Raw genomic sequence first — 50,144 nt, 5'->3', positions numbered from 1 at the left:
GCTTCGGCCAGCCGCGCTTCCACCTCGGCAAGCCGCGCCGCCTGCGCCTGGCCCTCTCGCCGCGCCCGGTCCGCCCGATCCAGCGCCTGCAGCGTATGCGCCAGCTCTTGCGAGCGGCCGCGCGGCTTATACAGCTTGTCCGCCTCCTGCTGCAGCCACCGTTCGGCCTCGGCGACCTGGCGGCCGCCCCCGAGGCCGGTGTCGTACAGGAAAGCGCCGACCTCGTCGCCCTGGAGCGCCTGCAGCTCATGCAGCTCGTCCAGCGTAATCGCGAACAGACGCCGGAACAGCTCCCCGTTCAGGCCGCCCAGCAGCTCCGTCTCCAGCGCGGACTGGGTCATCCGGTCCAGGCGGCCGTCCGGCCCCCGGCGGTGGATGACCGTCTGCACGCTGCCGTTCCGCTCCAGGCGCTCGATCCGCCATTCCTGTCCGCGATCGTCCTCCACGGCGAGCCGCCCGCCGTAGACGCCGCCTTCCGCGGGCTCGTAGCGGCCGGCCGCGCCGCCGCGCTTCGGGAAGCCATACAGCATGCCCCGGAGAAAAGCGGCAAGCGTGCTCTTCCCCGACTCATTCGGGCCGAGCAGCAGCGTGATCCCGCCGGGCTTCCCCGGTTCGGCCAGGTCTAGCTCCAGATCGCGCAGTTCGCCGAAGCCGTTCACATGCAAATGCAGCAGCCTCATGACGCGTTCCCTCCTTCCTGCAGCGCTTCGAGCGCCAGCAGCATCGCTTCCTGCAGCCAATCCGCCTGCGCTTCTTCCGGCTGTTCGGCCAGCCATTGACGAAGCCGGGGCTGCGCCTGGAAAGCGCGAAGCGCTTCAGTAAGCAGCTCGCCCCGCAGTTCGCTGTCCTGCCGGCCCCGGTCCGCCAGCCGGACCAGATCGCCGAGGAAGCTGTCCGACTCCAGCCAGACGGCCGGATCGAGATCCGGGCGGCACCGGACGCGAAGCTCGGCGATCCATACCCCGTCCGTGGAACCGGACCGCTCCATCCGTTCCAGTTCCTGCTCGTTGGCCGCAGCCGCCCACTGCTGCTCCAGCGATTGCCGCTGCAGCTCGCGGTAGAGCGCCGTGCGCCCGACCAGCGTCAGGCGGACGAAGTTGAGGCGGCTCCCGCTCTGCTGGCGCAGCCCGGCCAGCGCCGCGTCCAGCCGTTCCATCACCTGCTGCATATCGGCGAGATCCGCGATATCGACGGCCTCGTCGCACCAGCGGACCTGATCGAGCGGGGCGAAGCGCAGCGAGACATGACGCCGCTCGTCCACCTCGACGACGTAAGCGCCCTTCGCTCCGGTCTCCTTGACATGCCGTCCCTGCGTATTGCCGGGATAAACGATGTACGGAGAGGCATGGAGCACCTCCCGGAGGTGAATATGGCCGAGCGCCCAATAATCGTACCCGGAGGCGATAAGCTCCCGTTTGGAGCATGGCGCATACGGATCATGGCCCGGCCGCCCGTCAACCGTCCCATGCAGCAGGCCGATGCGGAACAAGCGCGCCCCTTCCGCCAAGCCGGCCGCTTCTTCGGCGGCAATCGCCTTCTCCGGTTCGGACGGATAACGCGCGGCCAGATTGTCCCGCACCGCAGCGTCCCCGTAAGACATCCCGGCAATCACCGCGAGCGGCGTCCCGTCGGAGCCGCGGGCCAAGGCCGCGCCGGGCGACCCGGTGCCGAAGACGGTCACGTTGTCCGGCCACGTCCACTGCACGCCTTCATGCAGCGGATCATGATTGCCGTGAATCAGATAAACCGCGATCCGGTGCCGGGCCAGCCGTTCCATTCCCCGCTGGAGACGCCACTGGGCCTTGAGCGACCGCTCCTTGCCGTCATACAGGTCGCCGCTGATGACGACGAACGCGGCCTGCTCCCGCACCGCCAGATCCACGAGCGCGTCCCAAGCGGCGAAGGTCGATTCGACGGCACGCGAGCGCAGCGGCGCCGGAAGCTCCTTCAAGCCCCGGAACGGGCTGTCCACATGCAGGTCTGCCGCATGTATGAAGCGAAACGCATTCAACTTCCTCTCTCCCCTCTGATCATGCGCGAACGCCCGGCAGATGAGCGCCGGGCGTTCGCATGGCCTCCGGCCGGCGAAATCAATCCGCCGTGACGCGGAAGCGAAGATAGATCCGCTTCAACTCGTTCACGACGCCGCTCAGCGAGTAATCCTGCTTCGCCTTCGTCCAGGCTGTCCGGGACAGCTCATAGCGGAACGCCGGATCCGTCATGACCCGATCCAGCGCCGCGGCGAGCGCGTCCGGATCGTCGACAGGCACGAGCAGTCCGTTCACCCCGTCGGTGATCTGCTCGGCGATGCCGCCGACATTCGTTCCCACCAAGGCCAGCCCGCACAGCGCCGCCTCCGCGAACACCGAGCCGAACGCCTCCGCGCGGGAGGGCAGCACGAAGATGTCCGAGAATGGCATGAACTCCTCCGGATGGAGCATATAACCATAAAATATCGTCTCGTCATAGATGCCCAGCTCCTGAGCGAGACGCTCCAGATCCTCGCGGATCGGCCCGTCGCCGATAATGTGGAGCACATAAGGACGGCCGCGCCGCTTCAGCTCGGAGCATGCCCGGAGCAGCACATCGAGCCCTTTCGCCGGGACAAGCCGGCATACGACAATGAGCTGGGGCACCTCATTCTCATGGGCAATCGGCCGGAACCGCTTCTCGTCGAAGCCGTTCGGCAGCACCTCGATCCGCTCCGGGCGCGCGACGTAGGGCGCCAGATCATGCCGGAACGAATTCGATACCGTCATCATCAGATCGACATGCGCTTCCAGTTCACCATATAGAGAGGTCAGGAAGCGGAACTCCGGTCCGTCCGGCTCGATTTTGCCGTTCAGAAGCAGCTCCCGCTCGTAGCTGGAGTGAACCGTCAGGATGACTGGCGTCTCGGGGAAGAGCCGCTTCATCACCCAGCCGGCAATCGGATGATGGGCATGAATAAGATCATAGGAGCAGGTGATTCGCCGTCTCGTCCACCATATGTAATCGCGGATCGTCTGAATATATTTGACCACAATCGGAGAATCGCCATACGCGGTCCAGTCGAAGGTCGTGAATACGATCTCCTCCTGCCCTTTGCCCCGCAGCCGCTTCGGCAGCGAGAACAGCTCCATCTCCCATCGGGGGAGCTGGAAGCGGTCTTGTATATAAGGAACCATGGAGGACACTCCTCCCGGCTGTTCCGGCGGGAAAAACAACGCCTGCAGTATTTTCATGCCAGCCTCCTTCATGTTGCTTTCGCTTTTCGATGTCTACCATTTATGATATATTAGAACATATGTTTCAGTAAAGACTACGCAAATGGAGCTATCGATTGCGATGAATCGGCTTGTTACCCCAGAGTTCTCCGGCAGCACCGCCGTCGCGGTGACGTCGGCGTGTATGATGTATATTTTGTTCATTATGCTCTTGATGACCGTTCGCCTCTATTCCAGGCAGCGCTCCGGAGCTTATATTCTATTCATCGCGGCCTTGCTGCTCATCGCGTTCGAGCGGACGTTGGATCTTACCGATTATGAATGGTTTCCCGGATGGTTCGATCAGTATGGGATAGGAAGAACCGCCCTGCAAGCGTTTTCTTTTTTGCTGATGAATCTGGCGGTGCTGCGGCTGTACAAGCGCAGCAACCGGAGAATGCGGGTGTACGCGCTGACCGCTCTGCTGCTGCTCGCGGGCGCCGCCGCCTTCTCCCTCATCCTGGCGGAGCAGTACGGAATGTCCGCCAAGCCGTCGTGGCCGCTCATAGTCTATCATATGACGTTCACCGTATTCTGTTATTTCTGGATTGGCCCCCGTGCGGGACAGCGAGTGAAGTATGCGTTCACCCTGCTCGTCAATTTTTTGATGAATCTGTCGTCCGGCGTGAACTCGATTTATTTCGGCGGAATGAACAGGCTTCTGTTCTACCTGGAGCACGCGCTTCCGCTCGTTTATTTCACGCTGATGTTCTTCATTCTGTTCGAGCGCGTGGTCGAGCATCTGCAGCGGACGTACCGCTCCTCGATTACCGACGGGCTGACCCAGTTGTACAACCGCCGCTACCTCTTCAAGGCGATGCAGAGCTATGCGCAGAAGGAGGCCGCCATTTCGCTTATTTTCTGCGACATCGACAACTTCAAGCGCTTGAACGATACACAGGGGCATGACAAGGCCGATGATGAGCTGAAGCTGGTCTCCGCGATCATTCGGGAGGAAGTGGAGGAAGCCGGCATTCCGGGGCGTTTCGGAGGCGAGGAGCTGGTGGCGCTGATCGTGGATCCGCATGCCCGAACGGATCAGTTGGCCGAGAATATCCGCCAGAGAGTGGAGGCGGAGACAAGCGTCACCGTCAGCGTCGGCCACAGCACGCTGCGCAGCGGAATGACGCCCGAGGAACTGGTCAGAGAGGCCGACCAGGCGATGTACCACTCGAAGACGACAGGCAAGAATAAAGTTACCGATTATGAGGCTATCGGCAGCCCCCGCCGGCGCAAGCGCGCGTCCGCGGCCGGCGGCCGCTGAACAGAAGCGCCCCTGCCGGGACGGAGTCCGGCAGGGGCGCTGTTCATGCATCACTGCACATCGCGCTTCTGGAAGACGAAGAACGAGACGGCGAGCAGCACGGCAAAGTAGATTGCGTACATCATGAGGCTGAAGCCTAACGTCGCCCCTTCATAAGGCAACTGGCCTTCCCCGAAATAAGGTCCCCAGTTCAAATGCGGGAACACCAGCCATTTGTACCACTCCTTCTGATGGAGCATCATCGAGACCGTTCCGCCGAGCATCTGGCCAATGATCGGCAGCGCGATGGACAAGCCCAGACTTCGGGTCAACACGGCAATCATGAATGCGAGCGTGAGCTGAAAGGCCGCTTCCGAAAAACCAAGGAAGAGCGACACGACCGAATCCATCAGGGTAGCATCCTCTGCGGACAGATTGAACAGCGCGGCTCCGATACCCAATCCAAGCAGCAAAATGACCATATAAGCCGCGAACAGCACGAGGAGCGCATTCACCCATTTCGAGGCCAGGACAAGCGCGCGGCTGGCCGGCCGGATTAACAGCTGCTTGATCGTGCCGTCCTTGAATTCGTCCGTGATCGTCTGCGCCGCGACGATGATGATGAAGATTGTGGTCAGCGGCCGGGCGACGAACACAAAGGTATTGGCAAATTCCAAATAAGGCATGGCTCCGTCCTTGAACACGAAAAACCGGATGACAACCCCGAGCAGCAACGCCATCAGCGCGAGAAAAATATAATAATACGGGGCTTGCCGCTTGCTGTTCGTCTTCATCCATTCATTCTGGACGAGCGAGAAAAAGTAACTCATTCGATCCGGCCTCCTTTCGTCATCGTCAGGAAGGTATCTTCCAGCGTCGGGGCCGAGGTCCGGACCTCATAGATCGCGATGCCCGCGTGGACAAGCTTCTCGACGACCTTCGGAATCTCGTTCCGCATGACGTTCACGGTGATGCCGGAACGCGCTTCGTCCCTGGCCGCTTGCCAATCCGCCGCGGCGAGCGCCTGCAGCGCTTCCTCGGCCCGATCCACCTCCAGATAGATTGTGGCCGGCCGCGCTTCCGCCGCGTCCGCGGACGGATTCAGCTCCCGCTCCCCGACGAATTTGCCGTTCTGGATGATAACGACCCGATCGCACATCAATTCGATTTCCGAGAGCAAATGACTCGAGACGAGAATCGAGATTTTCTCCTCCCTCGCCAAACGGCGCAAATAGTCGCGGAGCTGCCGGATGCCGGCCGGATCGAGCCCGTTCGTAGGCTCGTCCAAAATCAGAATCGAAGGATCGTGTAGCAGCGCCTGCGCGATGCCGAGCCGCTGCCGCATCCCCAGCGAGTAGTTCTTCACCTTTTTATCTATCGCATTTTCGAGCTCGACGAGCCGCACGATTTCCTCGATCCGCTCCTCGCTGATCGATTTGCCGCTCAAGCGGGCGAAATGAAGCAGGTTTTTGCGCCCGCTCATAAATTTGTACAGCTCCGGATTTTCGACGACCGCCCCGACATGGGTCATCGCTTTGGCCCGGTCGGTCCGGATGTCATGACCTTCAATCCGGATTCGTCCCGACGTCATGGACATCAGTCCGACGATCATGCGGATCGTCGTCGTCTTCCCTGCGCCGTTCGGACCGAGGAAGCCATAGACTTCCCCGCGCCGCACGCGGAACGATAAATTATCGATAATCGTTTTTCCCCGAATTTTCTTCGTCACGCCTTCCAATTCTACAACGGTATCATCGGTGCCTTGCATCAAATCTCACTCCTTCCATAGTACAGCTTCTCATGTCGCTGCCTCTCTCTGACTTACTTTACCGGATTCTTCCCTTCATTCCAACTGCGGAATCCGGACTGCCCGATTGGCGATCGGACAGGACATCTATTTCGTACGCAGCAGCGGCCGACTCGTTTCGCTTCTATTCCAAATTCCTTCGGCTTGCAGGCCAGCTTTTCCGTTCGGCGGCCCGTTCGGCGCGGGACGGTTTACGGTGACGGGGGCTCTGTTCCACGGACAGGAGATGCCTGTCTATCATTGAATCATTCGCTTCGGTTATAGTAAAATTGTAACGGATTATGCGATCATGAATCTGCACCGAGTATTTCACGCGAAGGTGGAAGGCATGGATCTCTTCGGATGGGTTTATACCTTTTTGGCGGGCGTAGTATTTTTAACGGCGGGGATCATTTCTTCTTTCCCTCCTCCCAAATTGCCCTGGTTGCTCAGAATCATGATTTTATGTATTGGTATCGCCTTTCTTTTCTATTCCATAATGAGCATCCTTGACGTTATTTTCACTTTTTAATTGTTTCCGCGAACCTTGCAGGTACTGCACCATGTCATGACCGTACGCCGGATTCCGGCCCGCCTTTCAGGGCAAGCTACATGAGAAAGCGCAGATAACCGCTCGTTCTCTAACCGGGAATCAGCGGCTTTTTTCTTGCCGGGATGACGACGGCACGGCCCATTTTATCATACAAGGAGTTAATGCGATGTCAATATCATTGCCTGATGAATTGCCTCTGGCCTATCAAGAACAGATGAAGCGCCTGTTCGAAGCGGACGGCGAACCGATCGAGCCCTTCCTCGACAGCTACAAGGAGCCCCGGACCTACGGCCTGCGCGTGCAGCCCGGGAAGTGGGGCCGGCATGAGACGGCCCGCCGGAACGCGGCCGCCCTCTTCGGCCTGGAGCCTGTCCCGTGGTGCCCGGAAGGATATTACTATGAGGAATCATCCCGGCCCGGGAAGCATCCCTACCATCATGCCGGTTTGTATTACATACAGGAGCCTTCCGCCATGTCTTCCGCCGAGCTGCTCGATCCGCGGCCGGGCGAGCTCGTGCTGGACCTGGCCGCGGCTCCGGGAGGCAAGGCGACGCAGATCGCCGGGCGGATGAAGGGCGAGGGACTGCTTATCGCCAACGAGATCCATCCGCAGCGAGCCAAAATACTGGCCGAAAATATGGAGCGGATGGGCATCGTCAACTGCATCGTCACGCAGGCGGATCCGCATGCGTTGGCCGAGCGCTTCCCGCACAGCTTCGACCGCATTATGCTGGATGCGCCCTGCTCGGGGGAAGGAATGTTCCGCAAAGATCCGGAGGCGGTCAACGAATGGTCGCCCGAGCATGTGGAGGCATGCGCGCTCCGTCAACGGGATATTATCCGGGCGGCTGTCCGCATGCTTCGCCCGGGAGGAAGCCTTGTCTATTCCACCTGCACCTTCAATCGCCAGGAGAACGAGGACATCATCGCTCATTGGCTGGAGACGTATCCCGAATTCAAGCTGGCGCGCATGGAACGGCTGTGGCCGCACCGCCATCGGGGGGAAGGGCATTTCGTCGCGCTATTGAAGAAATCTCCTTCCGCGCCAGACACGGCGGACGGTTCGGCCTTGGCGCAATCCGGCCGCCGCGGCGGCCGCAAGGGCAAGGGCTCTGCCGGAGTCAATGCGGCGGCGGCCGCGTTCCGGCAGTACGCCGAATGGGCCCGCGAGCATCTGCCCGGCCTGGAGCTTCCGCCAGGAAGGCCGCTGCTGTTCGGGGACGAGCTGTACTACGTTCCCGATACGCATTCGGGAGCGCGGGCGCTGCTTGACGACGCTTCCGTATTCTCCGGGCTGCGCCTGCCCCGCCCCGGCCTTCATCTCGCCCATATGCGCAAGAACCGAATCGAGCCGGCCCATGCGCTGGCGATGGCTTGTACGTCCGCGGAACAGGCCGCGCTTCGCTTGGACGCCGCCGCGGACGATCCGCGCATTGCCGCTTATCTGCGCGGCGAGCCGATCGCCCCGAACCCGGAACAAGCGGCCGCCAAGGGCTGGACCATCGTCGCCGTCGACGGGCTCCCGATCGGATGGGGCAAAGCGTCCGGGGGCATGATCAAAAACCATCTTCCAAAAGGCCTCCGCACGCTCAGTTAAGCAAGAGGCTGTCTGCCGCTATTTGTCATGCTATGGATGGACATGGAATCATTCCTCCCGCCAGCACAAAAAAACCGCTGACCTTGCAGATTCAAATGCTCCCCCGGGAGCCTTGCCTCTGCAAGGTTAACGGTTACCCCTGATCGTTGGATGCGCAATCCACGATCATTTCATCAATCATCTCATTATGGAACATCATCGTGAGATGGAGCGACTGCACCTGCTTATCCTTCGCCAATTGACAGGCGAGCTCCTGGCCGATGCAGGCCCGGTCCGCACCCGTTCCCGGCACGCGAAAATCGATATACCCGGACATTTCCGGCCCGTCGGCGCTGATCGTGGCCTCTCCGACGGGAAGAGAACCGTTCTGATCGCGGTAAATATCATAGAGCAGCGCGCTGCCGTCATCCCGCGCCAAAATCACGTGAATCCGATCATCCGCCCCTTCTGTCCCGTTTTCCTCGTCCGGGGCATGCTCCAGCCTGTCCATCGGCCCGGCGCCGAACGGCGCTGCTTGCCGCCCCGCCTCCGCCCGATATTCCGCGACGTCATCATTCGTGACGATGCGCTGCACTTGTCCCGTTACGAACACGACCTCCAGATCGGCGACGCCCAATGCCTCCGCCGTATGCCGGACATAGCGCTCGACCTGTTCCTCGATCGCGCTCCGGTGCCGACCCAGCACTTCGCTTCCGTCCATGACGAATATCCCTTGAAGCCGTTCCCGCTCCCGATACAGCCAGATGAACTCCCCTGCGTACGCGCCATTGAACAGCACATCCTGCGATTCCCCGCTTGCCGTTCGGAAGTCGGGACGAAATTGAATCATCTGCGTGTCCTCCCTTGCCATTTCCGGTAATTCCGGTACTCCTATAAGGTTGCCCGTTCCTTCCCGTTACATTCCCGGGACGGGTCTGGTTATCCGTCCAACCGAAGCCGGATTCCGCTGCAGAATCTGTGGATGTCGGAACAAGGGGACACCGTCCCGCCGGGTAGCCATCCCGCAGTTCCGCTTCATCTCGAACAAGGGAGGAATGCTTCCATGGGTGCAGGAGCAGGTCTTTTTACATCGACAGGCGTTATTCTCGTATTGTTCATTTTGCTGGTCATCGTATCCCGGTCGCTTATCTACTAGAAGACAACAGGAACAAGCAAGGCGGGGACACCCCCGCCTCGTTCCGCGTTATCCCGCGGACGCCTAGCGCGCTCCCGCCTCCAGACAGTGCTTGACAAGCGCCTCATGCACGCCGTCTTCATTGTTCGATGCCGTGACTTCCTGTGCGGCCGCCTTCACTTCAATCGGCGAATTATCCATCGCGATGCCCATCCCCGCAAATTGAATCATCGACAGATCATTATAGTAGTTGCCAATGGCGAGCACCCGCTCCGGGGCAACGCCGCGAAGCTCCGCCAGCTTCGCCAGCGCGCTTCCCTTGGAGGCATCCTGATGCATAATATCGATGAAGTAATCCCCGGAGCGGATATAGTGCAAGCGATGCTCCCACAAATCCAATTCCGCCTCCACCCGATCCATCTCTTCTTTTTGCCCGCTCAACGTCATTTTGACCGGCGCGTCCTCCAACGCGTCCCAGCTTGGAAGCTGCTTCGGCTCGACAAGGAACTGAGCGTACAGATCCAGCGTCTCCGGCGCCATTCCCGCCCGGTCATCCACATACAAATCGAACACCGTGTTAATATTGAAATGAACGCCGTGCTCGCGGCAATATTGAATGTACGGCTCCAGCTCTTGCGGCGGAATATCGAACCGGTGCAGAATGCGCCGGCCTTTCGATGCGACGGTCGCCGCTCCGTTATGCGTAATGACAACCCCTTCCAGCCCCAGCTCGTCCAAATAAGGCAGCGTGCTTTGCGGGGCGCGCCCGGTGCAGAGCACAATCTCCGCTCCTTGCTCGGCTACGCTCCGTATCGTAGCGGCCGTCCGACCCGTAATCGCGTGTTCGTCATTCAACAGCGTCCCGTCCATATCCAATGCAATCATTCGGTAATTCATAGGCCTTCTCTCTCCCCTTTTGTCGGTTCTATCCCTCATTGTGTCCCGAGCGAAGCCGTTCTATCTCTTCCGGACCGCATTCGCGCCACTGTCCGGGCTTCAACTCCGGGTCCAGCTCCAGCGTTCCCATTGAGAGACGCTTCAAATAGACAACCTTCTTGCCGACCGCCGCGAACATACGCTTCACCTGATGAAATTTTCCCTCCGTTATTGTCAGCTCGATATCCGACAGGACGCTCCCTTCCCCATCCGGCCGGTGACCGAGAATGTTCAGCCGCGCCGGAGCCGTCACATAACCGTCATCCAGCGTGACGCCCGCGGCGAAGCTGGCGCCGTCCTCGGCGGTCACTTCGCCCGCCACCTGAGCGAAGTAGGTCTTCGGGACATGCTTCTTCGGAGACAGCAGTTGATGGGCCAGTTGCCCATCGTTGCTGATCAGAAGCAAGCCTTCCGTATCTTTATCCAGCCGGCCGACCGGGAACGGCTCGAAATGCCGCAGCGCCGCCGGAAGCAGATCCAGCACTGTCCGCTCGCGCGTATCCTCCGTCGCGGAAATAACCCCCTGCGGCTTGTTCATCATTACGTAAATATATTCGCGATACATTACGATCTCATCGTCCAGCCGGACGACATCCCGTTCCGGATCGACCTGTTGGCCGCTATCCTTCACGCTCTTGCCGTTGACGGATATCCGCCCCGCCTTGGCCCATTTTCTGATATCCGACCGGGAACCGCGGCCCATATGCGCGAGCAGCTTGTCGATCCGCATCATTTTGCCCATGACGACAGGGTCACCTCCTCTGCCTCTAACCGTTCTTGTTCCTGCGGGTTCGCGTGGCCTGATGCAGAACATGTCCCTATCAGCATACCATGTTGTCGCCCGTTTTGGAAAAGAATCCAGTGAAGGGCTGCTTCCTCCTCTTCTCGTCAATGTGCAAGCAGACTTACATTATTGTCATGTATGCCCGCAACGGGGAAACTTTATTGTACAATATCCGTATGAAAACATTGTTTTCACAATCATCCGGGACAACAGACAATCAGAGAGAGGAGGAGACGGATGTTACGTGTTGAAAATCTGTCGCACGCCTTCAAAAACGGGCCGGAGACGACCCAGGTGCTTCACTCGGTATCGTTCAGTGTGCAGCGCGGAGAGATGGTCGCCCTGCTCGGGAGCTCCGGCTCCGGCAAGTCGACCCTGCTGAATTTGATGGCAGGGCTGATGAAGCCGACGGAAGGCAGCATATATATCGCCGGCCAGAACATCGTCACGATGAGCGAGAACCAGTTGGCCGAATTCCGGCGCGGGAATATCGGCTTTATTTTCCAAGCCTATGAACTGATCGCCAATCTCACGGTACGGGAGAACGTCGAGCTGCCGCTCATCTTTCAGGGCGTCGCCCCTTCCGAGCGCAAGGCCAAGGCGATGCGCCTGTTGGAACAGGTCGGCCTTCCCGACAAGTCAGAGCTGTTCACGTCCCAGCTCTCGGGCGGACAGCAGCAGCGGGTCAGTATCGCCCGTTCGCTTATCACCGATCCGTCCGTTATTTTTGCCGACGAGCCGACGGGGAATCTCGATACCCGCACCGAGGAGGAGATTATCGCGATCTTGAAGCAGTTGAACCAGACAATGGATACGACATTCATCATCGTCACCCACGAGCATGAAGTGGCTGCCCAGACGAAACGCATTCTTACGCTGAGAGACGGCCATCTGCACGATGACAGCCCCGCTCCGGAGCAAGCTCGGGAAGAAGCGGTCCCGGCCGGAGGTGAAACCCATTGAGAATCGCTGACTACATACGGCTGTCCTGGGATCAGTTGAAGCGGCGCAAGGTAGTTACCGGCTTGTGCGCCATCGGGATCTCGATCGGCTGCGCCTCTATCGTCGTCGCGATGAGCGTTGGGGAATCGGCCCAGGTGTTCGCGGAGAAGCAATTGAATTCCTTTCTGAAAATGGATGAGATCACCGTCACGCCGAACAAGGGCGTCTCGGACCCGAGCGCGCAAAACGCAAGCAAAAGCGATAACAGCGAAGCCGAGGAACGCGGGCAGATTACCGAGCAGAAGCTCGAGGTCATCCGCAATATACCTCACGTCAAGGCGGTAGCGGCTTTTCAGCAGCTCGGCTATATGCAGATGGAGACCGCCGACGAGCGCAAGTCCGGCCTGGAGATTATCGGCACCGACCTGAATACGCTGACCGACTTCGGCCATGAGTTCATGCAGGGCGCGGCTTCCGATCTGACAGGGACCGTCATTTTGAATTACGGGGCCACCCTCGGACTCGTCGACGAGGAGACGATGGACAAGCTGATCAAGCAGTTGAACGAGAACCCGTACGACGATGCGTTAATGCAGCAATACCGCAATCTGAGCCGTACGCCGAGTTCGCTCTATCAGCGCCAGATCCGGCTGATCCCGTTCGGAGGCGAGGACGGCAAACGCCCGCAGGCCAGTTCTCCGCTTCGCGTGTCCGGCGTGCTCAAGAAGCCGGCCGGCAGCACGGATGACATGATCATGTACGACAAAAAGGCGTATGTCTCGCTGGAGACCGCCGAACTGCTGCAGCAAGAGCTGAAGATCGAAGGGGACTCCGTTCCCAAGCCAGGTACATACAACTCGCTCATCGTCAAGGTCGACGATCAGAAAAATGTCGAGCACGTCGAAAAGCAAATCAAAAAGCTGGTCCTGAACACAAGCACCAACCTTCACCAGATAGACCGACTGAAGGAACAATTCGCCATCGTGCGCACGATCGCCCTCGGCATCGGCTTGTTCGTGCTGTTCATCGCTTCCATTTCGATCGTCGTCGCGATGACGATGTCAACGTATCAGCGCCGCCGGCAAATCGGAATTATGAAGGTGCTGGGCGCCAACCTGAAGCAGATCCGCAATATGTTCATCATCGAAGCGGCGCTGCTCGGCCTGGTAGGCGGCCTGGTCGGCATTATGCTGTCCTATTGGATCGTCTGGGCGATCAACGGGGCGGCCGCAGGGGCCATGTCGGACGGCAGCGGGGATCCGATTATTTTTATTTCGTCCAACTTTATTCCGATCGGCATCGCCTTCGCTATTATGACCGGGGTCATATCGGGCCTCTATCCTGCGATAAGCGCGTCGCGAACCGATGCGCTGACGGCCATCAAGCGCGATTGATCGCGGTCGCGCCACAACTATAGACTAAGGAGGTCCGCTCACCGGAATGAAGAAAAAAATAAAATGGGCAATCATTATCCTGATACTCGCCGGAATCAGTTACGGACTCTATTCATTCGGCAATCCTCCCGCCCCGGAAACGGCGATGGAGAACAATGACGCCATCACCTTCCCCGTGACCCGGGAAACGCTGGTGAACAGCATCGAAGTCAAAGGGAAGTCAAGTTATGAGCAGGAGACGTTCGTGCATGCTCCATTCGGCGCGGAAGTAAGACAGTGGAACGTGAAGGACGGCCAGCAAATCAAAAAAGGAGACGTGCTGTTCCGGCTTGACTCGACCGCCCTGGAGAATGAAATCGCGCAGACGCAAGCGACAATCAAGAAGCAGCGCCTCGAAATGAGACTGACGGAAGTCCAGAGCGCGCTGGGCCAGGAGGAGCAGGCGCTAGGCGTGACGGAGGCAGACCGCAAAAAAGTATTCGTGCAGCGGGAAGCACAGAAGCTCCAAGAGGAATTAAGCGAAGTCACCCTGGATATTCAGGAACGGGACATCGCGGACAAGCAGAAGAAGCTCAATGAAGCGAACTTTCGGGCGCCGGCGTCCGGCATTTTCCTGTTCGAGGATCCGAAGAAGATTCCTTCCCAGGTGAACAGCAACGACCGCCTCGGCAAGATCGTCGATCTGAACAAGCTCCAGCTCGTCTCGCTTGTCGGAGAGCAGGATGTATTCCGCATCGCGGAAGGAATGCCGGTCGAAGTGAAGATCAACGCCCTGAAGCAGGTTAAGCTGAAAGGAAAAGTAATCAAAGTATCCAAATTCGCCAAGGCAGGCACCGATCAGCAGAATACGAATCAGCCCGCTCAATTCGAGGTCATCATCGGACTGGAGCCGAATAAGCAGCTCATCGCCGGACTGAGCCTGACCGGCCAGATCGAGACCGAGCGCAAGGAAAACGCCATCGTCGTTCCTACCGTGGCCGTGCTGCGCGAGAAAGATCAGTATTATGTCTTCCTCGACAAAGGCAACGGTCAAGTCGAACGGAGAGATATCAAGATCGGAATGGAGACTCCGGAAAAAACGGAAGTCCTGGAAGGCTTGAAGGAAGGCGATCAGGTCGTCCTGCAATAGCAGCCTGCCAGAGCAAGAGCCCCCGGCATGAGGATTCCTTCATGCCAGGGGCTCTTCCGTCTCCTGCCGGAGCCGTCACGGCTTCGGCGCCCGCACATCCTTCAGCCGATAAGACAGCGTGACAAGAACATAGTCGTCCTTCTCCGTCTGATCGGCGTAGGGTCCCAGTTCTTCTTGTTCATCCGGCTCGACCGTATCGGAGCCGTTCTCTGCGGCGACCGCTCCCCGAATCAGTTTCTGCTCCCATTCCTTCGGAGTCATGCTGCGGTACGCGATATTCGCCTCGGCCAGCATCTTCTCGCCGTCGCGATTCAAGTGAATCTGCTCTTCGATGATGCCGATGCCTTCCTGGAACACCCGGGACAGCTCTTGCAAAATATAAGCGGAATTCTCCGCCGCCAGCTCGCGATCGAACGTATAACTGCGCTGCATCGGATTCGTCTGATAATACTTCTCGATCAGATTGCCATGCTGCTTCGTTTCCACCAATAGATCCAGCTCCTCCAGCTTTTTGACGTGATAGTATAACCGGGAAGGCTTCTCGTTCAGACGTTCCGCTAACTGCTTCACCGTCAACGGCTCTTCCCGCGCCAATCGCAGGATTTGGTTTTTTCTCGAGTCAAGCAGGGCCTTCGCCAGCTCGAGGTCTTCAATAATTCGGTGACTCTTCAATCCATGGCCTCCTTAACCGCTAAGAAGGCATCACCGCTTGCGCGTCTCCTTCCGGCGGGGTCATCGTGCCTGATGCTTTACTCTTCAAGGCTCGATAGAATACCCCCTCAAGCTAACAAAGAATGTAGAGGCGGGAAAGACGGCGGCGGGACGAGCGAAGAGGGTTGAGGCCGCGAATCCTGCATTTGAGCAGGATTTTACGCCATTTCAGGCACTATCTGATGCAATTCCTGCAAAAGTACATCCTTTTCGCCGATTTTCCCTTCCAACCAATTGACATGGCAGAAAATCCTGCAGTTTTGCAGGAATGTCGGTTACGGAGTAGACCTCAAAATGGAAAACTGTATTTTCGCAGCTTTTCGGCAGACGAGCTGTGAGAAGCAGGGGAACTATCTCAATGTATCGAAAAAACTACTTATGGAACAGCACTTTTATAGAATCTCCATAGTGCGGTGTACTGCTAATTCAATGTGCTGCTTCTCTTCGGCCCCCGGCCACGATTCACGCTGATGCTTGAGTCATATCATCAAAGAACGGCCCCTTGCGGATGCCGTCCCTATGCTTTCATCTCTTCTGTTTTTCTATCCATCACGGATTCATTCACGGCACGGCATCGCCCAGCCCGCTCATTCGCCGTCCGAGCCGGATTGCTTCGCCTCCCGGAGCATGGCGATAATATCTTCCTCCAACTGCTTGATTCCCGCCCGGTCTTCCCGTTCCCACAACAGGTTGAACCGCTGCTGGAACTGGACGGCTTCCGTTACTTTATGATAGAAGTACAGCTCCTGAATCAGGGCCAGACATTGATGCACCAGACGCGACTGATCCTCGAAATCGCGCTGCGCCTCCAATATTTCCTGCCGGATGCTGGACATTTCATTATCGAGAATAAACGCGGCTTCGGCCGCTTTTTTCAGGCGCAGCCGCACATCCTCCGGCAGGCTGTCGCGGTATTTGTAATTGAGCGAATGCTCGATGGTTGCCCAGAAGTTCATCGCCAGCGTCCGGATTTGGATCTCCGCCAGCACCATCTTTTGGCCGAGGGCCGTCTGCACAGGGTATTCCACGATCATGTGGAAGCTGCGGTAGCCGCTCTCTTTATAGTTCGTAATATAATCCTTCTCGTACAGCAGGGTCATATCTTTGCGATGGCGGATGAACTCAGCGACTCTGCGGATATCATCCACGAATTGGCACATGATGCGGATGCCTGCGATATCTTCGATTCCGCGCTCCAACTGGTCCATCGGGACGTCCAGCCGCTTCGCCTTGTCCAGAATACTGGAGATGCGCTTCACCCGTCCCGTTACGAACTCAATCGGCGAATACTCTTCCCGCTTCTTCAGTTCCGAGCGCATCGTCTTGAATTTGACTTTCAACTCTTCGACGGCCTGCTCATATGGCAGCAAAAACTTTCCCCAATCTCTTCCGTCCATTCAAGCGCCTCCTGTCATTCCCACCGTCCGTTATCTATGATCGTCCAAGCGGATGTCTCTTAATCGTTCTACCGGTGATCCGCGCCGACGGCTTCGGATATATGCCGGTACCCGTCCCGCTCCAGCAAGCGGGCCAGACCCGCCGCCAAATCCCGGTTAACGCCCGGGCCCCGGTAGATGAAGCCGGTATAAATCTCTACCAGACTGGCGCCGGCCCGAATCTTGCGATAGGCGTCCTCTGCGCTGAACACCCCGCCCGAGCCGATAATCGGGAGCGAGCCGTTCGTCAGGCGGTACAGTCGGGACACGACCTGGGTCGATCGCTCCTCCAGCGGCCGCCCGCTCAAGCCGCCGGCCTCCAGCCGGTTGCTGTGCCCGGCTCCCATGCGGGAGAGCGTCGTATTCGTCGCGATAATCCCGGATACGCCGCTCGCCATAATCGTATTCGTCATTTGCTCCAGTTCGGCGTCAGACACGTCGGGAGCGATTTTCACCAGCACGGCCTTGCTCCGTCCATGTTCTGCATTAAGCCGCTTCATTTCCGTACCGGCCGCCTGCAGCAGCGACTTCAATTCGTCTCCATGCTGAAGATTGCGTAGATCCGGCGTGTTGGGCGAGCTGATATTGATGACGAACAAGTCTGCTACCGGATAGAGTGTCCTCAGACAGGACAAATAATCGTCCTGCGCCTGCTCGTTCGGCGTCGCCTTGTTCTTGCCAATGTTGACCCATACCGGAATCGGCCGCTTCGGCAGCGCCGACAGCGACTGCAGCATGCTGTCCGCTCCCTTGTTGTTGAAGCCCATCCGGTTGATAAGCGCCTCGTCCGGGGGCAAACGGAACATGCGCGGCTTCTCGTTCCCCGGCTGCCCCTTGGGCGTAACGGTGCCGACTTCCATGAACCCGAAGCCGACCGCGGAGAGACCGCTCACCGCCTCCGCGTTCTTGTCCAGGCCGGCCGCCAACCCAATCGGCGTATGGAAGGACAAGCCGAATAGCTCGGTCTTCAAGGCCGGATTCTCTCCAACCCCGTATACCCCTCTCAGCAGCGCTGGCACGCCCGGAATCCGGCCTGCTTTGCTCATCCCCCCGATGACGAGGTGATGCGCCTGCTCCGGATCCATTTTAAATAGAAGAGGTTTTGCAATATATCGATACAACAACGTGTTCACTCCGTTCATCCATGCCAGACAAATAAGCCTGCTTCGGTACTATTTTGGCTCGTCGCCAACCCCTTCTCCGGCACGGCAGCCGTCCCTTGAGAGAAGCAGGCGCATTTTGGCCCTAACAAATAGTTTAAATCTTTCTTCGGCAAAAGAAAAGTCTGGATTCACTTTCAATTCGTCTGGCCTTTTGCCCGGAAAACGATTACAATAAAGGCAGTGAACAAGCGATTTCGAAGAAAGGTGATGAACTATGGCAACGAAACGGAAACCTCCCGTTATCGCGACCAAGCCGCAGGATGCCGTGAACAAGAAAGCCATTTTTTGGGCAGGGGGCATCGCGCTGGTTATTGTCATTATCGTTTCCATCTTACTAGTGATGAACGGATAACATGCCTGCCGTTCAAGGAATAAGAGAGCCGTGCCCCTGAGCCTCCAAGGGAACACGGCTCTCTCTTTTCGCCGCGGCAGCGGTTAATCCAGCCAGCGGTAGACCTTGCCCGGGTTGTCCTGCTTCGGCGTCAGATCGAGCCGGTACCGTCCTTCCGGCTCGGGGATCCGCAGCTCGCCGGGCAGCACATCCGATTCAATGCTCACTTCCGTCCCGATCGGCACCATGTCGAACAGCTCCTCGACATCGTCCGGCAGCATGCGGATGCATCCGAGGGATTCGTCCCGGCCGATGCTGTCCGGCTCATTCGTTCCGTGAATCGCATACAGCGTGTCCGACAGCGTCATCCCCCGGCTTCCGAAGGCGCCGGTCGAGGAGCCATTCGGATTCACCACCTTCTCCGAGATGACGAACTTCCCCTTCGGCGTACGCCTGCCTCCGAGTCCGATCTCATAATTGCGGAGCAGGATGCCGCCGCTGACCACCCCCAGGCGGTGCCGTTTTTTGTCGACCACGATTCGAATCGGCTCACGGAACGGATCGGCCTCATCCGCCCACATGCGGGAGAGCGCCTGCTCGGTCCGCTTGCGCTTCGGGCCGCGTCCCATCCCGTTGCGGTAGACCTGCAGCACCTCCGCATAAGCCTGTTCGATCTCCTCCGATGTGCCGGATACGGAATTGGCCGGATAGGCCTTCGCCATGGCGGCCCACTGATCCGGGGCAGTCTTGCCCTGCTTGACGTAGGCCGTCAGGGCCGACTTGGCAATCAGCCGCTGCTCGCTCGCTTCCGTCCACAGCGCCGCCCCTTGGCTCACCTCCAGCCGCTCCTCCTCGCAACGGCAATCGGGATCCGCCAGCGGCAGCATCTCAATCGGCCCGCCTTCGGATGGCGTGCTGGCCAACAGAACGGGCTCGGGCTTCCGCGACCAGATGAGCCATGCTTCATCCGCCTCCATCCGGACGACGGCATCCTCGCCGCCCGGCTTCCGCTCCTTCTCCAGGATCCGCTTCAAGGCGCGCGCATAGCCCTCGTCGTCTCCTGCGGCCACCAGCCGGTAGAAGGTGCCGCCGCTGACCTCCTCTTGCGGCGTCTCCTGCGCAAAGCCCTTGTCCCGCTGAACGCGGAGACGCGTTCCGTCGGGTGCCGCCGCCTCTCCGCCGGGCAAGAGGACAAGCAGCAGAAGGAACAGAATGGCCAATAACCCGGTCCGCAGCCGGCGCGCCCTCGTCCGGCGCAGCCTCTCGCGCTCCATCCGCTCCTTCACCTGCTCCTCTACCGTCTCCTGCGGCAGAGGCTCATTCTCGAACGCTTTATAGATATCTCCTGCCTGGTTGAAGCAGTAGTTGGCTTTCCCTTGCTCCCCGGACCGCTCATATTGCTTGCCCAGCAAATACCAGGCCATCCGGTTGTCTGGATGGGCTTCCAGATACTCCTTCATATAGGCTTGGTCTTTTTTGGACCATTGAGGGGCCGGTTGGCCGGATTGAGGGGGCACTCTGATTCCTCCCTTCTTTCATCATTCGTCTTCTGTCCCGCTTCCTCCTTATCGTCCGGCTGCTTCGCCTGACGCGTTTTGCCGTTCGAATACGGTATCCCGAAGAATGAGCGTCCGGAGCTCCGGAACCCAACTGACATGCATCCCGAATTGATCGAGCAAGCGCGCCGGGATCAGCCACTGTCCGTCTTGCCGGAAGGGCGCTTCCTCCGCGCTGAGCGTCTGCGTCCGCTTCGCCCCGCCGCGCTCCACCTGTACTTGCGGGGCGTCCCGCTCCAGAGTAAAAACCGACGGACCGAACGTTACCCGCACCTTGTCATGATCCAGCTCTTCCACGCCGTATCCGAGAAGGGCCTTCCAGGGCTCCAGCGGAAGGAAGGCGCGATTGTTCTGGATGACCGCAGGAACCGGCATCTCGACCCGCCGGTCATTATACACCGTAATGACCGCGTCCTGTGCGGACGGGCTTGCGCCGGCCGGGGAACGGACCTCCTCCGGCAGCGTGTAGCGGCGGATAAGGCGAATCGAATTATTGAATCCGTCCGCCACCGCGATCGTTCCGTTGCTGAGCACGGCCACATCCTGCGGCTCGCGGAATGCCGCCTGTTCCGCCCAGCCGTTCTGATGGCCTGTCCGGCCGCCGCCGCTTAATGTATACACCTTGCCGTCATAGAGATAGCGGACGGCATGATTCCACCGGTCCGCGACGACGATGCCGCCCTCGGCCGTAATCGCGATGCCTGCCGGGCCGTTGAACAGCGCCTCGCTCGCCTTCCCGTCCCGGTAGCCTCCCGCGGCATACAGCCGCGCATTCGGGAACTTGAGGCTATAGCTGGCGACCGATCCGGCGCCGGCCAACGTCGTCACGCGCTTCTGCTTCAGATTCACCAAGCGAAGGCGCTGATTCCCGGTGTCGCTGACCACCAGATCACCGGACGGAGTGAAGGCCAGGCTGCTCGGCTCGTTGAACTTGGACTCCGCGAGCTTGCCGTCCTCATAATCGCCTCCTGCCGCGACCGCGCCGGGAGCGTATTCGACGATCCGCTTCGATCGCGCGTTCAGTGTCGTTACATGGCCATTCGCATCAATGCGCCGAATGACATGATTCAACGCATCCGCGACGTAGAGGGAACCGTCCTCCGCCACGGCCACGTCCCGCGGCTCATTGAAGCGCGCCTCCGTTCCTGTGCCGTCCTTCCAGCCGGCAAGACCGCTGCCGGCTACCGTCGTCACCCGGCCCGACTTGTCCAGCTTGCGGATGACGTGATTCGCCGCATCGGCTATATAGAGATTGCCTTGCCGATCCTCCGCCATCCCCATCGGCCGATTGAAGCGGGCCTCCGTGCCCTTGCCGTCTGCCCAGCTCCCGTTCGGCTCCCGCGTCTCCGCAGCGAAGCGGACCTGTCCGGCCAGCGTGGCGACTTGTCCCGCAGCGTCAGCCCGGCGGATCAGATGGTTATAGGTGTCCGCGATGAGGAGCGCGCCGTTCTTCTCGGCCAGCAGTCCGGCTGGATAGCGGAACTGCGCCCGTTCGGCGCTGCCGTCAGCCGAGCCGGACACGCCCGAGCCGGCCCAATCGATCGTCTCGTACCAGACCGGCGAGCGGCTCCAGGCGGCGAAGTCGATCGCAGGCGTCGACAAGCTGTCGAAGCGGCTCATTTCCTGTACCGGCGGCGTCATAGGAGCTGGCGCGGACGATGCGGAAGCCATTCCTTCCGCACTGGCCGTGCCGATGCACAGCATAAGGAGGAGCATCTTGCTTGCCCAATGAAATTGCTTTACTTTTCGATTCATGCTGTTCTCCTTTATGACTTATGGATTCACTTTAATTTCCAACGGCTTCTCCATCGGTGCGATCGAGTGAGCCGTTCCTGCCGCATCATAGAAGCGGATATCGGATATTGTGAAGGACATCGTTCCTCCCGATCCGGCAGTATAAGGCAGCGTCAGCATCGCGTCCTCGCTCTCGAGCCGGATGGATCCGGGCGCCGTGACGAGAATCCGGTACAGTACCCGGCTGCCGGAGACCGATACCGCGTCCACGCTGTTCTTTTCATGATAGGTATCCGGGCTCAACGCAATATCGAACTTGCCGCCGCCATGCCGGTATTGTCCGGCATCCTGCTCAAGCTTGTTCCGATCGAGCGTACCGCCGCTCGCTTGGACGGCGAACTGGATGGCGACGACGTCAACCGGCTGCGTCAATCGCTTCAAGACGGCCGTAATCTCGACCGCGGCTCCCGCCTGGACCTCTGCCGCGCTTGCGGTCAACTCCAGCACATCCTTCTTCAATTCCGGTTCGGGATCCGGGTCTGGATCCGGATCGGGCTTCGGACCAGGCCCGGGGTCCGGGTTCGGCTTCTCTCCATTCCCCGGGGAGCTCCCCGAAGTCTCCTCCGTTGCGCTGCCTGGCTTCGGAGCCTCCACGCACATGGCCGATGCCTTTCCGTTCTCGCATACCTCAAGCCGGGCCTTCTTCAAGTCCTCGGCGAAGCGCTGGCGATCTTTTTTCTCCAACGATGCGGCATAGTCTCGCTCCAACTGAAGCTGGCGTTCCCGATCGAGCTTCGCCTGCTCCTGCCGGCGCGCTTCCTCCTCCTTGGACGGAACCGGTTCGGCTGCGGATACAGCTTCCTCCAGGCGGCTTCGCTGTTCCTTCGCCTGGGTGATGCGCTCCCGTTCGCCCGCAGTAAGCTGCAAGGCGGCGTCGCGCCAAGCCGTGCCGGAAGATGCCGCTTCGGCCGCCGTCAGCCTTCCCGCCTCCAGCGCCGTTCTGACGATGACGCCGTGGAACGCGGCCAGATTGCGCTGAATGCGGATTTCTTCCTCGCTCCGCGCTTCTGCCGAAGCTCCGCCGATCGCCTTCTCCGTCCCGAGCTCCAGGAAGCTCTCAAGCACCCGGCACGATGTTCCGTCCGCCGAGGCCGATTCAGCCGCACAGGCCGATTCCTGCCATTCCCGCAGCAACCCGCTGTTCTCCTCGGCCGCGTCGCGGAAACCGCGAACCATCGCCCGCAGCACGGCAGGATCAAGCTCTGCCGCGAGCGAATCGGTATCCGCATAGGCGAACAAGGCTTTCACTCCTCCCGACTTCAACGGAACGAAGCTGGCGGCCTGCGCCGGATACACATCCCGCTCGAACAGCGGCTTAAGCGGAGTTCCCCGCTCGGCGGAGTTCATATCGATCCCCCGGTACTGCGTGCGGACCACGCCGGCGGTAACATGCAGATCCGTCCATCCGGCGCCGGGATCGACGCGCACGGCGAACTGAGTGCCGCGAACAGCCATCACGGTCGTTGGCGTTTCCAATTCGAAGCGGTCATCCGCTCCCAGAATCGACTTTACTTTGGCAAAGACGGAACCGGCCCATACTCCGATTTTCGTCTTGGCTCCTTTTTCGCCATCCAATTCCGTAAAGGCCACTTCGGCCTCTTCTCCGATCGTCAGCTCATCCTCCTTGTCCCCGCCGACCAGTTGAAGCACGACGCGGGATTCCGAGCCGGTGACAATCCGGTCGCCTTGATTGATGCTCATATTTTTGAATAATTGCAGCGGCTTGCCGCCGCCTGATTTCGTAACGGTGGCCGTTCCTTTCCATTCCTTCACGAGAGCTACGCGCACCGCCTTATCGGCAGCCGCAGCCGGCACAGGCCGGATGAGCCCGGCAACCAATAAGCAGCATGCGATGATGAACATGAGATTCCATCTCCGTCGTTGCACGTTATCCCTCCTCTCCTTTTCTATCGGATGAAATCGACTGAATTGCGAGCGTTTTTTTTACTTTTTCATCCTTTTTGCGTATGAAATCCGTCCTTCGGTCCTAATTCACGCCTCTTCTTGTTCCGCCAGCAATTCGTAGACGAGCACCGGCTCCGATTTGCCCTTCAGCTTGAGAGGCCCCACCTCGGACATCTTGAACCGGCTGCCAAGGCGCCGCACCGTTGCTTCCCCTACCAGCACCTGTCCCGGCTTCGCTTGCGATTCCAGGCGGGCGGCGGTGTTGACCGTGTCGCCAATCGCCGTGTAATCGAGCCGGAGCGCTTCCGAGCCGATGTTGCCGACGACCGCTTCGCCGCTCTGAATCCCGATGCCGAACTGAACGGAGATATCATGCGCTCCCACCGTCTGCTTCAACAGCTCCGCCCGTCTCACCAAGCTTAGCGCCGCTTGAAGCGCATGTTCTTCATGCCGTTCCAGCGGATAGGGGGCGCCGAAGATGGCCATGACGCCATCGCCGATGAACTTGTCCAGCGTCCCCTGATGGCGGAAGATGACGTCGGCGCAGGCATGCAAATATTGATTGAGCACCTGGATCGTCTCCTCCGGGGCCAGCCGCTCCGAGAGCGGAGTGAACCCTCGAATATCGATGAACATGACGGTAATATCGCAGCGCGTTCCGCCGACCCGAATCGCCTCCCTGGATCGCAGCAGCTCCGTCACGACGGCGGGCGACACATACCGCCCGAACAGCTCTTCCACCTGCTGGCGCGCCCGGCGCTCCTCGCGGCTGCGATAAGCGAGAAGGAGCGTGTAAGAGGCGGTCATCCCGCATATTTCGGTGAAATACGGAATGAATACCGAGCCGGTCTCATAGACTCCGATCCAGATCACCGTATATATGCCGGCGAGCAGCAGGGCGCATCCTGCCCCCGGCACGCCCCGGACCCGGTTCCCGCACCAGGCGGCAGCGGCAATGCCCGCGGCGAGCGCGAACACGTTCCAGCCGAAGGGAGCTTCCTTATAGAAGCGCCCCTCCAGCAGTGATTGAACCATGTTCGCATGGATCTCCACGCCGTGGAGCGTCATCGTCCGGCTCAACGGCGTCATATGCTTGTCGCTGAGCGAGGTCGCATACGGGCCGATAAGGACCGTCGTATCTTGGTAATACGCGGCATCGACGACGCCGGTCAGCACATCGATGAACGACTGGCGATCGTACCCGTTCAGTTCGCTGTCTCCATAACCGTAAGCGGAAGTGAAGAAATCCGTCGCCACCTGATGCCGGGCATCCGTCGGTATCGGCTTGTCCCCCCGCAGCCAAGCCTGCTTCTCCTCATCCCAACGGATTTGTTCCCCTTCAGGGAGCATCCGGTTCGCCAGCAGCACGTCGAGCGATGGAATCATCTCGCCGTTCTCGTCGCGCAGCCCGAGCGTCATATGCCGGATGACCCCGTCCGGATCGGGCAGCACATTCACATGGCCCTGCTGCGCCTCCGGCACCTGGAGAGAAGCGGCGGGCCGATCGACGCGCTCGACGAGCAGCGATTCCGCATCAGGCTGACGGGATTGCAGGGTGACCTGTACCGGCAGAAAAACTTGCGGATAGCGCTTGAGCTGTTCGGACAGCAGCGCATCATCCTGCTTGTCCGCAGCCGGATCGATCAGGAGCAGATCCAGCGCAACCGACTTGGCTCCGGCTTCCATCAGATTTTTGATCATATCCGCATATACGCTGCGCGGCCAAGGAAACGGCCCCAACTGATTCAGGGACTCTTCGTCAATCGCAATAATTTTGATCCGATCGTCGGGAGCCTGCTCCGCCACGCTCTTGGTGCGCAGCGCATCGCGAAGGGCATGCTCCGCCATCTGGAACGAGCCCCCGGTTCCGAAGCAGTACACATACACCGCAATGATGGTGACGAGGGCCGCGATCCCGAGCGGTATTCCGTAATTCTTCATCCCAGCCCTCCCCCTGGCTGCCAAAATAAAGATATGTTCATATATTCAATTGTTGCGGCGTTAACCTATAACATTGTAGAACGAGGAATGCATTCTTGGCAATGACACCGGCCTCACTCGGGATTGCTTGCGCCGCAGTATCTTTTGGCAAAGAAAAAAGCATGCAGGTCTCATGAAATTTGCCCATATTTGCGCATAACGAATTCTTTCCATAAATAAAAAAAATCCCCGCTCCAAGCAGGGACAAGCTTACTCTATGTTGATGCCACGCAGTGTTAGTTGAACGGCGTATCCGCGATCTTGATCGAATCCGTAGGGCAGCCGTCAGCCGCATCCTGCAGATCGTCGTACAGATCTTCCGGAATCTCGGTGATTCCTTGGTTGTTATCGCCTTCATATATCACTTCTGCGATGCCTTCATCGTCGTAGTCGTATATATCCGGAGCGGTTGCGCCGCACGCTCCGCAAGCGATGCATGTGTCTTTATCTACCCAAGTATATTTTGCCATTGGTTCGTTCCCTCCTGTAATCAGAACAGTTCGTCATGGTTCCTCCGTAATCAATATAATACAAACAGGGTTGAAATTCAAACGAAATCCTCGATTTTATCGCGTTCCCGCGCGGATTCCCGATGCCGGATCCGCATTAATCGGATCGGTTGTCCCCGTCTCCGTGTCGCAGAAAATCCGTTTGCAGGGAGGTCCCCCTTACTTTATGATTCCGCAGCAGCGCCGAAGGATCGTCTCCCAGCATGCCCAGAGTAACGAGCGCGTTCTCCCCGTACTTGTCGCGGATCCGATCCATCGCTTGAATGAGCTGGTCCCGCTTCGGCTGCTGCTCGAAGTCGAACAGATCGAGCTGAATCGCCGCCTCCTCCTTGGCCACCATGTTCTGTCCCGTAATTCCGAGGAGCCTGATCGGCCGATCCTGCGGCCAATGCTGCTCATAGAGGCGCCAAGCTTCTTCCAGCAGGCGGGCCGCATCGTCCGTGGGCGAATCCAGCGTGGCCGAACGCGTAATCGTCTTCATCTCCGGCGTGCGGATCGTAATCTGAACCGTCTGGGCCATCAGCCGCTGCCTGCGCATCCGGCGGGCCACCTGATCGGCCAGATTGAGCAGCACGCGGCGGACATCCTCCTTCGCGGTCACATCCTGCGGCAGTGTCGTCGTATGTCCGACGGACTTGTTCGGCTCCCGTTCCGGGCGAACCGGCCCTTCATCCAGCCCGTTCGCCGCCCGCTTCATCCAGTGGCCCTGGACGCCGAACAGCGAGACGAGACGGGCTTCATCCGCCTGCGCCAGTTCGCCGATCGTGCGGATGCCCGAGCGCGACAGCTTCGTGGCGGTCTTCTGTCCGATGCCGAACAGTTCGCCGCACGGCCTGTTCCATAGCAGCTTCGGCACATCCCGGATGCGGAGCACCGTAATGCCGTTCGGCTTCTTCATATCCGAAGCCATCTTCGCCAGCAGCTTGTTCGGCGCGATCCCGATCGAACAAGGCAGCGATAGCTCGCCGCGGATGCGCTGCTGCAGCTCGTTCGCGATCTCAAGCGGCGTGCCGAATAACTTCGAGCCGCTGATATCCATATAGCATTCGTCAATGGATACGACTTCAACCAGCGGTGTATAATCGCGCGCAATAGCAATAAATGCCTGTGAATAACGCCGGTACAGATAGAAATCCGGGCGGATCAAGACAAGCTGGGGACAGAGGCGCAGCGCCTGCTTCACAAGCATCCCGGTGCGGATTCCCCTCTTCCGGGCCGCATAGGAGCAGGTGACGATAATTCCTTTGCGCAGCTCGATGCTGCCCGCGACGGCCGTCGGCTTGCCCCGATACGTCTCCGGGTCCTCCGCTTCGTGAACGGAGCAATAAAACGCGTTCATATCCACATGGAGGATGACACGGCCCTTCGGGGGATAGTGCCGATCGACCCGGTCACGCGCCTCTTCCTTACCGCCCATTTCTCTCACCTTTCTTCCTTCGTGGAAGTGTTCCCCAACAGAACAACTGTTCCAGTTCCATTTTACCGCTTTCCGTTCGCCAATACAACCGGCTCAATTTCTGCCGCCGCATAAATTACGGACTATACATCCTTCTTTCGAATGCTATAATAGGAAAATATAGTTTCGGGACTGTATCGTCCGTGCACTAAATGAAGGGGGTTTCGAGTATGTCGACATTCGTTTCCATTTTTGATACCACGCTGCGCGACGGCACCCAGGGCGAAGGAATCAGCCTGTCCGCGGATGATAAAATAAAAATCGCGCGCAAGCTGGACGCCTTCGGAGTGTCCTATATTGAAGGCGGCATTCCGGGAAGCAACGGCAAGGATATCGAGTTCTTCAAGCGGGTCAAGTCGTATTCCTGGCAAGCGAAGTTGACAGCCTTCGGGAGCACCCGCCGCAAAATGTCGCGGGCGGAGCAAGACGTGAGCCTGAACCGCATCATCGAAGCGGGCGTTCCCGCAGCGACACTCGTAGGCAAGTCATGGGATTTCCACGTCCATACGGCGCTGGAGACGACGCTGGAAGAGAATCTGTCCATGATCTCGGACTCTATCGCCTACTTGAAGCGTGCCCACATGGAAGTGATGCTCGATGCGGAGCATTTCTTCGACGGTTACAAGCATAATCCCGAATACGCGCTGGCCGTGCTTCGCGCCGCCGAGGAGGCGGGAGCGGACTGGGTCGTGATGTGCGACACGAACGGCGGAACGCTGCCGCACGAGATTGCAAGCATCGTCCGGAGCGTCAAGAGCCATGTCGACATCAAGCTCGGCATCCATACGCATAATGATTGCGAGCTGGCCGTCGCCAATACGCTGGCGGCCGTGGAAGCCGGAGCGACCCAGGTCCAGGGCACGATGAACGGTTACGGCGAGCGATGCGGCAATGCCAATCTGTGCTCCATCATCCCGAATCTTCAATTGAAGATGGGATACTCGTGCGTCTCCGGCGATCAGCTTAAGCAATTGACTTCGGTCGCACGGTATGTGAGCGAGATCGCCAATGTGAACATGCCGGTCAACCAGCCTTACGTCGGCAACGCCGCCTTTGCTCACAAGGGAGGCATCCACGTCTCGGCGATTATGAAGGATTCGCGCACGTATGAGCATATCGAGCCCGAGCAGGTCGGCAACAAGCAGCGGGTGCTGGTCTCGGAGCTGGCCGGTCAGAGCAATGTCTTGTCCAAGGCGCAGCAGCTCGGCTATGAGCTCGATGCCAGCAATCCGACAACCCGCGCCATTATCGAGCGCATCAAGGAACTGGAGCACCAGGGTTACCAATTCGAAGGCGCGGACGCCTCGCTCGAATTGCTGCTTCGCCAGGCGACCGGATCGCACGAGGAGCCGTTCACCTTCGCTTCCTTCAAAATGATCGTCGAGAAGGCGGCCGATCGTTCAGTCAATTCCGAAGCGATCGTGAAGCTGAATGTCGGCGATGAGACCGTGTATATGGCTGCCGAGGGCAACGGTCCGGTGAATGCGCTTGACAACGCGCTTCGCAAAGCGCTCGTCCGCCACTACCCTTTTATTGAAGATATGCATCTCACCGATTATAAAGTACGCGTATTGGACGAGAATGATACGACAGCCGCCAAGGTGCGGGTGCTCATCGAGTCGGCCGATTCTCAAAATACATGGAGCACGGTCGGCGTCTCGAGCAACGTGATAGAAGCGAGCTGGGAAGCTCTCTTAGACAGCATACGGTATGCGCTTATGGGGAAAGAGAAGGTGGATCTCGCTCCCGAACGCCGAGAACCGCTGGGGCTCGTCAACCATTAATCCTCACCAAAGCGACAAAACGAAAGGGGATGTCCCTTGTAGTATTCAGCTACAATGAGACATCCCCCTGATTCTCCATGATCGACTTGCCGGAAAACATTACGGCCAGTGTCAGTCAATGAGCTTGTCGATGCCCTTTTCCAATTCCTTCGGCGGGCGCAGTCCGATGAACAGCTCGCGGATGACTCCGTTTTTGTCAATCAAAATATTGGTCGGAAAGGCGATGCCGTTATACAGCTTATAAGCCTCTCCCTTCTCGTCCCAGAGCACCGGGTTGACCATCCCGTACTGGTTCACGAACTCCATCGCTTTTTCCTTCGTATCATAATTCGTCACATTGACCGACAGAAGTTCCAGCTTATCCTTATACTTGGCATGCAATTTGACAAGATCGGGCGCTTCTGCCTGGCACGGGGTGCACCAGGAAGCCCAGAAATTCAAAAAGATCGGTTTATCCTGCTTGCCGCCCACCTTATATTTCGTTCCTTCGGCGGTCTCGAGCGTGAACGAAGGCGCCAGCTTCCCTACTTGGGGCCCTGTCTCTTCCGGCAGGGCGACTTCGGCCGAGCCTTGCCTCGTTTCGGTCGATGAGACCGAAGACTGGCTTAGATTCTGCCACACGCCGAAGAGAATGAACAGCACGCCGACGATCAGCACGCCTGCACTTTTTTTCATTTACCGCGATCTCTCCTTTATCTTATCCGCGTTCGTTATTAACTTCGTTGCCGGGACACGCACTCCGGCAGGCAAGTCTGAACATGTGCTTTTGTATGTATTGTACCCTTTTTCTGCATAAAATACGATCCTTTCGCCCCTAAGCCGCGGGTATGACTCCTTCCTCCCTTGGGAATAGTAACGACGTGCTTGCAATGATTGTCTCTAGATATTACGCAGGAAAGGAACCTGATCATGGCCAAACAACGAAGCTCCTCCCTATGGCTTGAATATACGGCGATCGCCACCGTACCGCTTGTGCTCGTGTTGGGCAACTCGATGCTTGTTCCCATTTTGCCGGAGGTCAAGCGTCATCTGCATCTGACTCAGCTGCAGACCAGTCTCATCATTACCTTGTTCTCCGTATCGGCGGGCCTGATTATTCCGATCGCAGGCTATTTGTCGGATCGCTTCGGACGCAAGGCGATTATTATCCCCTCGCTGATCGTTTACGGGGCGGCAGGGATCGTCACCGGGCTTGGGGCCTTATGGGAATCCTACGGCATCCTGATCGGCTTCCGCGCGGTCCAGGGTCTGGGTGCGGCAGGAACGGCCTCGATCGCGATGGCCCTCGTCGGCGATTTGTACAAGGACGCCCAGGAGAGCCAGGCTTTGGGCCTGATCGAAGCTTCCAACGGCAGCGGCAAGGTAATCAGCCCGATACTCGGTTCGGCGCTTGCCCTGCTGACGTGGACGGCGCCCTTTTTTGCGTTTCCCGTATTTTGCGCCTTGTCGCTGGTCGCGGTTATCTTCCTCATTAAGGAACCGGAACGGAAGAAGAAGCCGCAGCCGCTCAAAACGTATATTCGGAACATCGGACAAATCTTCAAGCAGCAGGGACGCTGGCTCGTTCCCGCCTTTTTTGCCGGGGCGCTGTCCTTGTTTATCCTGTTCGGCATCCTGTTCTATTTATCCGACATTTTGGAGGAAAAGCCGTACAATTTGAAAGGGATCGTCAAGGGTCTTGTCCTTGCCATTCCGCTGCTCGGCATGGTGACGACCGCCTATATTACCGGTTCGCTCATCAAAAAGAACGGCGTGCTGATTCGCTGGCTGATGAATATCGGCCTGCTGCTTATGGCGGTCTCGCTCGGATGCACGATTTTCTTCTACAAAAACGTGTACGGCTTTATCGCGCTCATTACGGTGAGCAGCATCGGGACGGGCTTACTGCTGCCATGTCTGAACACGATGATCACCGGCGCGGTGGAGAAGGCGCAGCGCGGCATGATCACATCGCTCTACAGCAGCCTTCGCTTCCTCGGAGTCGCCTTCGGGCCGCCGCTGTTCAGCTGGATGATGGACAAGTCCCATCGCCTCATTTTTATCGTCGTTACGGTCCTGTCCGTCATTGCGCTCATCCTCGTGTTCTTGTTCATTAAGCCGGACAAAAAAGTGCGCTAACCGGCTTTTTTTCTATGTTTTCCAGGGAAAATCGACCTGTGTCCTCACTTGAAAATCGTGCAAAAATTGTACTTTTTTCGCCAAACCATCACGTTTGACTGTATGGTTTGGTTTTTAGTATCATAGTAATAAAAAAGAGAGGTGAGGACGATGGGAATAAGTCGCTAATTCGGATCGGAGAGCTTGCCCGTGCGGCGAAGGTCAGCCAGCGGACAATTGATTATTATACGACAATCGGGCTAATCGAGCCGGCAGGACGGACAGATACGAACTATCGTCTGTACAGCCTTGAAACCATCGAGCGGCTCAAACGTATTCATCAAATGAAGAGAGAAAAATATTCGCTGGAGGAAATCAAGCAGTATTTCGCGCAGCTGAGGCACGCGTCGGCGGAACAAGAGCTTGCCGACCGGCTGACGGAGCTGCAGCTGCACATGCAGAAGCTGGAGCGCGAGGCGAAGGAATTGAAGCCGATGCTCGACCAGCTGAAGCCGACCCAGGCCCGCAGACTGTTCAACCGTCTCGGCGCCCAGAGTGCGGCCTGCATAGAGGTGCTGCTCACCTTTATTGACAAGAACAATCATTTCATGATGTGACATCTTCGGTCCTGAATAAGCTCGCATCATCTGTACCGGATAGGAGGCAACAATATGATTTTATTTCATCCTATGGATTTTTTGATTTTTATTGCGCTCGGCATCTCGATCTGGGCCCAATTCCGAGTAAAAGGCACGTTCAACCGTTTCACGCAAGTGCAGGCCAGCAGCGGCATGACCGGCTACGAAGCGGCTCGCCGCATGCTCGATGCGAACGGGCTGCATGATGTCCCGATCGAGCCTGTGCAGGGAGCCTTGACCGACCACTATGATCCGATTCATCGGGTCGTCCGGCTGTCCGAGCCGGTCTATTACGAGAGCTCGATCTCGGCCATCTCGGTAGCCTGTCACGAAGTCGGCCATGCGATTCAGCATCAGCAATCGTATCCGATGCTCGTGCTGCGGCACCGCATGTTCCCGCTCGTCAATCTGACGTCGGGCGCAGCGCCGTTCCTCATCATTGCCGGGCTGCTGTTCCAATGGTCGAACTTGCTTCTCGTCGGGATTTTGTTCTTCTCGGCCGCCGTGCTGTTCCAACTGGTCACGCTGCCGGTCGAGTTCAACGCGAGCAACCGCGCGCGAGAGCTGATGGTGTCCGAAGGCTTCATTACGAACGAAGAGGAGCGCGGCGTCGCCAAAGTATTGAACGCTGCCGCCCTGACGTACGTTGCGGCTGCCCTCATCTCGCTTCTTGAACTGCTCAAGTTCATTATGATCTTCGCGAACAATCGGGAATAATCCCGTTTCCGATATCATGACAAGAGCCCCTTTCGCCTGCGATGCAGGTCCGAAGGGGCTCTTCTGTGTATGCCGCTAAGCTCCCGGCGAAGCTACAGCAGCTCAAGCTCATTTGTCGCCGAATCCGGGTTCCCTGGCCCGCGCTTGCCCTCCTGATGCTCCCTGAAATATTGCAGCAAAAAGGCATGAAAGGTCTGGGCCACCAGGGGCAGCTTCTCGTCGATGCGGCGAATCAGCCCGATGGATCGCGTCACGACCGGATCGACTACCCTGACGCGGGCCGGCTGAAGCTCCGATGTATGCTGGAGCGCCATATCCGGCAGCAGGCTTACTCCCATGCCGGCCGCCACGAGCCCTCGAATCGTCTCCGTCTCTTCCCCTTCGAAGCCGATATGCGGCGTGAAGCCTGCCTTCATGCAGGCATCCCATACGATGGGCCGCAGCGAATATCCGGGGCTGAACATGACGAACGTCTCTTCCTTCAGCTGCTTCAGGGAGATCGTCTCCTCCTGGGCCAGCGGATGGTTCGGCGGAAGGATGGCGAGCAGCTCCTCATTCAGCACGATTTCCCCCGTCACCATATCGCTATCCTTCGGATAGGGGGAGATGAACGCAAGGTCGACTTCCCCGGATACGATGTCATGAATGAGAGACGGGTACATCCCCTGCTTGAAGCGGAACTTCACGTTCGGGTGCCGCTTCCGGAACTCGGCCACCAGCTTCGGGATGAGATGGATTCCCAAGCTGTGCGGAAATCCGATCCGCACCTCTCCCAGCTCCGGATGCATGAATTCCTGCACCTCCTGAACCGCACGCTCCAGATCCTTGAGCACCGCTTCCGCCCGGCTGCAGAACAACTGCCCTACCGGCGTTAGCTGCAGGTTGCGCCCCTTCTGCAGGAACAACTTGACGCCAAGCTCCTCCTCCAATTGGTGAATCTGCCGGCTTACGGCAGACTGGGCGACATGAAGCTCCTCCGCCGCCTGCGTCACATGCTCCTTCTGGGCCACCTTCACGAAGTACAACAATTGCCTAAGTTCCACGAATGTCTCGCTCCGTTCTGCTTAATAATACGTTCTTGCGGTGCGTTGCCCGCCGTTACTGCCGAATGCGCTGCAGTACGGCGTACAGCAAAAAACCGGCAGCCATGCCGCCCATATGGGCGCTCCAGCTAATGCCGGTGATGACGAACGACTGCACGATCCCGATGCCAAGAATAATCATAATCGTCTTCCGGGATGCCTGATCGAGCGCCCACCGTTGAAAAATAGCGATGAACAGATAGGCTCCGTATACGCCATAAATCGCGCCCGATGCCCCCACGGCCAAGGTTCCCCATTCGGACAGATACAAGGCCGCCGCATTGCCGAGCAGGCCGCTCAGCAGATACAACACGGCATATTTGAAGGAGCCGAGGATCCGCTCCATCGGCGGCGCGAACACGAATAACGCGAACATATTGAACAAGAGATGCTGGAATCCCGAATGCAGGAACATCGCTGTCGCCAGCCGCCAAGTCTCGCTGGCGTACGGCTCCAGCTTCAAGACGGCGCCGAAGCGGAACAGCGTCATGTTATCCTGGCTTCCCCCATTCAGCGCGAGCACGATGAACATCGCCACATTCGCGATAATGAGGAGCGTCGTTACCGGGAACTGCTTGATATAACTGCGCCAATTTTCATATCGGATAAATATCACGGGTCTTCTCTTCCTCTCTCTCCGCCGGCCTGAACTCTCCAATCGTTCTCATGGATGCGGTCAACCTATCACGAACGGACATTGGACAATCGTACAAGCAAAGCTTTATAATGAAAAATAAGGTAAATGACTGTTCAAAAAGGCGCATTTCTTCGTGATGAGAAGCGTACTTTTTGAACGACCTCGATAAATTACCGTCACTTTATTGAAGGAGGCTAACGATATGTCTAATGAACGTCAAGCTACGCTCAAGGGCAATCCCATCACGCTGGTGGGCCCGGAATTGAAGGCTGGAGACAAGGCACCTGAATTCCGGTTGAACAAATCGTTGACGGAGGTTGCAGGCCTGAACGATTTCGCAGGCAAGATTAAGCTCATCAGCGTCGTTCCTTCCATCGATACGGGCGTATGCGATGCGCAGACCCGCCGCTTCAATGAAGAAGCAGGCAAGCTTGGCGACAACGTCGTCGTGCTGACGGTCAGCGCCGACCTTCCGTTCGCGCAAGCCCGCTGGTGCGGCGCGGCAGGCGTCGAGAATGTCGTCATGCTGTCCGACTACAAGGGCAACACATTCGGTGAAGCCTACGGCGTCCTCATTAAGGAGCTTCAGCTTGATATGCGCTCCATCTTCGTCATTGACGCAGACAACACGATTCGCTATGTCGAAGTGCTCGGCGAGATGACGGAGCATCCGAACTACGAGAAAGCGATCGAAGCGGTCAAAAGCTTGCTGTAAGTTCGCTTCCAGGGAGAACAAAAGCGAGAGAAGAGTTTCGGCTCTCCTCTCGCTTTATCATCAGGCAGTGCCCATTGCCTCTATTCGGCGGCCGCTTCCTTAACTATTCACTTTGTATGCCGCCAGCTTCTTATCCAAGACAGCGAACAAATCGAGTATTACGCGATAATTGGCGCCCAAATCACCTAATCCCCCGCGTGAAGCCGAGTAAATATCAACCGCCGTTCTCATTGGTCCCACGTTGATGACAGATACGGTAATATCCATTGTCCGTCCGGTCATCGTCCGTTTCTCCATAGTGATTTCACCGACAGAAGGAACCTCATGAAGTATTTTGTACCCCTGAATCTTCTTCAATGTCGATGCGATTTCTTCCCATGCTTTATCCCGGGACATTTGATAGTAATGCGTTTTCAATTTGGGGTCTTTGGCACGATCGCCGCTGGATTCAAAACTGCGAAGAATGCCGACCAATACTCGTTTGAGTGACAAAAGCGTGTTCCTCCTTTTCATGACAGCCGTTGCTCACTTATCTATAGTGTATCACTGTTCCGGAGTTAACGGAAGGAAAAATGTGTCCAATAAAGAGAAACACCTTCCATGCGAATGGTCATTCACATGAAAGGTGGCTGGAATGTCAATAGGAAAACCCGCCTATGCCGTTTGGCTCTTATGTTTCTGAACCTGCTCTAGCAGGTGGGCGTCCGCAAAAATGCTTTTGACTTCCCCTCAAGAGGGCTTGCCAGCCGCACTTCGATCTAGGACTCCCTAGAAACAAACATTGGTTCAAAACAACGAAAGCCGACACGTACATCGCAGGAAGTATTCTTATTATATAGCGGTGGACCTCAAATGTAAACCGGTACTTTATTCCCAATCGTGCCAAGCTTACGCGGCAGCTTCCCGCCGCCCGTCAAGCCGTTCGGACTATGGACGGGAATAACGGTTCCCGACTTCATGCTCCTTGACCGGCGCGTGATCGACTTCATCGAAGGGAACTTCCGTATCGGCGTCCTTCTCGGGCTCTTCTCCTGCTTCCTCCTGCTCCTGCATGCGCTGATGCTGATCCTGCATCTTCTGATAGACCGCATAGAAGTTGAAGAAAGCGTAGTAGGCAATGACAGAGCCTGCGAAGAAGATGAGCAGGAACGGCCATTTGAACAAGCTGAAATATAAAATCGCGCCGCTGACAACGGTCGTCATGATGATGCGGAGCGGACGGAGCAGCGTCAGCAGGATGCTGTTCTTGACCAGCTGAACCGTTTTCATATGATAGTGTGCCACCATCGAGAAAAAATTAAACAGCGACACGAACAAGACGATGAGCAGTCCGAGCATGACGAATCCGACAATCTGCATGGACTGGAGCTGCGTCATGTATACGGTATAGTCCACATACATGACGACGAACAGCACCGTATAGAAGATGCCGCCGACCATGGCTTGCTTGTAGTTCTCCTTGTAGGACTTGAAGAAGGTTTTGAGCAATTTGACATCCGTCTCCCCCATGACCCACTTGCGGCCTACCGAAAACATGGCGGCTGTCGCCGGGAAGAGCGTGAACGGGGCGGTAATCCCCATCATCCAATTCATCGTGATCGACTCATTAAGCATGTTTTGCTGCATGACGAGCAATTTGACCAGCACAAAAAAGAAAAACGGCGCCGAACAGAGCAGCCACAGCACGTTCGTAACCGAAAATCGCATAATCCATTCCGAAATGCGGTAAAAGCCGCCCATTATCCCTCGAAATTCCAAAGGTCATTCCCCCTCGAATACATCATCCTGTCCTATCTACTATAATACAAAGCTCCCCTGCTCTGCCAGTGCCTATTTTCAGCGTTCTGGGTACTTGCTCAGTCGCAAATGCCCCCCCGGCATATGATACTACTGTAATTCAAAACCTTTGTAAGTTCTAAAGGAGGTTGTAACATGAGCCACGTAGGAGGATACGGCGGTTTCTGGACGTCGACAGGTACGATTCTGGTGTTGTTCATTCTGTTGGTTATCGTGAGCCGCGCCCTTATCATCTAGTTCGGCGCCTGAACGCAAAGAGACCGCATCATTGCGGGCTCTTTGTGTTGTCTTATGCTCAGGACGGCTTCGGCCATTCCCGTTTCACATCTATTCGTCGCGCTGGCGGCGTCCTTCGTCATTGAAGCGGCGCGGTCTGCGATCGCCGTTGCGGTCCCGGTAATCTCCGCGGCTGCCGCCCCGGTTGTCGCGGCCATATCCGCCACGGTTATCCCGGCCATAGCCTCCGCGGCGATCTCCTTGGCGTCCTCCGCGGTTATACGGCGCGGACAGCTTGCGCCCGCTGGAGCGCAGGTCCGGCTTGCGGCGCTTCACGCGAATCGGCTCTTCCGGCGTCAGCGAAATCTGGACATCCTTCTTCTCGCCCGTCAGCAGCTTGAATGCCGCGGACAGCAAATGCACCGAATCGTACTGCTCAAGCAGTTGAATCGCAATGCCCTTGTATTCGTTCAAATCCGTATCCTTCAGCACTTCCATCAAACGTTCGGCGACAATGCGCTGCTTGCCCTCGATCGCATCCGCCAGCGTCGGCATCGGCTTGCGCGGAATGCGGTGGCGGGTCACCCGCTCGATGAAGTTCAAATGGTCAATCTCGCGCGGCGTAACGAACGACCAGGCGCTGCCTTCCTTGCCCGCGCGGCCGGTACGGCCGATGCGGTGCACGTAAGATTCCGGATCCTGCGGCAGGTCGAAGTTGATGACATGGGTAACTCCGGATACGTCCAAGCCGCGGGCGGCCACGTCGGTAGCGACGAGCACGTCGATGCTGCCGTCGCGGAATTTGCGCATGACGTTGTCGCGCTGGTTCTGGGACAGATCCCCGTGCAAGCCGTCAGCGGAATAGCCGCGCTTCTGCAGCGCTTCGGACAGTTCGTCGACACGGCGCTTCGTGCGGCCGAATACGATGGCCAGCTCCGGCGATTCCATGTCGAGCAAGCGGCTCAATGCATCAAACTTCGCCCGTTCAGGCACTTCGATATAGGCTTGTTCGATCAGCGGAGCGCTCACCTGCTTCGGCATGACAGAGACATGCTCCGGATCGCGCAGGAATTGATTCGCCAGCTTCTGGATGTTCGGCGGCATCGTGGCCGAGAACAGCATCGTCTGGCGCTCTTCCGGCACGAGGCTCAGGATCGACGTGATGTCTTCCATGAAGCCCATGTCGAGCATCTCGTCCGCCTCATCCAATACGACCGTCTGCACATCGTCCAGACGAATCGTCTTGCGGTTAATGTGGTCCAGCAAGCGGCCCGGCGTTCCGATAATAATCTGCGGATGCTTCTTCAGTGCGCGAATCTGCCGGCCAATATCCTGTCCGCCGTAAATCGGCAGGGAACGAACTCCTTTGAATCGGGTCAGCTTGCCGATCTCTTCGGCTACCTGAATGGCTAATTCGCGGGTAGGGGTCATTACGAGAGCGACGACTCGCTCTTCCGACGGGTCAATCTTGGAGATAAGCGGAATTCCAAATGCGGCGGTCTTACCTGTTCCTGTCTGAGCCTGTCCAATCAAGTCACGTCCCGTCATGGCAACCGGAATCGCTTTTTCTTGAATCGGAGTGGCTTCTTCAAACCCTAATTCCGTAATCGCTTGGAGCAATTTCGGCTCCAGGCCGAATTCAACAAATGTCTTCAATATATTCATACTCCTTCATTGTGGACAATCCACAGCCTTGTCTGTATTCTTAAGTAGCGCGACAATGGTGACGAAAGGCACTTCCAGCCGTTCGCCTTCTCATATACAATGCGGAGGGGTCCTGCACGGGGGACTTCCACCATGTAATCATATTATGGTCAACGTGGGTAACATAAGCCTACTCAAGAACATCCAGCATATTATAACATAAACGATTGACAGAATACCAGTTCCGAACTGACCAATACTACCTCATGAGGTGACATCACGTTGAAGCGAATTTTCCACTGCATCACGATTATTATCGGCGCCGCCTGTATCGCCGCCTCCTTCAATCTGTTCCTGCTTCCGCACCATCTGCTCAGCGGCGGGTTATCGGGCGTGTCGCTCGTAACGAATTACTTGACCGGCTGGAATCCAAGCGTCTTGTATTTCACCTTCAACCTTCCGATCCTGATCTGGGGCTGGTTCGTACTGGGCAAGCGGTTCATCGGGTACAGCATTCTCAGCGTCGCCACCACGACTTGGCTGCTGACCGTCATTCCCGTTCATTCGGTGACCAATGAGCCGCTGCTTGCCGCCGTCTTCGGCGGAACGCTCGTCGGAATCGGGAGCGGAATCTCGCTGCGCGTGGGGGGCTCGTCCGGCGGCTTCGATATCATCGGATCGATCGTGACCCGCTACCGCGATTTCTCGATTCAGAACATCCTGATTATCTTGAACGGCGCCGTTATTTTCTCGCACGGATACATATCCCAGGAATGGGAGCTTGTCCTCTATTCCATGGTGTCCATCTTCACGACAGGCAAAGTCATCGGCACAATCTATATCAACCATTACAAGGTGACCGTCTTTATCATTACCCGGGAGAAAGAAGCGCTCATCAACAAGCTGCTCTGTCTTCCGCACGGCGTAACCGTTATTAAAACCCGCGGCGCCTTCACCGATATCGAGAAGGATATGCTCATGACCGTGACGACCCGCTACGAGCTGCCCGATCTGAAGCGCAGCATCATGGAGATCGATCCGAAGGCGTTCGTCAATATCGTGGAGACCGTCGGCGTCATCGGCAATTTCCGCCGCCCGCTGTCGAAGTAGCGTTCTGCAGGGGACATGCCCTTCAGCAAAAAACAAAACCCGCCCCAAGCGAGGGCGGGCTTGTTCGATCATGTTATGAGTCCATCCGGATAACCTGCTACAGGTCGCGCGTATTCTTCGCCAACGCCAGGAAATAATCCAGGGTCTTGTTCACGCGCTGTACGACATTCTCATGCGTCGGCACGCCGTCAGCCGTGAACTCCCGCTGATCTCCTCCGATCGAAATCCATTCCGGGCAGTTGATTCCATGCAGATTCCGCACGATCGTCTGGAGTTGGGACAAGGAGCTGACGCCCACCGCGCCGCCGGCGGAGCTGACCGAAAGCACAACCTTATTATTAAAATAATCCCAGTTCAAATAATCAAGCGCATTCTTGAGCACGCCCGACAGGCTGCCATGGTACTCCGGCGTCGCCAGCACGATCGCGTCGCTCTCCTTGACCGCCTTCTTCAGGCGAAGCACGTTCGCATTCTCCTCGTCAACATCCGGATTGTACAAAGGAAGCGGCAGGAGATGCAGCTCTACGACCTCCGCCTCATGATTCTTTTCTTGCAGCCGCGCGGCGATATAGCGCACCAGCTTGGTGCTGGTCGCATCCGCGTGATTGCTCCCGGCAATACATACAATACGCACCATCTTCTCTCCTTCCGTCATGTTGCGGTTGGCCAGCGAACATCGTCTATGGATGAACAACCTTGCCTAACGGGAGGGAATGATATACCCGCTGCCCGAACGGCAGCGTTTCTTTTCCAATAACGCCAGGTCCGTCCATTCTGCGCCTGGCGCTTCGCGCGTCAAATACGCTTCCGCATGCGCGAATGCTTCTGCCTCCGACTCCGCGGCCACGACGCAAACGAACGGTCCCTTCGCCGATGACGCTTCCAACCGATATATGTACATGCCTTCCTCCCTCCCCTTTCGGAAATCATACATAAACAGGAAGTAACCGTCAAGAACAGGGTGTATCCACAGCTTAAAAAACTGATCGCTCAAGGGAGAGGCTTTGGTCTGGTGTCTTCCGTGAATGAAACACACCGCGCCTCAGATCCGCCTTCTGAGTGCCGCGGTGCATTAAGGTTCACCTAGAGCGATATCTTTTTTCTATATGCCTCGGCTTCCGACGGAGACGCATAGACAAAATGACCCGGCCGAATCTCGGTCAGCTCCGGATGTTCCGACTTGTAATCATGGATATCCGGGTTGTAGTATATCCGCTTGCGGTTCCGCTCGTGATGCGGATCCGGCAGCGGTATCGCCGACAGCAGCGACTGTGTGTAAGGATGCAGCGGCTGTTTGTACAATTCATCGGCACGGGCCAGCTCCACGAGCTTGCCGTTATACATGACGCCGATTCGATCGGAAAAATATTTGACGACCGACAGATCATGCGCGATGAACAATATCGTCAATCCGAGCTTCTTCCGCAGCCGGTTCAGCAGATTCAGCACCTGGGCCTGAATAGACACGTCCAGTGCCGATATCGGTTCGTCCGCGATGATGAGATCGGGGTTCGTAATGAGCGCCCGCGCGATGCCGATCCGCTGCCGCTGGCCTCCTGAAAATTCATGAGGATACCGGCTCGCATGCTCTTTCGTCAAGCCGACCGTCTCCAGGATGTCATAGACCATGGCAAGCATCTCTTTATCGTTCTTGCACAGCTTGTTGATTTTCAGCCCTTCCCCGATAATTTCCTTCACGGTCATACGCGGGTTCAACGAAGCGATCGGGTCCTGGAAAATCATCTGCATGCCGCGCGTCACTTCTTGTCTCGCTTCCTTGCTTAATGGACCCGAGATCAGCTTCCCATTGAAATAGATCTCCCCGCCCGTAGGCTGGTACAGACGGATAATCGTCCTGCCGGTCGTCGTCTTGCCGCAGCCGGATTCGCCGACGAGACCGAATGTCTCCCCCTTGTAAATCGTAAAGCTGACATCGTCGACCGCCTTGAGCACCGTCTTCTTTCGTCCGAAGCCGCTCGTGAAATACTGCTTCAGATTTTTCACTTCCAGCACCGGCGTTGCCGTCGAATTCATCATGTTATCGCACCAGCCTTTCGGTTTGCTGCGCTATCCGCCGCTTCAGGATATCGGGAAGCTGTACGGGCGGAGCCTGCGGGTGAAGAAGCCACGTGGCGGCGAAATGCGTCTCGCTCACCTGGTACATCGGCGGCTCTTCTTCGAAGTCGATCCGCATCGCATAGCGGTTCCGCGGCGCGAACGCATCCCCCTTCGGCGGATACAGCATATTCGGCGGCGTCCCCGGAATAACGAGCAGCTCATCCGATGAGCTCATATCCAGATCCGGCATCGAGACGAGCAGGCTCCAGGTATACGGATGCTTCGGATTGTAGAAAATTTCATCCACCGTGCCGTATTCCACGATTTTGCCGGCATACATGACCGCTACCCGATCCGCCACATTCGCCACAACGCCCAGATCATGCGTAATAAAAATGACGGATAACTGGCGCTCTTTCTGAATCTGCTTGATCAGATCGAGAATTTGCGCTTGAATCGTCACATCCAGCGCCGTTGTCGGCTCGTCGCAGATTAATATTTCCGGATCGCTCGCCAGCGCGATGGCGATCACGATCCGCTGTCTCATCCCGCCGGAAAATTGGAACGGATACTGCTCGAACCGCTTGGACGGATCGGGAATGCCGACCGCTTCCATCAGCTCCAGCGCTCTTTGCCGCGCCTTCGCCTTGCTGATGTTATGCGCCCGGAGCGCTTCCATAATCTGCTTCCCGACCTTCATGATCGGATTCAACGAAGACATCGGATCCTGAAAGATCATCGCGATTTTGGTGCCGCGGATCTGCGTGAATTGCCGCTCGGTATATTGGGTCAGATCATCCCCTTGATAGAGTATGCTCCCTCCCTCAATAGTGGCGTTCTTGGACAAAATGCCCATAATCGCTTTATTCGTCACCGATTTGCCCGAGCCCGACTCGCCGACGATCGCCAGCGTCTCTCCGCGATGCAGGTCGAAGCCTACGCCGCGCACGGCATGAATCTTGCCGGCAAAGGTATTGAACGTAATGCGCAAGTCCTTGACCTGCAATACCGTTTCCTTGTTCGTTGTCGCATTCATCTGTCCTCACCCCGCTCCTATTCTTGGCCTCTTAACGTCGGATCAAAAGCATCCCGCAATCCGTTCCCGAACAAGTTGAACGAGAGCATCAGAATCGAGATGACGATGGCCGGGAACAGCGTCAAATGTGGATGGTCCAGCAGCAATTTCTGACCGTCCGCCAGGAGAACACCAATCGAAGGCTCGGGCGCCGCGATCCCCAATCCGAGATAAGACAGGAACGACTCGGTGAAAATGGCTCCCGGTACGGCAAGCGTTGCCTGCGTAATGATCGGGCCGATGGCATTCGGCAGAATGTGCCGGAAGATAAGCACCCGATCCTTGGCCCCCATCGTTCGCGATGCCAATACATATTCCTGCCCCTTGTATTTGTAGAACTGGGCCCGAATCATGCGGCTCATCCCGATCCAGCCGGTGATGACCATCGCCAGAATGATCGGGACTATCCCTGCTCCCAAATACATGACGAATAGAATGACGAGCACAAGCTGCGGCACGCCGTTCAAAATTTCGATAATCCGCTGCATAATCATGTCAACCTTGCCGCCGTAATAACCGGAAATCGAGCCGTAGGTAATGCCAATCAGCACGTTAATCGTAACGGCCATAAATCCAATCAGAAGCGAAATTCGCGTCCCTTTCCACAGTCGGGTCCACTGATCTCGTCCCAACGAATCCGTGCCCATCCAAAAATATTGATCCTTTGCTTCTTTTAATTGGTACATATCGACTTTCGCTTTGACCATCGGTATTTTGCGGCCGCGATAATCCATTTCGAATTCATCGATAATTTTGACGACGCTGTCTTTATATTTCACATCCAGACTGGCCTTTTGAATGTCCATCGTCCTCGTACCGTCGAAGATGCCCAGCTTCTCCAGCCCCGGCACGCGCGGCGGCAGCAAGGTCCATTCAATATGCTGCTCGCGGTATGTAAAGGAGCTGACCAGCGGTGCGATGATTGCCATAAGGATGATCAAGCCGATAAAAAAAGCGGCAACGGTGGACGCTTTATTTTTGCGGAAACGGAGCATCGCGTCCTTGAAAAAGCCGATCGCCTGGCCCTCGAACTTCTGATCGGCAAGCTGCTTCTCGCGCTGCACCAGCTCGAACGGGTTCTCCCCTTGCCGTTTCTCGATTTCGATTTTCATCATTTCTTCCCTCCCATGCGGATCCGCGGATCAATGATGCCGTATGACAAGTCCACGACTAAAATACTGATCAAGCCGATCAAGGAATAAAAGAACATGATGGCAATCGTTAACGGATGATCAAGAGCATTAATCGAGTTAACGACCAGAGAGCCGAGACCAGGGACGCCGAAAATATTTTCGATCACGATTGCTCCCGACAGGATCGAGAAAAATAACGGAATAATAATATTCGCCAACGGAACGAACGAGTTGCGAATCGCATGGCGCAGGGTCGCTTGCGCGAGGGTCAGTCCCTTCGTGCGGGCCAATAACATATAGTCCGAGTTGAGCGCTTCGCATAATTCCGCCCGCAAATAACGGGTAATGATCGCGATTTCACCAAAGGATAAAGCGAGGATCGGCAAAATCATCGATTTCAGCTTCGTCCAGCTCAGCGATTGCTCCGCCGAGAGCAGGATAGGCAGCAGCTCCCACTTGAACGCCACGATATATTGCAGCAGCGCCGCGATGACGAAGGACGGCACCGAGATGAACAGCACGACCATAATATTAAGCGTATGATCCGTGGCGGTATTCTTCTTCAGCGCTGCCCAAATGCCGAACAGAATGCCGATCGGCAGCGTAAAGATAAGCGCAAAAACATTGAGCTGAATCGTGATCGGCAGCTTGTCCTTAATGATATTGAAGACCGGGACATTCGGCTGCATCTTGATGGAGTCGCCGAAGTTGAAGGTCAGGAAATCTTCCAAAAAGTATACGTACTGGACAACAAGCGGCTTGTCCAAATGATATTTCGCTTCGATGCGCTCTTTCACGTCCTCCGGGAGCATCGGATCGTCTACGATGCTCCCGGGCATCGAATGGATTAAGAAGAATAACAGGCTGATGATCAGAAACATAGTGATTGCCATCGCAACCAGTCTTTGCGATATGTAACGCAGCATGGGCCTGAAGCTCCTTTTCGCAAATTCGGAGACCTTGCGCAGCGAAGGCCGTGCAAGATCTCCAACCGTTTACTTAGTCATGAATAATGGATTGCAGTGGAGCAAACTCGACCGCTGGGAAGTACCTCCCATTGGTCTTTAATTCAATCCGGTCCTGAAACAGCACCGCATTATCATTTTGGAAGACCGGAATTTGCGGAACGTAATCTAGCAGCATTTTTTCCATTTCCACCAAGGCTTCGAGTCTTTCCTGCGGCTTCAGCAGCAAATCTCCGGTCGTCGTCCGCTTTTGCAGCTCATCGAATTCAGGACTGCTGAATCGATGCGAACGGTTCGGGAAATCGGTTCTCCATGCCTTCATGCTGGCCCATGGGTTGAACGCGTTTTGGGTGATAGAGCCGATGCCCAACTCGAAATCTCCATCCCGATATGCGTCGTAAGCGGCGCTAGGCGGCATGGCGCGCAGCTTGATGTCGAGCCGGTCTTGGCCGAACAGATTCTCGTACAGCTCTTCCGTCATTTCGGCCGTTCTCTTCATATTTTCCTGACCGTCGAAGTAAGTGATCTCGATCGTAATCTTCTTGTTGCCGTTCGCCGCATAAGCTTTGTCGAAGTATTCCTTCGCCAGCTCCGGATCATAGCCCGTTCCTTCAGGCAATATCGCCTTGGCGGCTTCCGTCTCCCGGTACCTTAGGCCATCCTTATAGTCTCCTACCATGCACAAGGTGGAGATATAATACGGCGCAGGCTTGTAGGTTTTAAATATCCCTTTTGCTATTTTTTCGCGATCGATTCCATAGAACAATGCTTTGCGCAAATCATTGTTCGCCAAAATCGGATTTTTCTTCGACTCCGAGTTGATATAATATCCCCACACGCCTCTGGCTTCGGTATACACAACTCTCGGATCGTCGCCATATTTGTCGAACTGCTCCCCGCTGATCGTGACATATTCGATCTCGCCTTTCTCCCAGAGCTGCATGCGCGTAGCGCTCTCCGAGACGACCCGGCTCTCGATGCGGTCCGGCGTATATACGTCTTTCAGCGGCGCATCCGGATTCTTCTCAAATATGCGGTACTGGTCGCGCACCCAATCCGTCAGACGGTAGGTCCCGCTGGAAGGGACTTGCTCCCGCGTTGTTCCATAGGTCGTGGCGGTTCTGTCCGCATTCATTCCGGTTTCATACAACTGTTTATGAATAGGCGATGTCGCTCCCCCGCCCGCGAAGTTAAGGAAGACATCAATTTCGGGCATTTCCGTCTCCAGGACGATTTCCAGCGTCAGATCATCCTTCGCTTTAATGCCGACCTCTTCCCATTTGGCCTCGCCCTTAAAATATTTGTTAGCGCTTACAACAGGGATATTATCGAACAACACGAACGCATTGCGGTTGACCAGCTTCGGGTCCAGCAGCATCCGGTATGAATACTCGTAATCATGCGCCGTTATCGGCGTCCCGTCTGACCACTTCAGTCCTTCCTTCAGCTTGAAGGTCCATGTTTTGTTGTCGCTTGTCTCCGGCAAATCAACGGCGTGGTTAGGAACAAATTTCACATTGTCTGTAGCCTCGTCATAGATCAATTCAAGCAAGTTTCCATAAATATACTCCATCAACGTTGATGTTTCCGCACTTTCACTTGTGTGCTGGTTGAATGTCTCTGCCGACAATCCGGAGAAACGAACTACGGTTGACTTCGCGGAAGCCTCCTTCTGCCCGCCATTTTCCTTGCTCTCCCCCTCTGTGTTCTCCTGCTTCGCCGGGCTGGCGTCATTGCCGCCTCCGCTGGTGCAGCCGGAGAAGGACAGCACCATCAACATGGCCAAAATCACCAGAAACGTTTTTTTTGGCTGTGTCATAAGATCCCCTCCTCAATAAAATATTTGTTCATGTATGTCAATTTGTGCGGGTAACAATAAAAATGGACATGCAGAAAACCTATTCCATCGACAAAATTCCTCATGGAATCAATTAAATATCAATTAATGCAATTATGATCCAATTTCTTACCAAATCAAATCTTTGGGTAAAGGATATGCATCACATTGGTTACAAAGAAGTATACGCTCGAGGAAAATAGTGGAATGCAATTATTAAAAGCCTATCAAAGTGACAAATCGTAGTCAAGATATAAGTATGCGATCTCGAAGGGGTATATTGTCAAACTTAATCAAGAAGAGAAATTGATCCTATAAAACGGTTTATGTTCCAGCACTAGGAGCAGCATAGGAACCCGAACTGCAGAGGCCTGCTATGTCTCCGAGGCAGCTCTACCTAAAAAAGGGTTTGCACGAACTGCAAACCCGAATATGCATCCGCTTTATGATGAAAGATGAATTATGTAGATATTCCGTCATCCTTGACTGCATTTGTATGGTTGACCGCTGAAGTCTCATCAGTCAATGTCCGCAGAGGCGTAATACAAAAAGCGCCCGCTGTGATTAGCATCAAACAAATTCCATACACGCGAACGACAGATTGAAGTTCGACGCCTAGATGCAACAGATACGACATCAGCGCCAAAGATAACGGAGTCAATGCGGTCGATACAGATGTCATAATCGCTGTCACTTTACCCAGCATATGAGCCTCTGTCGTTTTCTGGATGTATGTAAAAATGGGAATGTTCGAAAGTTGGATCGAGTAGCCGATTGCGAAAAGCGCGCATACCGCCAGCGCAAACTGCTGTATGAATCCGAGTGCGCTATAGCCGAGCACGACGACAGCCAAGAAGCACAGCATCATAAGCCCGGGACGAACAAACGTTTTACACAACGAGGTCGTAAGCGCTCCCAGTATAAACCCGATGCCTAGCGAGATCTGCAGACAAGCAAGCACAAAGGCGCTGCCTTGCAAAATATCCCGGGCCAGAATCGGAATCATGACTCCCATCGGTCCGGCGATAAAAAAATTCATGAGGAAACCGATTCCGGTGGTAAACGGCAAAATGCGATGCCCCCGAATATAAGCAAGCGATGCGCGAAAGTCCTCCCATGGGGTTGTTGGTCGTGTGGATTCAGCCTGCTGCGGCGGGATTCGAACGCAAGCGATAAGCAATGAAGAAATGAGAAGCGTTGCTATACAAAACAAAAAAACGCCAGTAAATCCGATAGAAACAATTAATGTGCTGCCAATAAGCGGCCCGATAATGAGGCTGTATTGTCCGGCCATCCGCAACAGTCCATTGGCCCGCTGCAGAGAATTTTTATCGGTAATGGAGACGATCATGGAAGAATGCGCCGGACCGGAAAATGCATCCATAATGCCAAACAGAAAAGAAACGATGATCAGGAAAATCGGAGTAAGCGTATCGGTCAGATAACAGGTCAGAATGGACGCGATAAGAAGCAATTCCGACCACTGCGAAACAAGAACGACCAATTTCCGGTTTAACCGATCGGCAATAATTCCGCCATAGATCGTAAACAACAGCCTGGCGAACGTTGAGGCGAACAGCATCATGCCCAAATAACTTCGCGACTCATACATCGTGAGCATCAGCCATTCCACGGCGATGATATAAATAAAATAACCAGGACTGGAAATAAGGGCCGCCGTCAAAAAGAAGCGGTAATTGCGATTGCCCCAAATACCGGATTGGGGCGCGGCTTTCGAAACCTGCTGCATCAAACTACGCCCTTTCATTTTTATCTAACTTCCACTACTTTTTCATTACAGATTAGATCCACCAAATTTGATGAAAATCCAATTCCATCATATTGATGTTTATTTATTCAAATCTCCCCCCTTGTTTCTTTGAATCAATATATGTTATTTATCTATAAAAGTCAATATAATAGTCATAATATGCTTTCGCATGTTGATGCAGTGAATGAGTAATCTTCGCTAACAAGTTTCATATATTTCTTCACATTCTTTTTGATTGGAGGGCATGGGGTTATTCCTGATTCGATACGTTTCAGCGGACAGGCATTTCCTTGGCAAGAAGGCCTAAAGAAACATTTGGTGCATGCCGGGTCTTCATTAACACCGCCTGTAGTCCACAAACTCCATTTCTCTTGATCGATTACTACATCGCCGTTTTCTAATATATCACCTACATGGTTATAAGGGTTATTAAAAGCAACAGTACATTTATATATCATTCCATCTGAGCCGATAACTAGAGAAGAAGGATTGGAAGCGTAGCACTCCGAACCACCGGGATATAAAGATCGCTTGTAATAATCGAAATTAAAACCCTCTTCTTTCGCTTTATCATAAAAAGCAAATAATTCTTTCTTATCGCATAAATAGATATCAGAGGTCTGTTCTCTTTTTAAATTTTTTATAGGATGAAAATGTAGAGTAAAACGTGAGTCCTCTGCAAATAACTTTCCCATCAATGAAATATATTGATTCATCGTTGTGGCTACTTCGTCATTGATATTTGAGCGGATAATAATGTGAAAATTTTCGGGACTGTGCTTCATTTGAATAAGATTTGATAAAATCGTGTCGAAAGTTTTTTCTCCAAATCTCCCAACCCGGTAACGGTCATGCTTTTCTGTTTGGCTCTTCGCCACTAGCAATGTTATGAGAACAAATGGTTCTATCAACCCTTTGAAAATCTTTGAAAACCGGACAAGGGAATTGGTATAGATGCTTCGCTCTGCGTTCACCTTCTGTAGCAGCATAAACATGCCAGTAAATGGACATACTGGTGGCTGGACAAGGGAATTGGTTCAGGTGCGAGCGATGCGTGGCTCCATGCTGTAGCCAGTTCTTTTCTTATTTCAATGTGAAGTTAAGTTTGCCCGCCAGAACGTACACCATGGCGATGATGTTTTTCTCGGAACGGTATCCGCGAGCTTTCCGTTTGGCGGCCTGGAACAAGCTATTCACTCCCTCCAGAAGGCCATTCGTCAGCTTTGACGAGAACCAGCGAACAACGCCATCGTAGTGATTTTGCAGCATTTTAGCGACTTCGACCATTGGAGCCAAACGGCAAC

At 56.1% G+C, this 50,144-nt stretch carries 47 protein-coding genes and 1 other RNA gene; 14 read left to right on the top strand and 34 right to left on the bottom strand.

Features of this window, described 5'->3' with window-relative positions:
- From ABD76_RS13130 to ABD76_RS13120, 3 genes are all read right to left on the bottom strand, one after another.
- On the bottom strand, positions 1-680 hold a 680-nt coding region (locus ABD76_RS13130; protein ID WP_197257507.1), incomplete at its 3' end, for an AAA family ATPase.
- Complete coding sequence (locus ABD76_RS13125) at positions 677-2,011, bottom strand: metallophosphoesterase family protein (RefSeq protein ID WP_197257505.1); 1,335 nt, start codon at positions 2,009-2,011, stop codon at positions 677-679. The genes ABD76_RS13130 and ABD76_RS13125, both read right to left, overlap by 4 nt.
- A gap of 79 nt (positions 2,012-2,090) precedes the next feature.
- On the bottom strand, positions 2,091-3,224 hold the full coding sequence (locus tag ABD76_RS13120; RefSeq protein ID WP_197257503.1) for a glycosyltransferase family 4 protein: 1,134 nt from the start codon (positions 3,222-3,224) through the stop codon (positions 2,091-2,093).
- Positions 3,225-3,309: 85 nt separating this feature from the next.
- Here ABD76_RS13120 and ABD76_RS13115 point away from each other — a divergent pair, with 85 nt between their 5' ends.
- A complete protein-coding gene (locus tag ABD76_RS13115) occupies positions 3,310-4,509 on the top strand; it encodes a GGDEF domain-containing protein (protein ID WP_197257501.1) in 1,200 nt (399 codons plus the stop codon).
- A gap of 50 nt (positions 4,510-4,559) precedes the next feature.
- Here ABD76_RS13115 and ABD76_RS13110 read toward each other — a convergent pair whose 3' ends face one another.
- Both ABD76_RS13110 and ABD76_RS13105 read right to left on the bottom strand, forming a co-directional pair.
- On the bottom strand, positions 4,560-5,318 hold the full coding sequence (locus ABD76_RS13110) for an ABC transporter permease (RefSeq protein ID WP_197257499.1): 759 nt from the start codon (positions 5,316-5,318) through the stop codon (positions 4,560-4,562).
- The gene (locus ABD76_RS13105) at positions 5,315-6,256 is read right to left on the bottom strand and encodes an ABC transporter ATP-binding protein (RefSeq protein ID WP_197257498.1); all 942 of its coding nucleotides are present in this window, start codon (positions 6,254-6,256) and stop codon (positions 5,315-5,317) included. The genes ABD76_RS13110 and ABD76_RS13105 overlap by 4 nt, the downstream gene beginning before the upstream one ends.
- Positions 6,257-6,993: 737 nt before the next feature.
- On the opposite strand from ABD76_RS13105, the gene ABD76_RS13100 reads away from it, so the two are divergent.
- Positions 6,994-8,424: an RsmB/NOP family class I SAM-dependent RNA methyltransferase gene (locus tag ABD76_RS13100; RefSeq protein ID WP_197257496.1), complete on the top strand. Its 1,431-nt coding sequence runs from the start codon at positions 6,994-6,996 to the stop codon at positions 8,422-8,424.
- A 133-nt stretch (positions 8,425-8,557) separates the two neighbouring features.
- Here ABD76_RS13100 and ABD76_RS13095 read toward each other — a convergent pair whose 3' ends face one another.
- Positions 8,558-9,253, bottom strand: a complete 696-nt coding sequence (locus tag ABD76_RS13095) for a hypothetical protein (protein ID WP_197257494.1) — start codon at positions 9,251-9,253, stop codon at positions 8,558-8,560.
- Positions 9,254-9,466: 213 nt separating this feature from the next.
- On the opposite strand from ABD76_RS13095, the gene ABD76_RS13090 reads away from it, so the two are divergent.
- Positions 9,467-9,559 carry a sporulation protein YjcZ gene (locus ABD76_RS13090; protein ID WP_197257492.1) on the top strand — a complete coding sequence of 31 codons (93 nt, stop codon included), beginning with the start codon at positions 9,467-9,469 and terminating at the stop codon, positions 9,557-9,559.
- 63 nt (positions 9,560-9,622) lie between these two features.
- Here ABD76_RS13090 and ABD76_RS13085 read toward each other — a convergent pair whose 3' ends face one another.
- Both ABD76_RS13085 and ABD76_RS13080 read right to left on the bottom strand, forming a co-directional pair.
- Positions 9,623-10,435 (bottom strand): Cof-type HAD-IIB family hydrolase, encoded by an 813-nt coding sequence (locus tag ABD76_RS13085; protein WP_197257490.1) that lies wholly within the window; start codon positions 10,433-10,435, stop codon positions 9,623-9,625.
- Positions 10,436-10,463: 28 nt separating this feature from the next.
- On the bottom strand, positions 10,464-11,216 hold the full coding sequence (locus tag ABD76_RS13080) for a pseudouridine synthase (protein WP_197257488.1): 753 nt from the start codon (positions 11,214-11,216) through the stop codon (positions 10,464-10,466).
- Positions 11,217-11,495: 279 nt separating this feature from the next.
- Between ABD76_RS13080 and ABD76_RS13075 the strand changes: the two genes are divergently transcribed.
- From ABD76_RS13075 to ABD76_RS13065, 3 genes are read left to right on the top strand one after another with little or no spacing between them, the layout of a single operon-like run.
- A complete protein-coding gene (locus ABD76_RS13075) occupies positions 11,496-12,221 on the top strand; it encodes an ABC transporter ATP-binding protein (RefSeq protein WP_197257486.1) in 726 nt (241 codons plus the stop codon).
- The gene (locus ABD76_RS13070; protein WP_197257484.1) at positions 12,218-13,594 is read left to right on the top strand and encodes an ABC transporter permease; all 1,377 of its coding nucleotides are present in this window, start codon (positions 12,218-12,220) and stop codon (positions 13,592-13,594) included. Before ABD76_RS13075 ends, ABD76_RS13070 begins: the two co-directional genes overlap by 4 nt.
- Before the next feature lie 46 nt (positions 13,595-13,640).
- On the top strand, positions 13,641-14,723 hold the full coding sequence (locus ABD76_RS13065) for an efflux RND transporter periplasmic adaptor subunit (RefSeq protein WP_197257482.1): 1,083 nt from the start codon (positions 13,641-13,643) through the stop codon (positions 14,721-14,723).
- Between the two features lie 75 nt (positions 14,724-14,798).
- Here the strand turns inward: ABD76_RS13065 and ABD76_RS13060 are convergent, their stop codons facing one another.
- The 3 genes from ABD76_RS13060 to ABD76_RS13050 all read right to left on the bottom strand — a co-directional run bounded on the left by ABD76_RS13060 (position 14,799) and on the right by ABD76_RS13050 (position 17,994).
- Positions 14,799-15,395, bottom strand: a complete 597-nt coding sequence (locus ABD76_RS13060) for an ArsR/SmtB family transcription factor (RefSeq protein ID WP_197257481.1) — start codon at positions 15,393-15,395, stop codon at positions 14,799-14,801.
- 626 nt (positions 15,396-16,021) lie between these two features.
- Positions 16,022-16,831, bottom strand: a complete 810-nt coding sequence (gene yjbM, locus ABD76_RS13055; RefSeq protein ID WP_197257479.1) for a GTP diphosphokinase — start codon at positions 16,829-16,831, stop codon at positions 16,022-16,024.
- A 68-nt stretch (positions 16,832-16,899) separates the two neighbouring features.
- On the bottom strand, positions 16,900-17,994 hold the full coding sequence (locus ABD76_RS13050) for a quinone-dependent dihydroorotate dehydrogenase (protein WP_197257515.1): 1,095 nt from the start codon (positions 17,992-17,994) through the stop codon (positions 16,900-16,902).
- Positions 17,995-18,247: 253 nt separating this feature from the next.
- Between ABD76_RS13050 and ABD76_RS13045 the strand changes: the two genes are divergently transcribed.
- Positions 18,248-18,385: a hypothetical protein gene (locus tag ABD76_RS13045; protein ID WP_197257477.1), complete on the top strand. Its 138-nt coding sequence runs from the start codon at positions 18,248-18,250 to the stop codon at positions 18,383-18,385.
- Between the two features lie 83 nt (positions 18,386-18,468).
- Here ABD76_RS13045 and ABD76_RS13040 read toward each other — a convergent pair whose 3' ends face one another.
- From ABD76_RS13040 to ABD76_RS13015, 6 genes are all read right to left on the bottom strand, one after another.
- Positions 18,469-19,881, bottom strand: coding sequence for a L,D-transpeptidase family protein (locus tag ABD76_RS13040; protein ID WP_197257474.1), 1,413 nt, complete (start codon positions 19,879-19,881; stop codon positions 18,469-18,471).
- 48 nt (positions 19,882-19,929) lie between these two features.
- On the bottom strand, positions 19,930-21,675 hold the full coding sequence (locus tag ABD76_RS13035; protein ID WP_242069556.1) for a stalk domain-containing protein: 1,746 nt from the start codon (positions 21,673-21,675) through the stop codon (positions 19,930-19,932).
- An 18-nt stretch (positions 21,676-21,693) separates the two neighbouring features.
- A complete protein-coding gene (locus ABD76_RS13030) occupies positions 21,694-23,601 on the bottom strand; it encodes a FecR domain-containing protein (RefSeq protein WP_197257472.1) in 1,908 nt (635 codons plus the stop codon).
- 105 nt (positions 23,602-23,706) lie between these two features.
- Positions 23,707-25,560 (bottom strand): CHASE2 domain-containing protein, encoded by a 1,854-nt coding sequence (locus tag ABD76_RS13025; RefSeq protein ID WP_197257470.1) that lies wholly within the window; start codon positions 25,558-25,560, stop codon positions 23,707-23,709.
- A 275-nt stretch (positions 25,561-25,835) separates the two neighbouring features.
- Positions 25,836-26,069: a ferredoxin gene (locus tag ABD76_RS13020; RefSeq protein ID WP_006680207.1), complete on the bottom strand. Its 234-nt coding sequence runs from the start codon at positions 26,067-26,069 to the stop codon at positions 25,836-25,838.
- 136 nt (positions 26,070-26,205) lie between these two features.
- A complete protein-coding gene (locus ABD76_RS13015) occupies positions 26,206-27,525 on the bottom strand; it encodes a DNA polymerase IV (RefSeq protein ID WP_197257468.1) in 1,320 nt (439 codons plus the stop codon).
- Between the two features lie 209 nt (positions 27,526-27,734).
- Here ABD76_RS13015 and cimA point away from each other — a divergent pair, with 209 nt between their 5' ends.
- Complete coding sequence (gene cimA / locus ABD76_RS13010; protein WP_197257467.1) at positions 27,735-29,348, top strand: citramalate synthase; 1,614 nt, start codon at positions 27,735-27,737, stop codon at positions 29,346-29,348.
- Positions 29,349-29,459: 111 nt separating this feature from the next.
- Here the strand turns inward: cimA and ABD76_RS13005 are convergent, their stop codons facing one another.
- The gene (locus ABD76_RS13005) at positions 29,460-30,023 is read right to left on the bottom strand and encodes a TlpA family protein disulfide reductase (RefSeq protein ID WP_197257465.1); all 564 of its coding nucleotides are present in this window, start codon (positions 30,021-30,023) and stop codon (positions 29,460-29,462) included.
- A 234-nt stretch (positions 30,024-30,257) separates the two neighbouring features.
- Here ABD76_RS13005 and ABD76_RS13000 point away from each other — a divergent pair, with 234 nt between their 5' ends.
- The 3 genes from ABD76_RS13000 to ABD76_RS12990 all read left to right on the top strand — a co-directional run bounded on the left by ABD76_RS13000 (position 30,258) and on the right by ABD76_RS12990 (position 32,800).
- A complete protein-coding gene (locus tag ABD76_RS13000; RefSeq protein ID WP_197257463.1) occupies positions 30,258-31,466 on the top strand; it encodes an MFS transporter in 1,209 nt (402 codons plus the stop codon).
- Between the two features lie 107 nt (positions 31,467-31,573).
- A complete protein-coding gene (locus tag ABD76_RS12995; RefSeq protein WP_206765640.1) occupies positions 31,574-32,062 on the top strand; it encodes a MerR family transcriptional regulator in 489 nt (162 codons plus the stop codon).
- 54 nt (positions 32,063-32,116) lie between these two features.
- A complete protein-coding gene (locus tag ABD76_RS12990; RefSeq protein ID WP_168180186.1) occupies positions 32,117-32,800 on the top strand; it encodes a zinc metallopeptidase in 684 nt (227 codons plus the stop codon).
- 92 nt (positions 32,801-32,892) lie between these two features.
- On the opposite strand, the gene gltC is transcribed toward ABD76_RS12990, so the two are convergent.
- Positions 32,893-33,843, bottom strand: coding sequence for a glutamate biosynthesis transcriptional regulator GltC (gene gltC, locus ABD76_RS12985; protein WP_197257461.1), 951 nt, complete (start codon positions 33,841-33,843; stop codon positions 32,893-32,895).
- Between the two features lie 55 nt (positions 33,844-33,898).
- The gene (locus ABD76_RS12980) at positions 33,899-34,498 is read right to left on the bottom strand and encodes a rhomboid family intramembrane serine protease (protein WP_197257459.1); all 600 of its coding nucleotides are present in this window, start codon (positions 34,496-34,498) and stop codon (positions 33,899-33,901) included.
- 223 nt (positions 34,499-34,721) lie between these two features.
- Here ABD76_RS12980 and tpx point away from each other — a divergent pair, with 223 nt between their 5' ends.
- A complete protein-coding gene (gene tpx / locus ABD76_RS12975) occupies positions 34,722-35,234 on the top strand; it encodes a thiol peroxidase (protein WP_197257457.1) in 513 nt (170 codons plus the stop codon).
- A gap of 99 nt (positions 35,235-35,333) precedes the next feature.
- On the opposite strand, the gene ABD76_RS12970 is transcribed toward tpx, so the two are convergent.
- From ABD76_RS12970 to ABD76_RS12960, 3 genes are all read right to left on the bottom strand, one after another.
- Positions 35,334-35,726, bottom strand: coding sequence for a DUF1499 domain-containing protein (locus ABD76_RS12970; RefSeq protein WP_168180190.1), 393 nt, complete (start codon positions 35,724-35,726; stop codon positions 35,334-35,336).
- A 151-nt stretch (positions 35,727-35,877) separates the two neighbouring features.
- Positions 35,878-36,059: non-coding RNA, 6S RNA (gene ssrS, locus ABD76_RS12965), on the bottom strand.
- Positions 36,060-36,161: 102 nt separating this feature from the next.
- Positions 36,162-36,992: a YesL family protein gene (locus ABD76_RS12960; protein ID WP_197257455.1), complete on the bottom strand. Its 831-nt coding sequence runs from the start codon at positions 36,990-36,992 to the stop codon at positions 36,162-36,164.
- A gap of 174 nt (positions 36,993-37,166) precedes the next feature.
- Here ABD76_RS12960 and ABD76_RS12955 point away from each other — a divergent pair, with 174 nt between their 5' ends.
- Entirely contained in the window at positions 37,167-37,268 is a 102-nt protein-coding gene (locus ABD76_RS12955; RefSeq protein WP_168180192.1) for a sporulation protein YjcZ, read from the top strand.
- A gap of 90 nt (positions 37,269-37,358) precedes the next feature.
- On the opposite strand, the gene cshA is transcribed toward ABD76_RS12955, so the two are convergent.
- Positions 37,359-38,903, bottom strand: a complete 1,545-nt coding sequence (cshA, locus tag ABD76_RS12950) for a degradosome RNA helicase CshA (RefSeq protein WP_197257453.1) — start codon at positions 38,901-38,903, stop codon at positions 37,359-37,361.
- 270 nt (positions 38,904-39,173) lie between these two features.
- On the opposite strand from cshA, the gene ABD76_RS12945 reads away from it, so the two are divergent.
- Complete coding sequence (locus ABD76_RS12945; RefSeq protein ID WP_197257451.1) at positions 39,174-40,001, top strand: YitT family protein; 828 nt, start codon at positions 39,174-39,176, stop codon at positions 39,999-40,001.
- A 97-nt stretch (positions 40,002-40,098) separates the two neighbouring features.
- Here the strand turns inward: ABD76_RS12945 and ABD76_RS12940 are convergent, their stop codons facing one another.
- From ABD76_RS12940 to ABD76_RS12895, 10 genes are all read right to left on the bottom strand, one after another.
- Positions 40,099-40,635 carry an NAD(P)H-dependent oxidoreductase gene (locus ABD76_RS12940; RefSeq protein ID WP_197257450.1) on the bottom strand — a complete coding sequence of 179 codons (537 nt, stop codon included), beginning with the start codon at positions 40,633-40,635 and terminating at the stop codon, positions 40,099-40,101.
- Positions 40,636-40,701: 66 nt separating this feature from the next.
- Positions 40,702-40,902, bottom strand: coding sequence for a DUF3906 family protein (locus ABD76_RS12935; protein WP_197257448.1), 201 nt, complete (start codon positions 40,900-40,902; stop codon positions 40,702-40,704).
- A 182-nt stretch (positions 40,903-41,084) separates the two neighbouring features.
- Entirely contained in the window at positions 41,085-42,038 is a 954-nt protein-coding gene (locus ABD76_RS12930; protein WP_197257446.1) for an ABC transporter ATP-binding protein, read from the bottom strand.
- Between the two features lies 1 nt (position 42,039).
- Positions 42,040-43,095, bottom strand: a complete 1,056-nt coding sequence (locus ABD76_RS12925) for an ABC transporter ATP-binding protein (RefSeq protein WP_197257444.1) — start codon at positions 43,093-43,095, stop codon at positions 42,040-42,042.
- Between the two features lie 17 nt (positions 43,096-43,112).
- Positions 43,113-44,249 carry an ABC transporter permease gene (locus ABD76_RS12920; RefSeq protein ID WP_242069554.1) on the bottom strand — a complete coding sequence of 379 codons (1,137 nt, stop codon included), beginning with the start codon at positions 44,247-44,249 and terminating at the stop codon, positions 43,113-43,115.
- Complete coding sequence (locus ABD76_RS12915) at positions 44,246-45,193, bottom strand: ABC transporter permease (protein ID WP_197257442.1); 948 nt, start codon at positions 45,191-45,193, stop codon at positions 44,246-44,248. Before ABD76_RS12915 ends, ABD76_RS12920 begins: the two co-directional genes overlap by 4 nt.
- Positions 45,194-45,266: 73 nt before the next feature.
- The gene (locus tag ABD76_RS12910) at positions 45,267-47,051 is read right to left on the bottom strand and encodes a peptide ABC transporter substrate-binding protein (protein WP_197257440.1); all 1,785 of its coding nucleotides are present in this window, start codon (positions 47,049-47,051) and stop codon (positions 45,267-45,269) included.
- A 478-nt stretch (positions 47,052-47,529) separates the two neighbouring features.
- Positions 47,530-48,819 (bottom strand): MFS transporter, encoded by a 1,290-nt coding sequence (locus tag ABD76_RS12905; RefSeq protein ID WP_197257438.1) that lies wholly within the window; start codon positions 48,817-48,819, stop codon positions 47,530-47,532.
- 173 nt (positions 48,820-48,992) lie between these two features.
- Positions 48,993-49,751: an SPASM domain-containing protein gene (locus ABD76_RS12900; protein WP_242069553.1), complete on the bottom strand. Its 759-nt coding sequence runs from the start codon at positions 49,749-49,751 to the stop codon at positions 48,993-48,995.
- A gap of 172 nt (positions 49,752-49,923) precedes the next feature.
- Positions 49,924-50,144: transposase (locus ABD76_RS12895; protein WP_197257414.1), on the bottom strand; the 221-nt coding region annotated here is incomplete at its 5' end.

It is taken from the genome of Paenibacillus dendritiformis (assembly GCF_015845845.1).
GTDB lineage: Bacteria > Bacillota > Bacilli > Paenibacillales > Paenibacillaceae > Paenibacillus_B > Paenibacillus_B dendritiformis_C.
This window is presented reverse-complemented; position numbering and strand designations above follow the sequence as displayed.

What these genes read in the sequence shown, in the direction of transcription:
- ABD76_RS13120 (WP_197257503.1), bottom strand. Translation starts at nt 3,224, where the DNA reads ATGAAAATACTGCAGGCGTTGTTTTTCCCGCCGGAACAGCCGGGAGGA.
- ABD76_RS13115 (WP_197257501.1), top strand. Translation starts at nt 3,310, where the DNA reads ATGGAGCTATCGATTGCGATGAATCGGCTTGTTACCCCAGAGTTCTCC.
- ABD76_RS13110 (WP_197257499.1), bottom strand. Translation starts at nt 5,318, where the DNA reads ATGAGTTACTTTTTCTCGCTCGTCCAGAATGAATGGATGAAGACGAAC.
- ABD76_RS13105 (WP_197257498.1), bottom strand. Translation starts at nt 6,256, where the DNA reads ATGCAAGGCACCGATGATACCGTTGTAGAATTGGAAGGCGTGACGAAG.
- ABD76_RS13100 (WP_197257496.1), top strand. Translation starts at nt 6,994, where the DNA reads ATGTCAATATCATTGCCTGATGAATTGCCTCTGGCCTATCAAGAACAG.
- ABD76_RS13095 (WP_197257494.1), bottom strand. Translation starts at nt 9,253, where the DNA reads ATGATTCAATTTCGTCCCGACTTCCGAACGGCAAGCGGGGAATCGCAG.
- ABD76_RS13090 (WP_197257492.1), top strand. Translation starts at nt 9,467, where the DNA reads ATGGGTGCAGGAGCAGGTCTTTTTACATCGACAGGCGTTATTCTCGTA.
- ABD76_RS13085 (WP_197257490.1), bottom strand. Translation starts at nt 10,435, where the DNA reads ATGAATTACCGAATGATTGCATTGGATATGGACGGGACGCTGTTGAAT.
- ABD76_RS13080 (WP_197257488.1), bottom strand. Translation starts at nt 11,216, where the DNA reads ATGGGCAAAATGATGCGGATCGACAAGCTGCTCGCGCATATGGGCCGC.
- ABD76_RS13075 (WP_197257486.1), top strand. Translation starts at nt 11,496, where the DNA reads ATGTTACGTGTTGAAAATCTGTCGCACGCCTTCAAAAACGGGCCGGAG.
- ABD76_RS13065 (WP_197257482.1), top strand. Translation starts at nt 13,641, where the DNA reads ATGAAGAAAAAAATAAAATGGGCAATCATTATCCTGATACTCGCCGGA.
- yjbM (WP_197257479.1), bottom strand. Translation starts at nt 16,831, where the DNA reads ATGGACGGAAGAGATTGGGGAAAGTTTTTGCTGCCATATGAGCAGGCC.
- ABD76_RS13045 (WP_197257477.1), top strand. Translation starts at nt 18,248, where the DNA reads ATGGCAACGAAACGGAAACCTCCCGTTATCGCGACCAAGCCGCAGGAT.
- ABD76_RS13035 (WP_242069556.1), bottom strand. Translation starts at nt 21,675, where the DNA reads ATGAATCGAAAAGTAAAGCAATTTCATTGGGCAAGCAAGATGCTCCTC.
- ABD76_RS13025 (WP_197257470.1), bottom strand. Translation starts at nt 25,560, where the DNA reads ATGAAGAATTACGGAATACCGCTCGGGATCGCGGCCCTCGTCACCATC.
- ABD76_RS13020 (WP_006680207.1), bottom strand. Translation starts at nt 26,069, where the DNA reads ATGGCAAAATATACTTGGGTAGATAAAGACACATGCATCGCTTGCGGA.
- ABD76_RS13015 (WP_197257468.1), bottom strand. Translation starts at nt 27,525, where the DNA reads ATGGGCGGTAAGGAAGAGGCGCGTGACCGGGTCGATCGGCACTATCCC.
- cimA (WP_197257467.1), top strand. Translation starts at nt 27,735, where the DNA reads ATGTCGACATTCGTTTCCATTTTTGATACCACGCTGCGCGACGGCACC.
- ABD76_RS13005 (WP_197257465.1), bottom strand. Translation starts at nt 30,023, where the DNA reads ATGAAAAAAAGTGCAGGCGTGCTGATCGTCGGCGTGCTGTTCATTCTC.
- ABD76_RS13000 (WP_197257463.1), top strand. Translation starts at nt 30,258, where the DNA reads ATGGCCAAACAACGAAGCTCCTCCCTATGGCTTGAATATACGGCGATC.
- ABD76_RS12990 (WP_168180186.1), top strand. Translation starts at nt 32,117, where the DNA reads ATGATTTTATTTCATCCTATGGATTTTTTGATTTTTATTGCGCTCGGC.
- tpx (WP_197257457.1), top strand. Translation starts at nt 34,722, where the DNA reads ATGTCTAATGAACGTCAAGCTACGCTCAAGGGCAATCCCATCACGCTG.
- ABD76_RS12955 (WP_168180192.1), top strand. Translation starts at nt 37,167, where the DNA reads ATGAGCCACGTAGGAGGATACGGCGGTTTCTGGACGTCGACAGGTACG.
- ABD76_RS12935 (WP_197257448.1), bottom strand. Translation starts at nt 40,902, where the DNA reads ATGTACATATATCGGTTGGAAGCGTCATCGGCGAAGGGACCGTTCGTT.
- ABD76_RS12930 (WP_197257446.1), bottom strand. Translation starts at nt 42,038, where the DNA reads ATGATGAATTCGACGGCAACGCCGGTGCTGGAAGTGAAAAATCTGAAG.
- ABD76_RS12925 (WP_197257444.1), bottom strand. Translation starts at nt 43,095, where the DNA reads ATGAATGCGACAACGAACAAGGAAACGGTATTGCAGGTCAAGGACTTG.
- ABD76_RS12920 (WP_242069554.1), bottom strand. Translation starts at nt 44,249, where the DNA reads ATGATGAAAATCGAAATCGAGAAACGGCAAGGGGAGAACCCGTTCGAG.
- ABD76_RS12915 (WP_197257442.1), bottom strand. Translation starts at nt 45,193, where the DNA reads ATGCTGCGTTACATATCGCAAAGACTGGTTGCGATGGCAATCACTATG.
- ABD76_RS12910 (WP_197257440.1), bottom strand. Translation starts at nt 47,051, where the DNA reads ATGACACAGCCAAAAAAAACGTTTCTGGTGATTTTGGCCATGTTGATG.
- ABD76_RS12905 (WP_197257438.1), bottom strand. Translation starts at nt 48,819, where the DNA reads ATGCAGCAGGTTTCGAAAGCCGCGCCCCAATCCGGTATTTGGGGCAAT.